The sequence below is a fragment of the Lunatimonas sp. genome, from assembly GCF_020832325.1.
In the GTDB taxonomy this organism is placed as follows: Bacteria; Bacteroidota; Bacteroidia; order Cytophagales; family Cyclobacteriaceae; genus Lunatimonas.
Genome location: NZ_JAFIEU010000046.1, coordinates 1 through 55,932, shown reverse-complemented (window position 1 = coordinate 55,932; position 55,932 = coordinate 1). Strand labels below are relative to the sequence as shown.

At 45.7% G+C, this 55,932-nt stretch carries 41 protein-coding genes and 1 pseudogene; 28 read left to right on the top strand and 14 right to left on the bottom strand.

All coding sequences use genetic code 11. The features are described 5' to 3' along the window. Positions 1 to 278, top strand: a pseudogene (locus tag JJU34_RS17975) (twin-arginine translocation pathway signal protein); the annotation flags it as partial. A 492-nt stretch (positions 279 to 770) separates the two neighbouring features. Here JJU34_RS17975 and JJU34_RS17970 read toward each other — a convergent pair. After that, positions 771 to 1,157: a DUF3037 domain-containing protein gene (locus JJU34_RS17970; RefSeq protein ID WP_228693800.1), complete on the bottom strand. Its 387-nt coding sequence runs from the start codon at positions 1,155 to 1,157 to the stop codon at positions 771 to 773. Beyond that, entirely contained in the window at positions 1,135 to 1,938 is an 804-nt protein-coding gene (locus JJU34_RS17965) for a HipA family kinase (protein ID WP_228693799.1), read from the bottom strand. The genes JJU34_RS17970 and JJU34_RS17965 overlap by 23 nt, the downstream gene beginning before the upstream one ends. 599 nt (positions 1,939 to 2,537) lie before the next feature. Here JJU34_RS17965 and JJU34_RS17960 point away from each other — a divergent pair. The 4 genes from JJU34_RS17960 (at position 2,538) to JJU34_RS17945 (ending at position 6,950) form a co-directional block, all read left to right on the top strand. Beyond that, positions 2,538 to 3,704: an NEW3 domain-containing protein gene (locus JJU34_RS17960; protein ID WP_228693798.1), complete on the top strand. Its 1,167-nt coding sequence runs from the start codon at positions 2,538 to 2,540 to the stop codon at positions 3,702 to 3,704. Positions 3,705 to 3,716: 12 nt separating this feature from the next. After that, entirely contained in the window at positions 3,717 to 4,676 is a 960-nt protein-coding gene (locus JJU34_RS17955; RefSeq protein WP_366512724.1) for an ABC transporter ATP-binding protein, read from the top strand. Then, positions 4,660 to 5,706, top strand: coding sequence for an ABC transporter permease subunit (locus JJU34_RS17950; RefSeq protein WP_228693796.1), 1,047 nt, complete (start codon positions 4,660 to 4,662; stop codon positions 5,704 to 5,706). Before JJU34_RS17955 ends, JJU34_RS17950 begins: the two co-directional genes overlap by 17 nt. 74 nt (positions 5,707 to 5,780) lie before the next feature. Beyond that, the gene (locus JJU34_RS17945; protein WP_228693795.1) at positions 5,781 to 6,950 is read left to right on the top strand and encodes an acyltransferase; all 1,170 of its coding nucleotides are present in this window, start codon (positions 5,781 to 5,783) and stop codon (positions 6,948 to 6,950) included. A gap of 83 nt (positions 6,951 to 7,033) precedes the next feature. On the opposite strand, the gene JJU34_RS17940 is transcribed toward JJU34_RS17945, so the two are convergent. Beyond that, a complete protein-coding gene (locus tag JJU34_RS17940) occupies positions 7,034 to 8,131 on the bottom strand; it encodes a DUF1573 domain-containing protein (RefSeq protein WP_228693794.1) in 1,098 nt (365 codons plus the stop codon). Between the two features lie 69 nt (positions 8,132 to 8,200). On the opposite strand from JJU34_RS17940, the gene trpS reads away from it, so the two are divergent. Both trpS and JJU34_RS17930 read left to right on the top strand, forming a co-directional pair. Then, positions 8,201 to 9,175 (top strand): tryptophan--tRNA ligase, encoded by a 975-nt coding sequence (gene trpS, locus JJU34_RS17935; RefSeq protein WP_228693793.1) that lies wholly within the window; start codon positions 8,201 to 8,203, stop codon positions 9,173 to 9,175. A 749-nt stretch (positions 9,176 to 9,924) separates the two neighbouring features. After that, entirely contained in the window at positions 9,925 to 10,419 is a 495-nt protein-coding gene (locus JJU34_RS17930; protein ID WP_228693792.1) for a hypothetical protein, read from the top strand. A gap of 145 nt (positions 10,420 to 10,564) precedes the next feature. On the opposite strand, the gene JJU34_RS17925 is transcribed toward JJU34_RS17930, so the two are convergent. From JJU34_RS17925 to JJU34_RS17910, 4 genes are all read right to left on the bottom strand, one after another. Next, positions 10,565 to 10,894 carry a type II toxin-antitoxin system RelE/ParE family toxin gene (locus JJU34_RS17925; RefSeq protein WP_228693791.1) on the bottom strand — a complete coding sequence of 110 codons (330 nt, stop codon included), beginning with the start codon at positions 10,892 to 10,894 and terminating at the stop codon, positions 10,565 to 10,567. After that, positions 10,884 to 11,090 (bottom strand): hypothetical protein, encoded by a 207-nt coding sequence (locus tag JJU34_RS17920; protein ID WP_228693790.1) that lies wholly within the window; start codon positions 11,088 to 11,090, stop codon positions 10,884 to 10,886. The genes JJU34_RS17925 and JJU34_RS17920 overlap by 11 nt, the downstream gene beginning before the upstream one ends. Before the next feature lie 421 nt (positions 11,091 to 11,511). Next, positions 11,512 to 12,981 (bottom strand): sulfatase, encoded by a 1,470-nt coding sequence (locus JJU34_RS17915; protein ID WP_228693789.1) that lies wholly within the window; start codon positions 12,979 to 12,981, stop codon positions 11,512 to 11,514. A 210-nt stretch (positions 12,982 to 13,191) separates the two neighbouring features. Continuing rightward, positions 13,192 to 14,253: a DUF4407 domain-containing protein gene (locus JJU34_RS17910; protein WP_228693788.1), complete on the bottom strand. Its 1,062-nt coding sequence runs from the start codon at positions 14,251 to 14,253 to the stop codon at positions 13,192 to 13,194. Positions 14,254 to 14,504: 251 nt separating this feature from the next. Between JJU34_RS17910 and JJU34_RS17905 the strand changes: the two genes are divergently transcribed. Further along, on the top strand, positions 14,505 to 15,158 hold the full coding sequence (locus JJU34_RS17905) for an SGNH/GDSL hydrolase family protein (RefSeq protein ID WP_228693787.1): 654 nt from the start codon (positions 14,505 to 14,507) through the stop codon (positions 15,156 to 15,158). Between the two features lie 84 nt (positions 15,159 to 15,242). Here JJU34_RS17905 and JJU34_RS17900 read toward each other — a convergent pair whose 3' ends face one another. From JJU34_RS17900 to JJU34_RS17890, 3 genes are all read right to left on the bottom strand, one after another. After that, positions 15,243 to 16,253 carry a zinc-binding alcohol dehydrogenase family protein gene (locus JJU34_RS17900; protein WP_228693786.1) on the bottom strand — a complete coding sequence of 337 codons (1,011 nt, stop codon included), beginning with the start codon at positions 16,251 to 16,253 and terminating at the stop codon, positions 15,243 to 15,245. A gap of 70 nt (positions 16,254 to 16,323) precedes the next feature. Continuing rightward, positions 16,324 to 18,285 carry a DUF3857 and transglutaminase domain-containing protein gene (locus tag JJU34_RS17895; protein WP_228693785.1) on the bottom strand — a complete coding sequence of 654 codons (1,962 nt, stop codon included), beginning with the start codon at positions 18,283 to 18,285 and terminating at the stop codon, positions 16,324 to 16,326. Further along, positions 18,282 to 20,120 carry a DUF3857 domain-containing protein gene (locus tag JJU34_RS17890; RefSeq protein WP_228693784.1) on the bottom strand — a complete coding sequence of 613 codons (1,839 nt, stop codon included), beginning with the start codon at positions 20,118 to 20,120 and terminating at the stop codon, positions 18,282 to 18,284. The genes JJU34_RS17895 and JJU34_RS17890 overlap by 4 nt, the downstream gene beginning before the upstream one ends. A gap of 343 nt (positions 20,121 to 20,463) precedes the next feature. Between JJU34_RS17890 and JJU34_RS17885 the strand changes: the two genes are divergently transcribed. From JJU34_RS17885 to JJU34_RS17875, 3 genes are all read left to right on the top strand, one after another. Then, positions 20,464 to 22,269 carry a hypothetical protein gene (locus JJU34_RS17885; protein WP_228693783.1) on the top strand — a complete coding sequence of 602 codons (1,806 nt, stop codon included), beginning with the start codon at positions 20,464 to 20,466 and terminating at the stop codon, positions 22,267 to 22,269. Between the two features lie 1,099 nt (positions 22,270 to 23,368). Continuing rightward, positions 23,369 to 24,586, top strand: coding sequence for a hypothetical protein (locus tag JJU34_RS17880; RefSeq protein WP_228693782.1), 1,218 nt, complete (start codon positions 23,369 to 23,371; stop codon positions 24,584 to 24,586). 7 nt (positions 24,587 to 24,593) lie between these two features. Next, a complete protein-coding gene (locus tag JJU34_RS17875; protein ID WP_228693781.1) occupies positions 24,594 to 26,087 on the top strand; it encodes a hypothetical protein in 1,494 nt (497 codons plus the stop codon). A gap of 1,181 nt (positions 26,088 to 27,268) precedes the next feature. Here JJU34_RS17875 and JJU34_RS17870 read toward each other — a convergent pair. The 3 genes from JJU34_RS17870 to JJU34_RS17860 all read right to left on the bottom strand — a co-directional run bounded on the left by JJU34_RS17870 (position 27,269) and on the right by JJU34_RS17860 (position 30,181). Continuing rightward, positions 27,269 to 27,658 carry a DUF302 domain-containing protein gene (locus JJU34_RS17870; RefSeq protein ID WP_228693780.1) on the bottom strand — a complete coding sequence of 130 codons (390 nt, stop codon included), beginning with the start codon at positions 27,656 to 27,658 and terminating at the stop codon, positions 27,269 to 27,271. Between the two features lie 105 nt (positions 27,659 to 27,763). After that, positions 27,764 to 28,906: an ATP-binding protein gene (locus tag JJU34_RS17865; RefSeq protein ID WP_228693779.1), complete on the bottom strand. Its 1,143-nt coding sequence runs from the start codon at positions 28,904 to 28,906 to the stop codon at positions 27,764 to 27,766. 81 nt (positions 28,907 to 28,987) lie between these two features. Then, the gene (locus JJU34_RS17860) at positions 28,988 to 30,181 is read right to left on the bottom strand and encodes a 6-bladed beta-propeller (protein WP_228693778.1); all 1,194 of its coding nucleotides are present in this window, start codon (positions 30,179 to 30,181) and stop codon (positions 28,988 to 28,990) included. 211 nt (positions 30,182 to 30,392) lie between these two features. Between JJU34_RS17860 and JJU34_RS17855 the strand changes: the two genes are divergently transcribed. Further along, positions 30,393 to 31,253: a universal stress protein gene (locus JJU34_RS17855; RefSeq protein ID WP_228693777.1), complete on the top strand. Its 861-nt coding sequence runs from the start codon at positions 30,393 to 30,395 to the stop codon at positions 31,251 to 31,253. Positions 31,254 to 31,406: 153 nt separating this feature from the next. Here the strand turns inward: JJU34_RS17855 and JJU34_RS17850 are convergent, their stop codons facing one another. Continuing rightward, complete coding sequence (locus JJU34_RS17850) at positions 31,407 to 33,134, bottom strand: phospho-sugar mutase (RefSeq protein WP_228693776.1); 1,728 nt, start codon at positions 33,132 to 33,134, stop codon at positions 31,407 to 31,409. Between the two features lie 251 nt (positions 33,135 to 33,385). Between JJU34_RS17850 and JJU34_RS17845 the strand changes: the two genes are divergently transcribed. The 16 genes from JJU34_RS17845 to JJU34_RS17770 all read left to right on the top strand — a co-directional run. Further along, a complete protein-coding gene (locus JJU34_RS17845; RefSeq protein ID WP_228693775.1) occupies positions 33,386 to 33,808 on the top strand; it encodes a hypothetical protein in 423 nt (140 codons plus the stop codon). A 652-nt stretch (positions 33,809 to 34,460) separates the two neighbouring features. Then, complete coding sequence (locus JJU34_RS17840; RefSeq protein ID WP_228693773.1) at positions 34,461 to 35,792, top strand: hypothetical protein; 1,332 nt, start codon at positions 34,461 to 34,463, stop codon at positions 35,790 to 35,792. Positions 35,793 to 36,078: 286 nt separating this feature from the next. Then, on the top strand, positions 36,079 to 36,480 hold the full coding sequence (locus JJU34_RS17835; protein ID WP_228693772.1) for a DoxX family membrane protein: 402 nt from the start codon (positions 36,079 to 36,081) through the stop codon (positions 36,478 to 36,480). A gap of 15 nt (positions 36,481 to 36,495) precedes the next feature. Then, positions 36,496 to 37,152 (top strand): helix-turn-helix domain-containing protein, encoded by a 657-nt coding sequence (locus tag JJU34_RS17830; RefSeq protein ID WP_228693801.1) that lies wholly within the window; start codon positions 36,496 to 36,498, stop codon positions 37,150 to 37,152. Between the two features lie 626 nt (positions 37,153 to 37,778). Further along, complete coding sequence (locus tag JJU34_RS17825) at positions 37,779 to 38,408, top strand: hypothetical protein (RefSeq protein WP_228693771.1); 630 nt, start codon at positions 37,779 to 37,781, stop codon at positions 38,406 to 38,408. Beyond that, positions 38,409 to 38,933 carry a TlpA disulfide reductase family protein gene (locus JJU34_RS17820; RefSeq protein WP_228693770.1) on the top strand — a complete coding sequence of 175 codons (525 nt, stop codon included), beginning with the start codon at positions 38,409 to 38,411 and terminating at the stop codon, positions 38,931 to 38,933. 1 nt (position 38,934) lies between these two features. Beyond that, complete coding sequence (locus JJU34_RS17815) at positions 38,935 to 40,347, top strand: glycosyltransferase (protein ID WP_228693769.1); 1,413 nt, start codon at positions 38,935 to 38,937, stop codon at positions 40,345 to 40,347. Beyond that, positions 40,334 to 42,526: a peptidase domain-containing ABC transporter gene (locus JJU34_RS17810; RefSeq protein ID WP_228693768.1), complete on the top strand. Its 2,193-nt coding sequence runs from the start codon at positions 40,334 to 40,336 to the stop codon at positions 42,524 to 42,526. Before JJU34_RS17815 ends, JJU34_RS17810 begins: the two co-directional genes overlap by 14 nt. Positions 42,527 to 42,537: 11 nt before the next feature. Then, positions 42,538 to 42,756 carry an HTH domain-containing protein gene (locus tag JJU34_RS17805; protein WP_228693767.1) on the top strand — a complete coding sequence of 73 codons (219 nt, stop codon included), beginning with the start codon at positions 42,538 to 42,540 and terminating at the stop codon, positions 42,754 to 42,756. Positions 42,757 to 43,018: 262 nt separating this feature from the next. Next, positions 43,019 to 45,391, top strand: coding sequence for a carboxypeptidase-like regulatory domain-containing protein (locus tag JJU34_RS17800; protein ID WP_228693766.1), 2,373 nt, complete (start codon positions 43,019 to 43,021; stop codon positions 45,389 to 45,391). A gap of 2 nt (positions 45,392 to 45,393) precedes the next feature. After that, entirely contained in the window at positions 45,394 to 46,326 is a 933-nt protein-coding gene (locus tag JJU34_RS17795) for a DUF4249 domain-containing protein (RefSeq protein WP_228693765.1), read from the top strand. A gap of 194 nt (positions 46,327 to 46,520) precedes the next feature. Then, positions 46,521 to 47,129 (top strand): sigma-70 family RNA polymerase sigma factor, encoded by a 609-nt coding sequence (locus JJU34_RS17790; RefSeq protein WP_228693764.1) that lies wholly within the window; start codon positions 46,521 to 46,523, stop codon positions 47,127 to 47,129. An 86-nt stretch (positions 47,130 to 47,215) separates the two neighbouring features. Continuing rightward, positions 47,216 to 48,265 (top strand): FecR family protein, encoded by a 1,050-nt coding sequence (locus tag JJU34_RS17785; protein ID WP_228693763.1) that lies wholly within the window; start codon positions 47,216 to 47,218, stop codon positions 48,263 to 48,265. A gap of 158 nt (positions 48,266 to 48,423) precedes the next feature. Continuing rightward, positions 48,424 to 51,798: a TonB-dependent receptor gene (locus tag JJU34_RS17780; protein WP_228693762.1), complete on the top strand. Its 3,375-nt coding sequence runs from the start codon at positions 48,424 to 48,426 to the stop codon at positions 51,796 to 51,798. Positions 51,799 to 51,823: 25 nt separating this feature from the next. After that, entirely contained in the window at positions 51,824 to 53,461 is a 1,638-nt protein-coding gene (locus JJU34_RS17775) for a RagB/SusD family nutrient uptake outer membrane protein (protein ID WP_228693761.1), read from the top strand. Positions 53,462 to 53,468: 7 nt separating this feature from the next. Continuing rightward, positions 53,469 to 55,932: alkaline phosphatase D family protein (locus tag JJU34_RS17770; protein ID WP_228693760.1), on the top strand; the 2,464-nt coding region annotated here is incomplete at its 3' end.

Genomic DNA, 55,932 nt, shown 5'->3' with positions numbered 1-55,932 from the left:
TCACCATTACCCAAGAAGATAACTATTCCAAAAAGGCTTTGGGATACCTTCCCGAATTGGAAATTGACGGATTAGAAAATCCGGTAGTCTCGGTAATTCACGAGGATAGCGGAGAGACAGAATATACGTTGAGAGTAAACCGAAGTCATTTCCGTCCCAAAGTGTTTCGTAATGGTACCTATCGGGTACAGGTAGAAAGCAGTGATGCAGGCGTTACCAAGACACTAGCTGGGCTTTCTATAGATACCGTTGGCACCAATTCGATTCGCGTTGTTTAGAGTTCGTAGTTCCCTGTTTGAAAATGAACGAATCGATTAATTGATGCAGGCTATAACAAACGGTCCCGACTAATCCTATGGAGGGATGAAATGAAGGGATGAAATGATTTATAGTTCGCGATATATTGAGTTGGGTTTTGGAGGTTAGTTTCGTATTAGCCTTTTAGGTTTCGCAATTCCCCAAGATCTTTGGGGTAGCTCATTTATGGCTGAGTTTTAGCGGCCAAAACGGTGTTTTAGATCGGGTTAGTGCCCCGGGCACCGCCCGGGGTTATTGCTCTTTGACCCTTTCAAGGTCAGGTTTTTTTATAACTCTTTTATTCGACGATATTAGGTTCGGTAGGATCAGGTGTTCGATTCAACTGTCTAACGATTCGAGAATTTCCCTATGCAGCCCACCTTGAAATTTACTCGAATTGGCGGGCTATTTTTTGTAACCAAAACCCATTGCTGGACAATTTGAATAATCTAACAGGGATTCGGCTTGTTATTCTATGCTTCTACCAAAACCTCGTACAGGCGCTCCAACTCTTTTTCTAAGTCATCGGTGAAACCAACATGAGGTCGGGAGGTCTGAATCATGGAACTTCGGTTTGCCGTCAACCACCGGAACCGGGAGGTGGCATCGTGCTTGGCAATGGGACTGCCGGCCTCTTCGCCCAGGCAAATACGGAAAAAGGACCTTAGGTAGTTTTCAATAACCTCCAAATCCGCATGAGTATCCAAGGCCACTATTTTTGACAGGTCCTCGTTGATTCTACAGGTGAGCCTATTCTCTTTTTTGCAGCAGATAACCACACCCATATTGACAAACTCTTCCCGCTCTACCCTAGGTACCACGCGCAGCACCGCGTACTCATATAAGTGCTTTCCTTGCATCTTCTGCTCCGTTTACAAATACTTCCGAATGGTTTAAACGGATCTTCAAAAACGCTGAATATACCGATTTAGCTTCCGCAGGAGTTTCCACGTCCCTGGAAGCCAGTATCCATTCATCGGGGATCAGATTAACTAACTGGTCGATTTTTTCCTCACTGAGTAACTGCCGCAGTTCATGGTCAGCTTCCTTCAAGTAGAGCGCCTGGGGGAGCAACACATGGTCTTTGATCAGCGGAAAAGGGCTTTGTGACTGCCTCTCCCAATTGTCCCAGGTATGGTGAAACAAAAATGAAGCTCCATGATCAATTAGCCAAAGTTCCCGGTTCCAAAGGAGCATATTCGTGTTCCGATAGGTTCTGTCCACGTTGGTGATAAAGGCGTCTAGCCAGACAATCTTTGAAGCCAACAGTGGATCTACCTGACTCGCCCCGGGGTCAAAGGTCATTGCTTTGGATAAAAAATGTAGCCCTAGGTTCAACCCTTGGCTACTCTTGAGTAGGTCCTGAATTTCCTCATCGCCTTCCGATTTACCGAAGGCTTCATCTAGGTAGGCAAATACCAGTTCGGGAACTTTGAAGTCCAAAAGTCGTGCGATTTCCCCACCTAGCAGCTCTGCAATTAGTGCTTTTTCCCGTTGTCCTGCACCCTTGAACTTGAGTACATAGCTAAATCCATCGTCGGCATCCGCAAGTGCCGGAAGCGAACCTCCTTCCCGCAGCGGCATGATATAACGCATTACCTGAACCGTACGTAGGGGATGGAATATCGTTTTATCGGTCATTTTACCTTGGATCTGAGTGCAAAGGTAAGGCAAATGGTCGATTTATATACCTTCGGTGAAATATTGAAATGATATAAGCTTCGCGATATTGGTAGATATACGCCTGCGGCGAGATATTGGGTTACGTTTATGATGGTAGGCTCGCTTCGGATTCGGGGTTTTGGAAAGGATTTGGGACCGTACATTCCGCGAATCTTAAATCTTACGTCTATCGTCTTATGTCTCCTTATGTCTGTCTTTTATCAGCTATCTTTTATCCTTAATAATCAATTTCTGTAAATCATGCGATACAATCTCGTCCATGCGGACCCTCTATATTGAAGACGAACGAGGCATCTTTCATGTCCTGATTAAGCGGGGATTTTACGTCATAATGCCGAATAATCTGAAAACCAACTTGTTTGATGGGTTTGCCTGTATGATGGATGAGTTCGATTCTGTGGAACAATGTTGTGTATATATCATTAATTTGTATCAATGAGGCTGTTTACTTTGCAAAATACAAATAATATTCTTTAACAATTTTTAACATGTGGGCACTTGAGCGATTTTTTCGGGATTTTTAAATTTGTCACATGTACTAAAGCCTTTAAAAGATTATGAAACGTTTTTTACTGTCAACTTGTACGAAAAGTTCGCTCTTTATCAGATTGGTCCACAGCCTGTGGATATTGCTTCTCGGTGGCCACGTAGCGTTTGCAAATACCGTGGCTTTGTATACGCCTTACCCTGAAATAGCGGTGCCTCCCGGTGAATCCATCGACTATTCCATCGATGTGATCAACAATTCCGGAAGTATCCGGGATGTTTCCATCCTATTATCCGGCATGCCAGAAGGATGGGATTATTCCCTGAAGTCAGGAGGATGGACAGTCACTAAAGTCTCTGTTTTGCCGGGGGAAAAGAAAACCCTAGCTCTCAAGGTGGATGTTCCCCATAAGGTGGAGAAAGGCACTTACCGGTTTCAGGTGATTGCGACCGGTTTATATACCCTGCCTATTACGGTGAATGTGTCCGAAACGGGCACCTTCAAAACGGAGTTCACCTCGAATCAACCCAATATAGAGGGACATTCCTCCGCACTTTTTTCCTATAATGCAAAGCTCAAAAACATGACCTCAGAGCCTCAATTGTATGCCCTTTCCACCGATGCACCCCGTGGATGGAATGTGGTGTTTAAAGCAAATGGTAAGCAGGTCAGTTCCGTAAGCATTGAAGCCAATCAGACCCAGGATGTTTCCATCGAGGTAACACCTCCCAAGAAAACTGCAGCGGGTAACTACAAGGTGCCCGTACGTGCGATTACGGCCAACACTGCTGCTAATTTGGACTTGGAGGCAGTCATCAAGGGATCCTACGAAATGGAATTTACGACACCTACTGGAATGCTGAGCACCAGTGTGACCGCAGGTAAGTCCAAGCGACTGGAAATGGTGGTGAGGAATAACGGATCCTCCACGATCAATGGTCTTAAGTTGGACCGAAAGGTACCTATGGATTGGGACGTGACCTACGAGCCAGCTGAAATCGCGACCTTGGAGCCGGGACAATCGGCTCAGGTATTCGCTACTATCCAAGCTTCCAAGAAGGCCATCGCTGGCGATTACATGGCTACATTGGAAGCCACCAACCCGGAAGTGACCGAGAAGGCTGCATTTAGGGTGTCTGTCAAAACCCCTGTGGTCTGGGGGTGGCTAGGTGTGATGTTGATCTTGGGTGTCTTTGGTGGTGTGTTTCAGTTGTTCAGCAAATATGGAAGGAGGTAAGCGGTGAGCCCTGTGATAGAACTGAACAAGCTCAGCAAGGCATACGGAAACTTCCAAGCGGTAGACGGGTTGGATTTGCAGATCCATAGAGGAGAAGTCTTCGGTTTGTTGGGTCCAAATGGCGCGGGGAAATCTACGACCATCTTAATGATGTTGGGTTTAACCGATCCCAGTTCTGGCCTGGTTACGGTGTGTGGATACAATGCGACTACTCAACCAGTGGAAGTGAAGAAGAAGGTAGGGTATTTACCAGAAGATGTAGGTTTCTACGATGAGTTATCTGGGCGGGAAAACCTGATGTTTACCGCTCGGTTAAACCAAATTCCCGAGGATCAGGCTAGCCATAAAGTTGAAAACTTACTACAAACTGTCGGGCTGGAATCGGCCGGAGACAAGCGGGTCAAGACCTATTCCCGAGGGATGCGTCAGCGTTTGGGATTGGCTGATGTGTTGATCAAGGATCCATCGGTGATTATATTGGACGAGCCTACACTTGGCATAGATCCAAAGGGAGTCAAGGAACTGCTCAGTCTGATATCGCACCTTGCCAGTAGTAAGGGGTTGACCGTGTTGCTTTCCTCACATCACCTGCATCAGGTCCAGCAAGTCTGTGATCGGGTGGGGCTGTTTGTGTCTGGTAAACTCATAGCCTGTGGCACGGTGCAGGAATTGTCACGACAGCTGTTTTCGCATTATCCCTTCCAACTTCAGGCCAACATATCACTGCCAGCCCACGTAGATCGCGGGCAGTTGGAAGCGGCTTTGATGCGGTCTGAGGGAATCAAGGAGGTTGTTTGGACAGCGGAAGGTCACTTGGAAGTTGGCTGCGAGTCGGATCAATCCTCCGAGATCGCACGGGTCATTCTGGACAGCGGTGCTACCCTGCACGAACTCACCCGGAAGACCTATGGATTAGATGAAATCTATCAACGGTATTTTGAAGAAAAGAAGGTTTATGAAATGGTTCAATGAGCTCCCTGTTCCGCTCCATGCAGCCCGTTGGCAGGCTATATGGAACAAGCTAACAGAAACAAACTCGGTAACTGCCAACAAAACCCGCTCCCCATTTTGGGTGATTGTACGTAAAGAAGTTTCGGATCATATCCATAGTTGGCGCCTGATCATCCTGATGACGGTGATTGTGCTGGCCTGCCTCGGTTCCTTAATCACTGGGTTGTTGCATTTCAATGATTTTGTAAAGGTCACTGATCCAGAGGATGCGTTTTTCTTCTTAAAGCTCTTTTCCGCCTCGGGATCAGGCTTGCCATCCTTTGTAGTGTTTATCAGCTTTCTTGGCCCCCTGTTGGGAATTGGCCTGGGTTTTGATTCGGTAAATTCGGAGGTAAGTAGGGGTACCATGGCGAGGGTCCTGTCACAGCCTATTTTCCGGGATCAGTGGCTCAATGCAAAGTTTGCGGCCGGATTGTTGGTAGTAGCCGCTTTGCTGTCTAGTCTTACCCTACTATTTGTTGGGTTGGGAATTCTGCGAATCGGTATTCCGCCTACACCGGAGGAATTTTTGAGGATTCTACTATTTATTGTGGTATCCATATGTTACGTCGGGTTCTGGCTGAACCTCTCCATTTTATTTTCTGTGAAGTTCAGACAGGCGGCTACCTCCGCCTTGGCGGTGATTGCGGTTTGGCTTTTTTTCACAGTCTTTTATGGGATCATAGTAAACCTGATTGCCAATGCCATAGCCCCCTCCAGCTATGCCCATCCCCAACAGATTATCCAATACCAACAGTTTATCACCAACCTGTTACGTGTAGTGCCCAGTCAGCTTTACAGCGATGCCACTACCACTCTGCTGATGCCATCGGTGAGGAGCCTAGGGCCTTTGAGTTCTGAGCAGGTGATAGGCGCGTTGCCTAGTCCGTTGCCCTTGGGACAGAGCGTACTGTTAGTGTGGGCACAACTCACTGCATTAATAGCCGCTACGATGGCCTGTTTTGGCTTGGCGTACTATTCATTTATGAGAAGAGAGATTCGCAGCAGGTAAGCTGCGAATCTTTTTCCAATTTTTTTTCCAAATACATTATAATATATTTGTAATACTTAAAACAATATGTATTTTTGAAATCAAATTTATATACCGGGTTTTTTTTAGGGAAGGATATGGAGAGATTGATTAAACAGGACCTGCGCCTCAATAATTTTGATATTATCAGGTTCTTATTGGCATCATCAGTTATTTTATGCCACAGTTATGTTATTTTGTATGGGTACGAACAATTTGTAGTTTTGGAGCCCTTTATGAAATGGAGTAGTGGGCAGATCAGTATTGGAAGTTTTGCGGTTAATTTTTTTTTCGTAATTAGTGGGTTCTTGATTTTAAAAAGCTACGAATCGTCTAGTGGACTTGGGGACTACTTCAGTAAACGGGTTCTTCGCATTTATCCCGGTTTTATCATGGTATTTCTGCTTGGACTATTTTTATTTGGACCGGTTGGCTATGCTAATGAACTTGGAGTAGGAAGCTACTTTGAATTTTTGGACAGAGTTCCCAAAAAACGGGAATTCGTCAATATGTTGTCCTTGCAACCACCGAAGGAATCGAGCTATTTTACCAACCTTCCCCAAAGAGGGCTTAATAACTCTTTGTGGACCATACAGTATGAGTTTGTGTGTTATCTTCTCGTACCGCTGTTGGGATTTATCGGTGTGTTGAAAAGTAGGAGATGGACATTGGTATCCTTAGTGGTAGTTTACGCATGCTACCTAGCCCAATCGTTCGGGTTTGCCTTTACTTCCTATGGGTGGCCCGACCTATGGGTGATCAGTAATCCTTACTTTTATTTCCGGTTTTTTACGTACTTCCTATTAGGTGCAGTTGTGTATTTGTATCGGGAAAACATCCCTTCAAATACGTGGTTTGCCCTTATATCCGTACTGGGCATCATTGTTTCATTTAGGTACTCGTTAGTTGATCAGCTTCTTCCGGTTTTTGGTACCTACCTGCTTTTTTATCTCGCCTATATGCCTAAACTTCAATACCCTGCGTTTAGCAAACATGGTGATTTTTCATATGGAATATACTTATATGGTTGGCCATTGCAGCAATTAATCATGACGTTCTTTTCGTCCTATTTGACGCCTTTTTGGTTTTTCACCATCACCTTTCCGATTGTTTTAATCTTTGCCATATTTAGCTGGTATGCGATTGAAAGGCCTTTTCTAAGATTGAAAATGTACAAGCCAAAAGCTGTCTTCGATGTGCCTGCCGTGGAAGTTATTAGGAAGTGATAGGTTAAAAAGCTATTGCACCTTGAGAATTAGAAATCCAGCATGTGTTTAGGAATGATTTCAGTCAGTTAACTAAACACCTGTCAATTAATTCTACTTTTCACCATAACGGTCTGTGCAGGCTGAACGGGATCGTTGCTAAAGATGGTAATTGCCTTATGGTCAATTCCTTTTCGATCTTTTGGGTCAAAGGTAACGGTAATGTCGGTTCGCCCCCCAGGTGATATGCTGTTGGTAGGTATTAGGATGCTTACACAATCACAGTTTGCAGTGACTTTGCGTATATGCAAATCTTGTTGTCCTTTGTTTTGCAGGGTGATCATTCTGGAAATGGGAACTTTGCTGTCTATTTTCGCTAAGTCCACCTCCATTTCCCGTATTTCCAAACGGGGCACCTGATTGATCTCAGACAGCGGGGTTGGAGCAAAATATTCAAATACATTGGCAATTAACTTGAAGGTAAGTGCCTCTTTCTCATCCGAAAGCACGGTAAACTGGATATCCTCTTCAAAGAAGCCCAAATCTCCCAATTCTTCACCGCTGTAAGACACTTCGAGGATTCCACGAGTCTTGGCGGTAACCACCGCAGGGTTCAGTCTTACCTGAATGTGTTTGGGCAAGGCGTCCTGTATTTGGCTGAGTTGTATCGGGTAGTCCCGGAAATTGAAAAAATCCAACTGCTTCACTTTGGGCTCGTTGGTATAGACATTTCCCATATGGATCACGGGAAGTCGAAAGCCCAAGCCAGCTTTTTCAATGGGATAGGCTTTAGCAGCCTCGGTGGGGAAGGGTACATTAAACCCCTCCAGTACTAATGTATCCATGTTCGGATCGTCATCCACTTTCACCAAGATGGATTTTGAGAAGGACCCGCCCCGACTTCTCGGGTCGAACGCAACCGTAATCTGCCCCTTTTCTTCGTTGGCCAAGGTGTCCTGTGTATAATCAGCGGTGGTGCACCCACAATCCGTCATGATTTCTTCGATGATTAGTTTTCTACCACTTCGGTTGGTAAAGGTATACTGAGCGGTAACGGTGCCCTGCTCTTCCAATATGGACCCTAGGTTGATCGATTTCGTTTCCCATTCCAAAAGCGGTTGGTCAATGTTCTGGCTGCTAGCCGGTAAGCTGAAAATCCAGAGGCAAAGGGATACTGGTGTAAAAGCTAGGTACTTTATCATGGTACAAATAACGCTAAATTCGGGTCGAAGTATGTGTTTATTTCCTTAATTTGCGGCAAAAAATTATCAATGGCAAGAGTACTTACAGGAATTCAAAGTTCGGGAAAGCCTCATTTGGGGAATATTTTGGGCGCGATTCTTCCGGCGGTGGCTTTGGCTTCCAGAGAAGAAAACGAGTCTTTTATATTTATTGCCGACTTCCATTCACTTACCACCCTGAAAGACGGTGCGGCAAGAGAGGAGAATGTGAGGGCAGTAGCCGCCGCTTGGCTTGCTTTTGGCCTGGACGTGAATCGTACGGTTTTTTATCGGCAATCCCGGATCCCGGAAGTTACCGAGCTTACTTGGTACCTAAGTTGCTTCACCCCATTTCCTATGTTGGCCAATGCACATAGCTTCAAGGATAAGTCTGACAGGCTTGCCGACGTCAATGCGGGGCTGTTTACCTATCCGGTCTTGATGGCCGCAGACATCCTGCTCTACGATGCCCATATAGTCCCAGTGGGAAAGGACCAACTGCAACACCTGGAAATAACCCGAGATATCGCTACTGCCTTTAACAACCGGATGGAAGAGGAACTGTTGCTTTTGCCCGAACCAAGAATTAGTGAGGACGTGATGATCATCCCGGGTACTGACGGGCGAAAAATGAGCAAGTCATACGACAATTACATAGATGTTTTCCTGCCGGAAAAAGCGTTAAAAAAAAATGTCAATCGAATCGTGACCGATAGTACCCCTCTAGAGGAACCCAAAGACCCCGATACCTGCAATGTGTTCAAGCTGTTTAGCCTAATCGCATCGCTGGAAGCTACCGAGGAGCTGCGAAGGAAATACCTAGCGGGTAATTTTGGGTACGGCCATGCCAAGAAGGAGCTGACCGAGTTGATCCTGACCACGTTTTCGGAAGAACGAAAGCGGTACGACCACTACATGACCCACCCAGGGGAACTGGATCAGATTCTAAAAGAGGGAGAAGCAAAGGCAAGAGAGATCGCCTCATCGGTACTGAATAGGGTGAGGACGAAGCTAGGATACGCTTAGGTTGTTGATTTGAGTCTGAATTAATCGTGACCACAGGTTTTGTTCGCCCCATCGTCTGAATGTTTAAAACCTGAAGATTGCATGTGTTCGAGCGCAAGGAACATGCTGGATTGAAAGGGTTAATTGAGGTCGATTACGAGTGATTCCGGCCATTTCCAATGGCAGATTGGAAAGGATAGGACAAGCCGTTAATAATCAGTCCTGTGGACTGATTTAGGCTGGGGCCGGGAAGAAAGGAGGGAAAACTACACTCAGAGGGGCAAGCCAGGAGAACTTAAATAGCTTCATTACTGAAAATTTTGAGGAATATGGAAGTTATAATTGGTCTATTGACCGAGGAAGCATAATATCCGGTGGCAAATATGGTGAAACAACAGGTTATGCTTTTGGGAAAATTGAGCGGATATTAATATTAGGTAAAGCATTTTATAATCCCCATGACCTTTACCTTATTGCCGGCCATGAGGCGAGGCATGTCGATCATTTCATATCAGGCAAGATGGGATCATGGATATCCACTTTTGGAGGGAATTTTCACAGAAACATTACAGAGGCCTATGCATGGGATTGGACCGTATCCGTAATTTCAAATCTGAAATTGAACCCATCGCTCATTTCATTACAAAAGGCTTTAATTAATTTTGAGTACTACCTAAATAAAATTCCAAATGGGTTTGCCTATTAAATTGTTGTCGATTCTCGCTTTTATGTTCATCGGGATCCCAAATACACGAATATTAGCCCAGGATATGAATCTAATTATATTAGAAGATAATATTAGTATGGCAGGAGCTAGTTTACAACTTCCGATTCGCATTGAAAACAACCTAAATGAAAAAGTTGTTTTGCTGGGAAGTAAATATTTCGATGTATCACGAGTGGAAAAAGAAACATTTGTAATTAACAGATTGATGCCTGGTTTCACGCTATTTTTGTTTGATAAGCATTCAAATCATATCATTGATGTAGATCAAAAAATACAAACCGGGAAATTACATAATACATTATACTATTATGATCATGAAATATTGATAGACGAAAAGCAAACAATTTCACTTAATATTCTTATAGATTCAGACTCCTATATAATTCCTAAGGGAAGGTATAAAGCCTTTATAGTTTATCTACAAAAATCGAGTTATACAATGAAGGATTTGGAAACAAGACCATATAAAATTAGACTGAATTATACTTTATTTGATGGGATTATAAAATCCAATTATTTCACGCTTGTTGTTGAATAACCAGTAAAATTAAATTTTAACGTCAAAATTTTATAAGAAAGCCGAGTACCCGGTACAGATCAGGGGCTGGCCGGGTTATTGATAGGCAAGCCAAACAAATGTTCGTTGGAATGATATGATATAAGCCCGGCAGGTCCGGAATTTATCATCCAGGGACAAACTGCAGGAGTTCGTCCAGTTCTTTATCGGAGATATTTTCCTGGTCGGACTTGTCGTAAATGGAGAGAAGGTAAACGGCATCATTGGCCACCACAAAGTTGGTGATCACCCTGGCCCCGCCAGACTTACCCTTGCCTTTTGACTTGATGGCCAGGCGTATTTTGTAGCAGCTTTTGCCAATGGCCGTGCCTTCGTCCGGGTTCTCCTTCAGCACCTGTACCAGGGCCAGCAGTTCCGTTTTTAGGGATGCGTATTTTTTAATGAGCTTCTTGGCTTGCCGCTCAAAAACCTCAATGGACTTTACACTATAGCTCATTGAGAAAATCTTCTGCGTCACGGGCTTGCTTTTTACCCGCCCGGATTTGCTTCATCTCTTCCACTGCCTCCCTGATCTCGCTCATGAGCTGGGCTTTGGCATCGGTAAGCTGTTTGGTTTTAACGTATGGCAGCCCTTTGAGCACTTCCAACAAGTGTAGGGCTTTGTCGTCTTTTATGTCCAGTAGTACCTTCATAATCTTCGAGTTTTAAGAGCCATAAGCTGCACGGGATTTAGAATCCCTGATGTATGTATCAATAATATCGAAAAGCTTCCTTTTTGTTGTTTCATCCATTTCCTGAGGTCAGCCTCTTTCCCTCCTAAGTTCCGGAAATCTTATTATCAATGTTTAGCATCTTTTACTAAAGCCTAGCTTTTACGCTAAAATTACGCAAAAATAGTGAAACAGTTCTATTAAAAAAGAGTAGACTATTTTGCTGAACCAGAAACTATCTCCACCCGGGTGTAGAATCGGCTACACCCAACTATTCCTAAGTTCCTTTGCAGTCGTAGTCCGTTCAATGCCATTTGCAATGAATTGCTAAAGAACGTCTTATTGGACAAAGGCCCGCCAGTTAGAACTTTTTAGAATCTTGCTGTATCTCGCAGTTAAACGATCAATCCCTATTTACCTCCAAGTAGTTTGCAGGGCGAAGGCTGTCTTTTCTGTCGTAGAGGTAGGCCCTTCTCCGCATATACGTGTCTGCTGGCAGAAATTCATCCTGAGTAGCGAGCAGTTTTTCATTCAGTACGGTCTCCAGGTATGCTTTCACCTGGGCGTATTGGGGCACGTTCACGAGGTTCGTTAGTTGATAGGGGTCCTGTTCGTTGTCATAGAGTAGCCAAGGACCTAACAAATCTTTGACGTACGTGTACTTCCGGGTTCTGATACCTCGGTACTCCCTGCCTCCATTCATAAACTGCCATTCGTGAAAGGGCACAGGAAGGGTGATCAGGGCGGCTTCGTTGCCCAGGTCCTCCCCGCTGAAAAGGGCGGCTGAAAAATCTTCTCCCTCCATGCTTTCCGGTATATCTATTCCGCATAGTCCCAAAAGGGTGGGGGCCAGGTCAGGCGTATTGATGGGATCATAGATATCTCTCCGGGTGGTCCCGAGTTTTGCGGGCCATCGTAGCAGCATAGGAACCATGATGGACTCATCCCAAGGGCGCTGTTTCTTCAGTACTCCGCGTGACATCAGCATATCACCGTGATCTGAGGTAAATACAAATATGGTATTATCGGCAATCCCTGCATCTTCCAAGCCCTGGAGTAAATTCCCTACTGCCTTGTCGATGGCGGTGCAATGCGCGTAGTATCCTGCCAATACTCTCTTGGCACTATCCAAGTACATCTCGGGGACATTGGGTCGTAAGGCAAGATCTACACCGGCGTACATTTCCTGGTATTCCTGCGGGGCGGTGAAATACGGGTCATGGGGTGGTCCGTAGGATAACACCAAGAAAAATGGATTGTCCTTGTTTTTGTGGAAATAGCTGACCGCACTATCTGTCTGTGGGAACACATCGTATCCTTCCCAAAAGTGTTTTTCGTCATTTTCATCGAAATAGTAGCTGCTGTTATAGTCGTGGGTGACCTCCCGAACCTTCCAGTAGTCAAAACCCTGACGCCTTTCTTTGGGTACCGGTAGATTTCTGCCACTAAAAGGATCTTCCCCTCGCTGATGGCCGTTTACATGCCATTTTCCGATATAACCGGTTTGATAGCCGGCTTCTTTAAATACTTTTCCGATAGTGACTGCCTGCGTCGGCAACGGTTTGTCGTTGTAAAACAGCCCATTGGTGAGGGGGTATTGTCCGGTCAGAAAGCTGGCCCGCCAGGGTGCACATACTGGTATGATAGCTACTGCGTTTTCGAAAACCAAGCTTTCCTCTGCCAACTGATCCAAATGGGGCGTATGCACATCGGTGTTGCCCGCATATCCCATTACATCGGCCCTCCACTGATCCGCAAATACAAAGACCAAATTCGGAGGTGTGGATTCCACCGTTTGTTCGTGATTTATCGACTCTGGAGCGCAGGAAACGCCTATGGCAAGAAGCCAACATCCAATAAGGTAGGTACGCATGTGATTCTAATATTTTTATCGGTTACACCTGCTGTTGGCAGATGAAGCATAGCTCCTTCCTTTGGATGACGGTTTTGCCCTGTTCGATTGTGTGGCGTTCCAAAGGAATAGCACGTAATTTATGCCTGAAAATGAGAAAATTTGGCGGTAAATCGAAGCTACCCGAAAAATAGTTTGTCAAAATCTCGTCAAAAGGTACTCAAGTAGTTCCTAAAGGGGGTGTCCCCGGGTTTTTTGGAGGGAGGTTTGGTTTGCCAATTGGAAATCAAAGATCTCCCGACCAGCAGTAGTTTTTGCTTGCGTTTGGTGCCATTGATCTTCGGTATGGAGGATGAGTGCATTCTCTCGAAAGGCTAAAAGTACGTCGTAGGGACCCCGGGGTGCCATCCACTTCACTAAGATTGGAGCAGTTTCCAATAGTATAAACAATAGAATGATAAAGCTATTGGCTAGGTTTATGGCAGACTGCTTCCTAGAGAGATCAGAAAGTGCCTGAAGCCTTGCGGCAATGCCATCCATCTCAGAGATAGTCGACTCCTGATCCAACAGGGCCGCTTCTTTGAGCTGATTGAGTCGGGTTTTCTCCACCTCTAATTGATCGATCTTCATTCGGTTGAGTCGTTCGGTTTCCTCGTAGGCTTTTTGGGCCTGATCCAGCTGCTCTTCTTTTTTGCGGGCATTCACACCGATCCCTGCACGTCCGGAGGTTCCGGGCGTTTTTACTCCGAACCGTTCGGCGTCATACTCCCCCTGTTTTTCGTTTCTGAATTGGCGGCTTGCCGCTATTTCTTCTTGCAGTGCCCCTATTTGTAGATCCAAGCCGGCAATTTCTGGATAGTTTGCCTCTAGTGCCGATTTCGTTTGTTGCACAAGTTCCAGCTTTTGGGTGGCTAGTTGTTGGTTGATTTCCTTTTCGAAGATCCGCAGCTCCAGCGGCTTGGCAATAACCAACGCTAAAACGATAGCAAGTACCAGCCTAGGTGCAGCCAGTTTGAATTCCGTCCACGATTTGCCGTTTTTACGCATGGTTCCCACTATGTACCGGTCCAGGTTGAAAATGGCAGTGGCCCACACCAATGCCAGCAGGATGGTAACCACCAGATTGTCAAAAATGGTATGCAGCGCATAGCCAGCAGCCAGCCCTGCAAAGATGGCGGTAAATAAAACAGTGCCCCCTATACCTACGTATTTGTTTGCTTCAGTGGGGCATCTTTTGAGGAGTGGGCGGTAGGTTCCGGCGCAAAACCACAAAAAATGGGATAGTTTGTTCATTGGGGTTGGTGTTTCTTGTTTTTTCAGCAAAGTCCGAGCTAGAAAACTACCGTTAAAAAAGAAGATAGATTTTACCTGTAAGTGGCTGAATAATAGTTTAATGATTGCTACAGATGAGGGTGCTGACCAGGTAGCGATGTCCGATATTGGGATAGGTTTCCTTTCCGGTTGTTCGTTTTTGGGACAGTCGAAAATCTGCTCTTCGGGTAGATAGTTGTATCTTTGCATTACACCTGACAAATAAACCCAGTATGAAAAATAAATATGTATTGACCCTTCTATTTGCGATTTCATTCTTGTCTTTTTCCTTTGCGCAAGATCCCGTTCGGTTTAAAGAGGAAGTGGGCAGAGTCCAGGCCCAATATCCTGCGGATCAGCATCGTGGAGGGGTGGTATTTACAGGGAGTTCCAGTGTTCGGATGTGGAAGGACCTAGCAACCGATTTTCCCGATCATAGCGTTGTGAACACCGGCTTTGGAGGATCCCACGCGACAGACCTGATGCACTACCTGGATGAGTTGGTGCTGGATTACAAGCCGAAGAAGGTGTTTATTTATGAGGGGGACAATGACATTTCTGGCAAGAAGACTACTGGGGAGATCATGCAGACCATGGATCAAATTGTCAGAGCCATTCACGCAGCCCTACCCGATACCGAAGTAGTGTTCATCAGCGCAAAACCGAGTATCTCCCGCTGGAACCTCGCCAATCAATACAACGAATTGAATGCGGCGATGAAGCGGTATGCCAGGTCTACCAAAGGAGTCGGCTTCGCGGATGTATGGAAGCCCATGTTGGGTAAAAACGGCCAGCCCATGCCAGATATCTTTATCGAAGACAACTTGCACATGAACAGAAAGGGGTATGAAATCTGGGCAAAAGTGATTGGAAAACACATGAATTGAGCCACATAGGAAGCACCGGGCATTGTTGAATCAAGCAGTGCTAGGATCATTCCTTTTTAGATTGCCAACCTAAGTGCTTCTGGCTTAAAAGCTGACCATGGCCTTGATGACCTGGCTGTCGGCTTGGGTCCAATGCCCAAATTTCGAGATCATCTCGTCGAAGCGTGCTTCGTGGGTCACATAGGCTTCTACGGGGAACTGCTTGGTTCGCAGCAGTTCCATCACCGCTGCGAAATCATTTTTGGTGGCGTTTCTGCTGCTCATCACGGCTCCTTCTTTGGCGTGTAAGGTGGGGTGGTTGATGGCCAAATCGCCTTTATAGAGCCCTACCAGTAAGTACCTTCCTCCATGGGCTAGGTATTTGAGGCCCGATTCCAGTGCTTGTTTGTTTCCCGTAGCGTCCATTACAACAGGGCACAGTTCGCCACCGGTCAGTTCGGAGACTTGATTTGCCAGCGATTCCCCGGCCACGAGTATCTCGGCGGCACCGAAATGGGACCTCGCTTTCTCAAGGCGTTGGGCATTGACATCTACGGCTATTACCCGCGCCCCTTCCAGTGCGGCGAAACGGATCATGGCCAATCCAATTGGACCACAACCCATAATTAGAACGGTCTCACCTGGTGTAAACTGTGCCCGCTGCACAGCGTGGTAGCCTATGCAGAGCGGTTCAATTATGGCGATTTCCTCCAAGCTGAGGTCGGGGGCGGGCAGGAGCAATTCTGCCGGAAAGCTGAAATATTCCTGCATGCCTCCGTCGGTATGTACGCCATATACTTTCAAGGTGCTGCAGCAGTTGGTTTTTCCGGCCCGACAGGCAATACAGGATCCACAGGATACGTAAGGGATGATGGCAACCTTGTCGCCAGGATTAAAGCCGGCCTGTCCGTTCGGGTCTGCCACTTCCCCTGCCACCTCATGGCCTAAGATTCGGGGATAGGTGAAAAAGGCTTGATTTCCAGCAAAGGCGTGGATATCTGTGCCGCAGATACCTACTTTTTTGATGCGTACCAGAACCTCTCCGGGTTGGGGAACGGGAACTTCCTTTTCGGTCAGGACTAATTTGCCAGGGGTTTCACAGACGATATAGTGCATGGTTTTTTCGTGTAAGGTAAAAAAAAGAACCCAATCCGACGAATTGGGTTCCAAATTTCTCCTTCGGTCGCTAGGGGTGGTTGCTGGCAGTGGCTTGAAGATCTGTTTTTCTCAATATCACAGGCTCCTTCAATTTGCTTGTCACCACATCCATAAAGTACTTTAGGTGCGGATATTGCTCGGCATCGACGTACTCCTGTTTTATCTGAAGGACCATGTTCACCTGCACAATGGCTTCTAAGGCAGTCACCACATAGCTAAACAGCATAGTGCCGTCCGGAATGGTCAGATTGATATTTTCCGGGAAATCGTCCAGCTCATATCCCTCCGGTATATCCATTTTGAAGGAAAAGCGGTCGGTTACGGTGTAGTTAAAATCTACCGGAAAATTACGCGTATCCGAGGTAAACGGGTTTTCTTTCCAGCGGGTAATGGAAAACGGTAACACATGGAAAGGTGCTGTTTCTGGAGCGAACAATTTGGTGCTAAGGGTGGACTCGTGGGTGAGTTTGTTAAGTTTTGAAGTAAGCTCGGATTTTATCGAAAGCACTTGGTCATCCTCTACAGTGACAATCTTTTTTCTAAATTCGGCCTTTTCGGCGTCGGTTTTCAGTCCGCCCATAGCGAGTGCATCGTAGTCGGAGAAACGAAAGCTGGATTCTTTCTTGAAATAGCCGGCCTCGTCCCATTTGACGTTTACGAACTGATTAAATCCAGATAGGTGGGGCACCTGTATATCGATCAGGCCACTTCCGGGATCACGCAAAATGAAGGCTTCATGCACCAAGGAGGGCAGTGATAGATATCCTAATGGGTGATCTTTTTGGGTTGCATCCGCGTAAATCAGTTTTTCTCCCGTATTGATGGCCAAAATCAATTGGTTAAACTGATCGGCGAAGGGGGCGTGAACCAAGTGGGACCGGCCATTTCCCTTACTGCTGATCAGCAGCGGGAAGGCCTCGATACCGTTTGCCCGAAGATACGCAAGCAAAGCTAGGTTTATGTCGCTCCGTTTTCCGGTGCGTAGATCCAAGGTTGTCTTAAGTGTTTGGCTGGGGAATACACCAGGCTTTTCGTTGAAGGTAAAGTTATCTGTGACGTGCTGATAGATTTTTTGGATCAGGTCTAGGGGGGATCGCTCGCTCGCAGGTTCCTGAACCAAACTTCGCTGCGTGTTCCGATCCGGCTTTAGGTACGTGGCGAATGATTTTTCGTTCATAAACCAGTTGCCCAGATCTTGCCAATCGCGGAAATAGCTGGTGGAATTGGATTGCACGATTCCCATGGATTGGCTTTGCGCTTCATGTTTGGCCAGCTGGAATTGAACCTTTTCCAGGTAGTCCCCCGGATTGTTCATGTAGGGTTCTTCCTTTATGGAGGGTAGATTCGTAAGGTTCCACTGGTAGGAGCCTTTTTCCTTACGGTAGTTACTGGTAATCACGTTAAAGCCTTGGCCCAGCATCCGGTATTCGAGTTCGCCGGGAATTTCCAAATGGTAAGTCGATCGAAGAGTTGGTATATGATTTTGGAATACCCATCCGTCTATAAAAACAATCGATTTATCCCTTTTGGTATAGCTGTACTCGAGGATGGAGCCGGTTTGTACGTTGGGGAAGGTGAAGCGGATTTCCCGCCAACCATTTCCGGCATCTACTTCAAAATAGTCGTCTTTGCCCAGCTTGGTAACCTTTTCCTGTCCGTTTTCCAACTGTACGATCTGGGCCCGAAGCTTTTGGATCGATTCTATTTGGTCTTTGGCATAGTACCGGATCACCACATCCCCGATGGATTTTCCGCTTTCTTTCAACACCTTAAACCGCCGGTTTATTTCACTCAGAAGCACATAATTGGAAATAAAGGAGATGTTTTCTTCGTCCAATACCACCGCATCCGCGTCGGGGTCAAAGGGTACCTCGGTAAGCTCCCATTCGCTTGCCTGGTATTTTCCATACTTTGATTGCTGCCCTATGGCACTATGGCACAGGATGAGGATCCCAGCCAGAAGGAGAGGATAAAAATGGATCGATTTCATGGTTGTTTTTTGAAAATAAATTGCTGCTGTAAAAGAACTTTGATCAGACTCAATTCGGCGGCCTTTTCCTCCTGTGAAAAATCCTCGGGAAATGAATAATGAATGCTTTTTACAATTTTCAGTGTACGTTCGCTAAGTTCGGGCTTTATCTGGGTGTGGGTATGGGCAGTTTTCAGTTCCCAACCATCCAATCCGGATTCCCATTCCAATGGGCCGGGGATAATGACCGTTGTCTCCTCTGATATCGTTCCGGAACCTGTTTTTTCGTTGATCTGTAGTCCCTTTGCCCATGTGACCGGTATGATCGTTCGTTTGGCGGTATTTTGGGAAAAACGACCCACCCAACCGGAAAATGCCAAATCGGCGGTAGGAAGTTCTTTTTCGGAGCCAACCGTAAGGGTGTGGTCCTCCAAGCTAAGGCCGGCACCTCCGATTTTCCGGATTAGGTAATCCTTTTTTTCACTTCCTCCGGTTTGATAGGCCAGGCTGTGCAATGATTCCGCAGGTGCCCCTTTATGCAGCAGGTGTCCTTTTATTTCTGCGTCGCCATTCGCGGTCAGCTCCACTTCCAAGGTAAGGTGGGTGGTGTTGTATTCGGCTGTGTTGTAGGAGGGAGTATGAACGATTTTGCCTCCCTCGGGTGAAATGGCCAAGGCAGGTCTGTCCTTTGTAAAGGACCCTAAATACCCTGCGGGAAGGGTACTCGATGTACACTCCAACCAAAGGGTTTTGTCTTGGGTCGGAATCTGTAGAATAACGTGGTTGAACTGATTGGAAGGAAAATCCAAGTCGAAAGGCTCGTCCATTTCTCCAGCATAGACCAAGGTGTAGTACGCCTCAATTCCCGCCTCGGCTAACAGTGCTTTCATTAACATGGTCAGTGCTTTGCAATCCCCGTATTTGGTGGAAACCACCTCAGAGGCAGCCATCGGCATCCAACCTCCTAAGCCCATCTGAATGCTCACATAGCGGTAGTTTTTCTGAAGGTACTGATAGAGAACCTTTATTTTATCGTAGTCGTTATCCAGCCCCTTCGTCAAATCGGCCACCAGCGATTTCGTTGACTCGGGAATATTGTCCTTCCCTTGATTCAATAGATGGAACCACTTGCCCAAAGAATTCCACGAATCCATCGTTGCTTGATATCCCTGCATGGCAAAATGATTTGGGGCGATTTCAATCCGCGGCACGTCCGCTGATTTGATTTCCGAATCCATGGGATCCATGTTTTCGACCTGCCAAAAAAAGGTATGGTGTCCGGTGCCGACGGATGAGACCTTTGGCTCGTCCAGATGGACGGCTTTATACCGCATGCCCAGCGCCTCCGGATACTGTATTTCGAGTGTGGATGTCTGTACTTTTTGGTTGAAGAAATGGGTGGGATACCAAGTGGGCATGTTGAAATTGCCGGTCTTATGTAATTTGACCTCCATTTCTACACGGGCCGGGAATTTTACCTGATCCAAGTCAAAGTACATCAGGACGAGGTTCTGAAAGAAGGTTCCTTCGCTGATCAATGCCCGTGACTTCAGGTCTTTTTCCCTGACCCGTTTGATCAGTTTTCCGCTGATAGGGTCTACGATCCGCAGGTCGAAGTACTCCAATTTGGTGAATTCATCAACGACAAACCGGTACCCTCCATGGGCCGAACCTTCACTGTTAACAATCGTGGTGATTTGCTTTAGCGAAATAAGGTAGCTGTAGTTATCTAGCAACGTAATGTGCTGCTCCTTGTTAACGGTGGAGTAGTGGGGAGTCTGCTCGTTGGCATGCCCGGGGGTGCAGAAACGAAAAATCGAAAACAGCACCAAGATCGATTTAAAAAAGGCGTTCATAATGAAAGAATAATTGCTGAAATGTAGCGGAAAAGATTTCATTTACAAGCGATTCGGCAAGATTTATTTTTGCGCTGTTTCGATAGATCCATTGGAACGGGCAATCGCCTTTGGAAGTCGCTTGGTAGTAATCTCGGAGGGGGAACCAAAATGGTTCATTAGCTCCCTTTTTTTACCTTAAACTGAATGGAAGGGAGCTGGACTTTTTGGGATCGAACTGATCCCCATCAACTGAAATAGATGATTTAAATCATACTTATGGGTGAGTTTCATCGTAGGTGGCTTTTGCGGTGCACTATATATTTGTCGTTGCCTGATACTGGGCTAAATTGATCACATTTCCATGAAGCAAACTACCTCCCCACATTCATTTCATATCCCCGTAATGGGATTGGGGTTTACTGTTGACACCCCCCTTAAAGTTGCCAAATTTGGCATTTCGAGTGCCGTTTCCATCGTAGACGATTTTTTGTTGGAAGACATGCGACGAATTCACAGCAGCAAGCTGGGTATCCCTTTTGACGCTATAGACGAGCAGGTGCCTGATTACAAGGCACTCCGCACGACCGCTTACCTAAACCTGCTCCATCACGAGGTGCAACGGCAATGCTCGGATCTCAAAAACCAGGACTTTGAGACCGACCGGGACATCCATGTTTACTTCGAGTTCCTGCCCACCGACCATCCCGTCCACTCGCTTTATGTTCAGATGCTGTCGAAAACCGGTACCGAGCGTGTTAGGCTGCAAGAGGAGCTCAGAAGCCATATCGTACCAGGATCCATCGACGTCAATATCATGACGAAGGTGGATAAGCTAAATACGGACAAAGAGGGGAATGCCCTTCCAAGAGAATATTCGGATGCACTCACTGCTCTCAGAGGCTTTGCCAACAGCGAACTGGATGGATCGGTTATTTTCTCCGCAGGGCTAAACCCTGCCCTATACAGCTATGCGGAGAATTTTTCGGACTTTTTCCCGGATAAGGACGGATACATAAAAAAGCGCATCATACTGAAGGTCAGTGACTACCGATCTGCCCTGATTCAAGGCCGCTTTTTGGCCAAGAAGGGTTTGTGGGTGTCGGAATTTCGGGTGGAGTCCGGGTTAAACTGCGGAGGCCATGCCTTTGCGACGGATGGGTATTTGATTGGGCCCATTCTGGAAGAATTTAAGACAAATAGGCAGGTGCTGGCCCAAACGCTAAGGGAGGCGTGCAATGCCGGTTTACAAGCCAAAGGCCTTCGTCTGCCGGAAGATGCCCGTCCCAAAATCACCTACCAAGGAGGCATCGGCAATTCGGAGGAAGACCGCTTCCTGCTGGATCATTACGAGCTGGATGGCACCGGCTGGGGCAGTCCCTTTCTGTTGGTGCCGGAGGCTACCAGCGTAGACGAAGATACTCTTCAGCGTATTTTGGCGTCCCGGCAGTCAGACTATTACTTGAGCGATGCTTCTCCTTTGGGCGTTCCTTTCAACAATTTGCGAAACAGCAGCGCGGAGGAACAACGCATGGCACGCATCCAAAAAAAACGGGCAGGAAGTCCTTGCTATAAGAAATTTCTGTCGTTCAGCACAGAATTTGGAGACAAACCCATCTGTACCGCTTCCCGAGAGTACTTGCATTTGAAAGCAAAGCAGCAGGAGAGAGGGGAGATTTCTGCCAAAGAGCTAGATAAAGCCATGGAAAAGGATTGCCTATGCGAGGGACTCAGCGCCCCTGCCATTTTGCACGAAGGGCATACCCCACGAAGAAACCTGAGCGCCGTAACCATTTGTCCGGGACCAAACCTGGCCTATTTCAAAGGGGTTTTCAGTCTCAAGGAAATGGTGGACCATATCTATGGAAAAATAAGCTTGTCCCTCGATCCCCAGCGGCCCCATGTGTTTGTCAAGGAACTTCAACTCTACGTAGGGTATATCAAACGGGAGGTTGAGAAGCCGTTGGCGGAGAACAGTCAGAAGTTTGAGAACTACGTGGAGAAATTCAAGAAGAACCTACTGGATGGAATCCAATACTATCAGCAGTTGATCGAGCAACAGGCAGTCGATACGATGGATAGTGTGGAAACGTTGAGAGCGGAGTTTAGGAGACTTCAGCGAGAAGTAGCGGGAGTTTCCTTACTGAGCAGCCCGGTAGGTCAGGGCTAATCAGGTGATGCGTGCCAAAAGAGGCTCTTTTTCATGCACTTGGAGTGTGAAAATGAGCCTTTTTTTGATCTAAATTGCGGTAGGTTTTAGCGTTTAGCTACCCATTGCACGGCCAGCTGAAAGTTGTCGATCTTGCCAACTGCCTCGGTATACTGCCGGGATAGGCCAATTTATTTAATTCCCTTCAAGAAGGCCGTTTATTTTCTTTTTTGGTACGCACGGGTGCCTGAGGCAAGAAGGTGAAGCTGGTTGATCCCCTTCTGGCGGCCCCTATTTGAATTCGTAAGAAAATACTGGTGCCTCCTGTATATGGCTAGATCTTCTTCTTCCGTTCCTTCCTTATTTGCCCTATTTTTTTTCAATGTCAAGTGCTCCGGGGCATACTCCAAAGCTGTTTGGATGTGGTCGTTCAGGTGACCGATAAAGCGGTTTTGACCTGTTTTGATAAAAAATTGAAATTTGTCGGTTGATTTACAGGTATTTGTCTCAAAATCAAAACTTTTTCCCTGATTGTGAAAGCCTGAAATTTATTCAATCAGTCATGATTTAAAAAACATTGTTCAATAAAAAATATTGCAATTAGGAACCATTTGACCATAAAAATTTTAACGTCGTAGCGTATTGCTTTAAGTGATTTTTTCGAGGAATTATTGGTTTTTGAAATAAAATTGATTTTCTTTGAAAAGTCATAATTTATAGAAATATATTTTAGGGTATTTGATTAATTTTTAACAAAATCAATAAAGTAATTAAAAACTATCTAAAAATAAGCAAGTGGCTACGCTGTATAGCTGTAGGAGTATTTGGATTGTAGAAATAGCTATCGGGAGGTATTGAGCATCATGGTCAGTTTGGATTTCGAATAGGACAAAGTCCCACCATCTATTGCGCCGATTGAAGTGGGGAATTTGGTAATGGCCCAAATTATTGAAAATCAGTAGCCACCAGATACCGATGCACTAAAATGTAGGTGTCATGGGCCAGTTTGTAGTGGTGGAAATTACATTAGCTTCAATAGAAAATGTGCTGAGTTTTCTGGAGGTACAGGAGACTTTAATTCATGGGGTAGTAATTGTAATTAATTTTAAATTTGAGAGGATTGAAACTTTCCAATCCTTCCTGTTTAGAAACTTTATTCAAAGCATTTATGAATTGCAAAAGTGTTTATTTTTTTTTGTTAGTAACTCTAGTCATTTGTACAAGTTGCCAAGAAGATAACGGGGTGAAGTATTTAGGGGAATCTGTTGAGTTCACTCCAAAAAAGGAAATCTCAATCGATAGCATCAAAATAGATACACTGATCAATAATGATATTTTTTTCTCAGGGCTTGGAACCTGGGTTATTTTCAATGATAGCCTTACACTCTTAGACAGGAAATTGGTATCAGCTCATGTGTTTTCGGATGATCTGGTTCATCGATCTACCAATTTGGGAAGAGGTGATGGTCCAAATTCAATAAACAATATTATCCTAGAGACAACGATCATGGATGATTATCTGGTAATTTTAGGTGGTAGCTATCAATATTTTTTTATCAATAAAAATTGGGAGATAGTGAAGAGAGGACAATTCGATTTTTATCATGAAAATACATCTTATGAAGAACTACTAAACAATCCTAAGGCCCACAATGTAGGTCATTATGATGTGTTTATTGAACATTTGAAACTAGGACACGACTACCGAGGCAATTTAGTATTTTCAATCACTATTCCTCATCCGGATTTTAATTATCTCTGGCATGAAAAATTTTATCAAGAAGCGAGGGTTTTAGGCAAAGTGAATCCAGATGACCCTAAGGTATCTATTCATGGTGGGTATTCTCCCATATATCATCGGTACAGATTTCTATCCACCTTGACTGGGGCTCCATTTTCATATTTAGATGCTGATACTTACATCCAAGGATATGAGGCGGACAGTATTTTGTATAAGTTAAGTGGTTTTGGTGAAGTACAATATGCTTTTGGGGTGGCTGGCAAGGAAATGAATATAGCTTACGAAAATTTCAAAGCTGAGGATGTAGAAGAGTATGAAGCTGTATGGAAGTTGGACAGGGATCGTTATGGCTATTATCATTCAGTAGATTATGTCAGGGAGACGGGACTTTTATTCAGAGGATATACCAAATCCAATCCATTAGTAGACGGCATGCAGATTTATCGTGATGATACACTGATAGGAGATGTAGAGGTTCCAAAAGGCTTTCAGTTTGTAGGGTATAAAGCACCGTATTATTACGGTGAGTTTAAGTACCGTCCAGACAAAGAGGAAGATTCTATAAAACTTTTAAGGTTCGAGTTACCGGATAATTGACACCATAATGAAAGCACTCAATCAATCAATTAAAAGCCAAATCTTATTCTTATTAACGATTATTGCAACCACGCCGCTGTTTTCTCAAGAAGTAGAAAAAGGTAGAGGAAGTGTCCAGTTTTTTTTCAAAGATGGAAAGAGCTTGATTTCTGCCCCCTTTTTACCGCTATACAATCAATTGGGTGAAGTAGAAGCCTTAGCAGATAGTGTTGGTGTAGTTACGCTTCCTGTGGGGAGACATTTTCAGGTTAAGAGTCTATTCTATTCAGATACCGTTTTCCAAGTGGTGGAAAACCGATTGACAAAAATTTTTTTGGAGTACGAAGACGTGGCTTTGCAGACTTTTGAAATTAAGTTTTTTAAGGATCCTAGGGATCATATAAAGCAGCTTTCAAAGCAGATAAGTTCCGAGTATATTTCTTCTCCTCATTTAGGGACTTTTTCTGGGCATTTCATGGTCAGTCAAAATGGAAAAATTTTGGATTTTTATGAGGCAGATGGTCTTTCACTGCTTTCCGGAAATAGCAAGTGGAAGCCATGGGATTTTGCAAGTAATAATTCTTCGGGAGAAGCTTATAATCATTTGGTTCCCATGGAGGTCAGGAGAAGTTTCCATTGGATTTTGGCAGGAGACACTATTGCCAGTCGATTTAATACCCAGGTCAGTAGGGATCAAGATTATTTGATTTCTCCATTTTATGCAAGGGAGATTTACAGAGCTTTGGAGCTGTCAGGGCCTTTGGATGAAAAAAGCATGAAATACTATGATTTCAAATATGGTATTGATAACGGAATGGATGTGATTTATTTTACTGTCAAGGATCAATTCAAAGCAGATGATAAACTTCCTTTGTTTTTGGTAGGTGAGGGCATAGTTTATTTGACCAGTAGTGGTGAGATGGTAGAAAGATTGATATTTAATTTTTCTAGTTATAGGTATTTGAATTTCCCACTGAAGAGAGGTGGCCGAACCCGGGAGATCAGTGGGGTTCTTTCGGTGGCTTATGATAGACAAAATGCTACCATTTTGCCGAGAGAGATAGGTTTGGAAGCTAAGTTTTTTGGAGAAAGAAACTTGTTTCGTCCCAGACCATTTGAACTGGGTAATGAGTCTTCCATTATCGAAAAGATGTATCTTAAAAACTATAAGCCGGTTAATAAGGAAGATTTAGAGAATCTGAGAAGAGCAATGTCTAGAATCGGGCTAGAAAGCATGGTTCCGTATGATACAAATTACTGGGCAAAAAACGGGTCATTACTTGTGGAGGAATATTCCAGAATTAAATCCGACCTAAGCAGTAAGGTTACTATTGAAAGACAATTTGTTGCTAACTCTGGAAAAAGGTTCTATAGTTTGTCAGATGAGGAATTTAATCAACTGTACAATTTATACCCCGAAGCAAATACTGAACCTGAAGTCCTAGAGAAAGAGAATGAAATCATTAAAAATGTGGTAAACCAACTTAGGGGAATTTGGGTAGAAATTAAGAGCTCCGAATAAATATCTGAGACGCTATTTTTCATCTGTTTATAATTTGTTCTTTAGCGGTCAGATGGAATCTCGCACGTATTACAATCGTCCCTCCGTGTGTCGCTTGCGTCGTGCTCGATTTCATGTGTCTATAGTTGATTTTTCAATGGTCACATGGAATCTCGCATGGCGGATAGTCATCCCAGTGTGTGTCGCTTGCGTCATGCTCGATTTCATCTTTGGTTTATGACATTCGATGATCTACAAACGCTTAGCAATTTTGAAATTTAATTTTTGTCGATCAATTCTAATAAAGATGAGTGGCGTGGGACTAATTTTAAAGATAGCCAAAATCCCACGATTTTTGGTTTATTTGCGCTACATTGCTTGGTTTGTTAAAATTACCTCTCTTGCTTTGTGGAAAAAGGTCTAATTGTAAATTTTCAGGGTTGTCAAGTTTCCGGTTTAGCTGGGTTGTTGCCACCATGAGGAAGGTCAGTAGGTTTACATAGCTCGCCATAGGTTTTGCTGGCAGGTTGACCATGGAGAAAAAGAATTCCTGTTCTTTGGAATTTTGTGGATTGCCGTGAAGTAGCATGTATAGATGTTTGAACACAACCGCACTCCTGCGCGAGTTGGCATCAGAGACACTGGTGCGTTTTAGTATTAACTAAGAGTAGGGTTTTTCAAAGCCTTGTCCCTAAGTTTGTACTAATCCAAGTGGTCGAAAATTAGCCTTCGGTTTTTTCGGGCACCAGTAACTTTTGTCTTCAAACTGACGCCTATTGCCCGTGGCGGGGCTGAATGTTGACGGAACGGGATTTGCCCTGTTCCTGACTCCAAGCAAGGAAGGGCATGCTGTTTGGGTGATTGGTGCGGATCAGCGGGACTGCCTTGGGTGAGATATATATTTCCCGTAGGTTTCGTCGAATACCTCAAAATCGGATTACCATGGGCTTATTGGTTGTTTTAAAACGATCACTTTACGTCCAATCCCGAAGATTGGGATGGCCCGCCAAGCATTTATCTGGCAGAATCCCACACCTTACCGCCGATAGAGAAGTATTCAAGCCTATCGGATAAGACACTATCTAAAGGTAGTGAGCATGGAATAGAAAAAAAATGTCCCGGCCACTATTCTTCCCACGTTACTGGAAACAAAAAGGCCGGGAAATAGGGGTCAAGCGATAGGTTTTACTTTCCATTACTGGCTACAACGAAGCGAGTGCCCGTTCCAACTTTTGCTTTACTTCATTTGCCAGCGATTCGATGGCGTTGTTTTTTACCGCCATCATTGCCGCTGCCGGATCCATTACCGCTACTTCCATTTCGTTGGAGTCGGTTTCACGAATGGTCACGTTGCAGGGTAGCAGGGCTCCTATGTTGGGTTCCGCCTGCAGCACTTTATCTGCAAAAACCGGATTGCAGGCACCCAAAATCAAGTAGGGTTTGTAGTCCTTGTCCAGCTTTTTTTTCATGGTGGCCTGTATGTCTATTTCGGTCAGTATGCCGAAGCCTTCCTGCTTGAGTGCCGCTTCCACCTGTTCCCTGAGCGTTTGGATGTCTTGTTTTTCAAATGTTCTTGCGATGTAGTATCCCATGGTTCGTTTGATTTTAACCTAAAGGTAATAAAATTACCGGTTTGTTTAGGTGATATTGGTCACGCTGGGAAGTTCTCGACAAGCCTATTCTTAGGAGTTTCGATTTCAACTATAAGGATAGGTACTTAACCATTCCCAGTAGTTTTCCCGGTGAACGATTTTGACCGTCTTGGGATGGTAGGTTTTGATGAACGAATCGGGTATTTTTCCTTTGGATTTGGGACTCCATTTGAATTCAAAGGCATGGATTTCCCCATCTATTTCCTCAATATAGTCCACTTCCTGACCTTTGACCGTTCTCCAAAAATAGGTCCTTCCGTAAAATCCATGATAATTGAGTAATTTTTGACGTTCAGCCATCAGGAAGTTTTCCCAAAGTTGTCCAATATCATTACGACTTGAAAGCGGCGCATAATTTCCAATGATGGAATTGCGCATGCCATTATCTACGAAATATATTTTTCGGCTACTTGTAATTTCGGATCGAAGGTTTCTACTGTAGGGGTTTAATCTGAATAGTATGTAGGCCTTTTCCAATAGATCCAAGTAATTGGAGACAGTAGCTTTGTCTGCTTGTATGGTGTTGCTCAATTCGTTATAACTGACTTCTGAACCTACTTGCCAGGCTAACGCCTGAAGTAATTTGCCAAGCAACTCAGGTTTCCGAATGCCCTGAAAATTAAGCAGGTCTTTGTACAAGTAGCTTGAAGAAAGATTTTGAAGTAGGGGGATTTTTTCTCCAGAGTGAGTTAGTATTTCCGGATAGGATCCAAAAACCAGAAGTGAGTCGAGTTGGGACATGGCTTTGGCTAAGCCTTTCCAGCCCCTGATTTCCTCCCATGAAACAGGGAATATTCGGTATTCCCATTTTCTGCCTGTCAAAGGTTCCTTTACAGTGCTAGCCAGTTCCAACGAAGATGACCCTGTGACAATCAACTGGACATGGTTGAAATTATCAATTATTAATTTGAGTGTTAATCCAATATTCGGAATTCGCTGGGCCTCATCGATAACAATAACTTTTGAATCGCCTAAGTAGGCCTTAAGGAACTCAAGGCTTGAATTGGAAAGTAGTTCTTGGGTTTGAATTTCATCCCCATTTAACAGCAGGAAATTTGGATCAAGCGTACGGGCCAATTTATGAACCAACGTGGATTTTCCCACTTGCCTTGGTCCAAGCAGAATCAAGGCCTTTTTCCAATCAACTTTTTCAGCCAGTTTTTCTTCCAGAATTCGGTTAATATGCATATTTAGGGATTATAACCCCCAAATATACGTATTTTCAGGGATTATAATCCCCAAAAATACCTTTTTTATAGCTTACCTGCGTTAGCGACCGTTGGTCCTGACCTGGTAGCGGATTATCACAGGCTCTTCAAAATCGCTGTCCCGGCTTACTACCTGCTGCAATGATTCGCCATGTGAACCCAGGCTTCCTGTTTCCAGTGCACGGACCCAGTCCTCAGGTTGTAATGTATCGAAAAAATATCCTGCATGGAAGGTTCCCTTCGCATTGAGGGCTCCAAGCATGGGTATCGCTACTGGTTCTGGGGAGTCTATCGAAAAGAAAACCTCGTAAATAGGAAATGAAGCGGCATCATCCAGGTCAAAAGAGGCCTTTTTTTCAAGGCCGAAAACCCGAACACGACAAGTGCCATCAGTATGTCCTATGTTTCCCATATTGAATGCCATGCGTTGGGTTTGGAGGGATTCGAAAAATGCCTCCTCCTCCAGGTAGATGGCTGTTGTAGGAGGGTGCCTGTCTCCGTAATGCATCCGAACGATAGGTTCTGCCTTCCCATTTGAAAAATGGAAAATAGTGTCCGAAAAGGCGTAGTTAAGCAGGTATCCTTGGCCAAAGTCAGCTATCTCACCCTCGCTGATTTCGGCTGATACAGGGGTTCCGAGCAATCCTATTCCCTCAGATTTCTCCGATTGAACGTCTTTTTTTACGAAAACGGGATATTTTCCATCCGCATCCAGCGTTCCGTCGTATTCACCGGAAAGCAGCCATGTGTCCGACCCGAGTGCCCTGAAATTGTTGAGAAAAAGGTAGCTTCCTACCTCGATCCGCCTTAAAAACCGAAAATCGGGTAATCGGTATTGCACCAGCTCGCCCTTGCCGGCACTTAGGGTGAGGGTGTCGTCTTTAATGTACAGACCCTGTAGCCAAGCGTACTCCTCCGGGCCATCTCCCTGTTTTTCGTAGCTTCGACGGTAGTTCCCCTCCCAATCAAAAACATGGATAGCGAATTGATTCATGCATTTAGTGACAAAATAAAGTTCGTTCCCGTATACGGTCAGTTCGGAGAAACGACAAGAAAGGTTAATGGCCTGGTTTTCCGGAATTCGCAACGCAATGAAACTTACCTCTGTGGCGGCTTGATCAAAAGGCAGGATTTGGGAAGCTTGTACCACAACGGTGGGTAAAAGCTCAGAATCGTCGGTTTTATTCTCCGAACACCCCCACCACGTGACAGATAAAAAAGGTAAAAGCCAGAGATTTTTAAGGATACAGGTCATTTTTCAACTTCGTCAACTAGGCAATAAATCTAAGCACACCAGAAAACAGGCTTGCGTAGTGCACAGCCCCAATAGCTGAACGGCAATTTTTCAACTGATCGACAGCTAGCAGGCATGACCAAAGTCATGAGAGAGGCTGACACAAACTAGCTTTGTAATATACTATTTTTTTTATATTTATCATTATTAATCTTCTAAAGAGCCATTTCAGATGAACAAGATCCTAGTTCCCACCGATTTCTCCCCCCATGCGGATGCTGCCTTCGATTATGCCATCCAATTGGCCCAAAAGCAGCCGGGGGAGGTAGTGCTGCTCCATGTCCTTCATACACCGGTGAATTGGGCAAAGCTTTCCAAAGACCAAGAGCGGTTGTTTCCGGAGACCCAAGAGGCCATCCGCAGGGCGAGAGCGGCCTTGGCGGAGCGGGTTGAAAAGGCCAAAACCAAGGGCGTCACCGTGGGAGAGCAGCTGTGCTTTAGCGACGGGAAGGATCAGATCCTTTCTTTTGTAGAGCGAGAGCATGCTTCCATGGTAGTGATGGGGTCGCACGGGCAATACGGATGGAAGGAGCATATGCTGGGGTCGAATACCTACCATGTGTTGCGGAAGGCGCGGGTTCCCGTTTTGGTGGTGAAGAATATCGAAGATCCGGTTTCGTTTAATCGTATCGTCTTTGCGACGGATCTGAAGGAGAACTCAGGCAAGGCGCTAAAACAAGTGGCGGAATTTGCGGCGAAAATGGGACTCTATCTGCACCTATTGTATGTGAACACGCCCACAAACTTCCTGGAAGATTCCCAGATTGAGCAGCTGGCTGGGGAATTTCTGGAGAAATATGCGGATTCGGACTACGCGGTTCATCACTACAGTGCCTACAAGGAGGAACGTGGAATTATTCAATTCGCCGAAAAATTGGGTGCCGATATGGTTGCCGTAGCCACGCACGGGCGTTCTGATTTGCAGCAGCTATTCGCACCCAGCGTGACGGAAAACTTGGTCACCTACCTGAAGGTGCCCGTATGGTCGATTAACCTGGGATTAGTAGGTGACACATCGACAGCAGGAAAGTAGTGAATTAGGTAGCGCTCTTTTTGAGTAGATGGATAAGGAGGGGAACAATGGACTGAATAGCAGACACTTTTTGGTTGCCCCTTAAAAAAGACAGCGCAGTTGCCGATAAGGCGACGCGCTGTCTTCGTTTGGTGTATGTTATTCTTTACCGGATTACCCAAAGAACTTTTTCAGTTCATCCATTCGTCTATCCAAGTTTGCTTCCACGGTTCGATATGCGTCGCGGCTTGGTAGTTTTTCATTTACCGAGATGTAGTATTTGATTTTTGGTTCAGTACCCGATGGCCTGGCGGAGATCTTGCTTCCATCTTCCAGGTAGAACTGAATCACGTTTGATTTGTCCAAGTGCAGCGGTTCTTCGGTTCCGCTGACCATGTCGTACACCTTGCTTTCTTTTACATCGATGATTTTGGTCACCTTCACCCCATTGATGGCAGTGGGTCGATTGGTGCGGAAGCCTTGCATCAGTTGTTGGATTTGCTCGGCACCGTCTTTCCCTTTTTTGGTAATGGAAATGAGGGATTCCTTGTAAAACCCAAACTGCATGTAGATTTCGGCCAAAACATCGATAAGGTTCATCCCCTTGGTCTTGTAATAGGCTACGATTTCCGCTACGATGGCACAGGCCGACACGCCGTCCTTGTCCCGCACGAAATCCCCTACCAAGAAACCGTAGCTTTCTTCGCCCCCGGCTATGAAGGTCTTCTTTCCCTCGTTTGCCCGGATCACTTCGGCGATATACTTGAAGCCTGTCAAGGTAGAGAAGTATTCGGTTTCAAAGCCCCTGCTGATTTCACCAATCAGGTCGGTAGTGACAATAGTACTTACTGTATATTCCTTGCCGGTCAGCCTCCCGTGTTCCCGCCATTTGTTTAAGAGGTAGTAGACGATGACGGATCCGGTTTGGTTCCCGTTGAGCAGTTCGTATTCTCCTTTTTCGTTTGGCACTACGGCCGCATATCGGTCTCCATCCGGGTCACAGGCCAGGACCAAGTCTGCCTTTACCTGTTGGGCTAGGGCTACGGACATGGAAAGTGCTTCGGCCTCTTCCGGATTCGGGTAGATTACCGTAGGAAATGTTCCGTCGGGTTCGGCCTGTTCTTTGACGATATGGATGTTTTCAAACCCAAAAATCTTTAAAGCCTTTGGGACCATGGTACCAGAAGCACCATGAATGGGAGAAAACACAATACTCAGGTCTTTTTGGGCCAGTATGGCTTCGGGAGACATGGACAGTCGTTTGACTTCCGCAAGGTATACCAAGTCGTGGTCCTCTTCGATATACGAGATCAGGGCATCGTTTCGGGTCCACTTCACATCGTCTACCGATTTGATTTTCAGTACTTCCGTGATGATGTTTTTATCGTGTGGCGGCACCACTTGCCCCCCATCTTCCCAGTAAACTTTGTATCCGTTATATTCTTTCGGGTTGTGGGAAGCGGTGACCATCACGCCGCTTTGGCACTTATAGTGCCTGATGGCAAAGGAAAGCATGGGGGTAGGGCGCATTTCCCGGAAGTATTTTACGTGGATACCGTTTGCACTCATCACATTCGCAGTGGTATCGGCAAAGAGCGTATTGTTGATTCTGGAGTCATGGGTGATGGCCACTGAAATCTCCTGCCCTGGAAAGGATGCCAATAGGTAGTTGGCGAGGCCTTGGGTAGCCATACCCACGGTATAGACGTTCATGCGGTTCGAACCGACACCCATCAGGCCGCGCAAACCTCCGGTGCCGAATTCCAGGTCTTTGTAAAAGGAATCGATCAATTCGCTGGAATCTTGGGCAGCCATCAGGGCTTTGATCTGGTTTTTGGATTCTTCGTCAATGTTACTGTTCAGCCAAGCTTGGGCTTTGTTTAGGATTGAAGCATCTGTCATGGTTTGGAAAAAGTTTGTTTCTTGTATGAAGTAAGTTCGTTGGATTGAAATTAGGAATTTATCTGGGTTAACGCATGGGAAACGTAAAAATTATTCGTTGTTTTTTGGAAAGTAGCCTGGCGGTTCCGGCAGCTGTGTGCCCATTATTGGCGCTATGGAAGCCCAAGAGCCTCAATTCAGCCTACGGCTTTTTGGAAACTGTTGCAATATTATCTACCTTCATTCTTAAAATTTAAAGAGCTGAATATACTATGGATCTAAATCAACTGGACAAGGACCTCACCGAAATTATTGAATTGAGAATAAAGCTAAGCAAGAAGACCTATGCTGATCCCGATTACGATGATCTAGAGGAGCAGCTTCATGACCTGGAGGATGATTTCAACGAAACCTATGGCGATGGTTTGGAAGCGGAGTTGGAGCGCATTTACGATTCACTCAACTCAGATAATGACGTGCTACTCCCATCAGCCTATTTGGCAAACCATTATGTACCGTTATTGGCAGATGCCAGGGGCATCGTTTCTTACGAGGTAAAGGGCAAGGAAGGGGTTCCCATAGAGTCGGAGCAATTTGACGGGCAGGATGTCCGAATTGTATTGATTTCTAACCCTGCGCGCTTTGTCATGCAGATTAACGGACGATCGCTAAAGGATCTTTGGAGAGCCCGCTGATTCGCCCTCCCATACTTTCAATTTCCCAGCCCGGTTCAATGCCGGGCTTATTTTTTGGCCCGGCGATACGACAACTTATATCAGTTCTGTTGGTTGAGTCACATTTTTTCCAAAAAGTGCGGTAGTATAGGGTAACAAACTTTTTTACCATCGGATATAGGATTGAATTTAGTTTAACTCCTATTTCCGTTAAATATGGCTTATCCAATCCAGGTTGTTTTAAGGTTACCGCCAAAATCCCGCTATTTGTTTACACAATTTGTAAAATTTTATACTGCTTGCTCCGGTGCTTCGCTTTTTTACAATTTTAATAAAATACAACCAATTAAATTTCATATCAAGGAGGAAGATGGCTGTTTTCTCCAAGCCGGAGCGTATTTCGGTAGCAACCAGCTTCGTCGTATAGGGTGTAGGTATTTTGGATTGCTTCCGAGCCGTGATTTTGTAGGGCATTTTGAAGATGTGAAGGAAGCCAGTTCCCCGCCGGGGTAGGACCACCCCGAGTATTCGAGGATTCATGGCAGAGAGCGCGAGGCGATAGACAACCTGCGTTGAAAATCTCATTCAGCCTGTACTGTCGAATAAGGAGCAGAAAGGACCTGATACCTGAATTTGTCAACAAGTTTATTCACAACTACTTACTATACGATTTATGAAAAACAAGACAAACATCCAATCGAAAAAGGTGGAGTGCTACTCCGAATCCACCACAAAAAAAGGCAAATCCGCCCAAATGCCCCTGCGGGATTTTTTGGCCTCAAAAAAGGGGGTATTGGTGCTGGTAGTCGCGGCGATGCTAACCTTGCCTTCTTGCGAGGATGAAACCGCTTCCCCCGCACCACCTGTTACCGATCCCCTGGAAGCTACCGGCAATATCGTGGTAAAAGTAACCACCGTGGGTGGAGACGATGATCCGGATGGATACACGCTGACTGTGCAGGGGGTAGCCCCCGTGGAGGTAGATGCCAACGGGGAAACGACGATCAATAACCGGCAAGTTGGCCGGTATCAGGTAGAGCTTTCCGGCATTGCCTCCCACTGTATGGGGACCGGCAACATGGTGCGCGAAGTGAACGTGACGGCCAACGGTACCGCCACCGTTGAGTTTGAGGTCGGCTGCAGGGCCATCCTTCGGGACCGGATTGTGTATGGAAAAGGGGAAAATTTTACAAGTTTTAAATTTTACAGTTCGAAGCCAGATGGAACCGATGAGAGGATGGTAATCGATCAAGTAATTTCCCATCCAAGTAGCTTGAGGATTTCTCCGGATGGTACCCGGATCGTCTTTAATGACCAACAATCAGGTACGCTTCAGGTGTATGTCATGGACGTAGATGGGGAGAACCTGAAAATGATTCCCTTTATTTCAAATGATAACCCAGCACTTACCACTCAGCTTCTTCCTGTCTGGCATCCGGACGGAAAGAAAGTAAGCTTTCGGAATTTTTTTAAACTTGTAACCTATGATCTAGAAACTGAGGAAAGGACAGAGATTGATTTTACAAATGAGGATTTATTTGTTGCCCATGCCGTCACAGAAGATGGGAAGAGATTTCTGGGTGTAAGAGTCATCAATCGGCCCGGTGAAACTGCCCGTCAGGTATTGGCAACGATCAATATGGATGGATCCGATATCCAGACAGTGAATGAGGGAGCCATATACCTCAACGTCATGCTGGGGAACGATAATACCGTATTCTATTTGAAAAGGCTAACCAACAGAAATGATCAAGATGAAATCTGGCAAGTAAATCTGGACGGCACCGGAGATACAAAGCTAAGTGACACGATGGGATTGACTCCCGGTATGATCCTTCGGTCTTTCACGCTTTCTCCGGATAAATCCGAATTCCTTATCTATACTGCATTTGCAACAAGTTTCCCCTTGGTCAGGACTCGAGTGAATGGGCCTGCACAGACCTTGGTGTTTTCCGATGCCAGTGTGAGGGTTCATCCGGTTTGGTCACCGGTAACCAGAGAATAGGTAATTCCGTCCAGTCTGTCCCTTGGCAATATGGTCAAGGGACCTTTTTCTTATCAGCCAGCTGTAGCAACGTTTGCTGCTACTTTTTTTCCTTATGCCGATTTGATCGGATCGTTATTTTTGACCCAGGCTGGTTTCGGTATTTTTCCCTACGTAATCTTCTCCTGGCTTATTTGGGCATTTACGGAATTTATGGCAACTTTGGGAACAGGGTCTCACGCAGTGGATATTCGGGCAGCGCGTTAGGCAAGGGTGCCTATACGGGTAGAGACAAAAAAAGCAACGTATGAATCCAATTTCCTTTTTATTTATTCGCCTCGGCATTGGGGTCAGCATGCTTGGCCATGGCCTGGTACGCTTACCCAAGCTTACCGCCTTTAGCGACAAGATGGTGGCTGATTTTGCGGACTCCATGCTGCCCGTGCTGCTGGTTCGGCCTTTCAGCCTGGCCATTCCCTTTGTTGAGTTTGCGCTAGGTGTGCTCCTGCTGTTGGGTTTCAAGAGCACCTGGACTGCCGTGGTGGGGGCTACCTTTATGCTGCTGCTGATGCTGGGAACAGCAGCCATTGAAAACTGGGGCGCTTATCCTTCTCAGATGATCCATCTCGGGTTTTTTGTGCTACTGATCCAGTTTATGCCGGCCAATACCTTTTCACTGGATGTGTTTTTATCAAAAAATAAATCGTAGTCTTACATGAACAGGATAGAAATAGAGGATCTTCGGGATCGCTTACCGGCCATCACCGACACCCGCTTATTGGAGGCCTTGGCCAAAGAGGGTAAAATAATCGAGTTTGAAGCCGATAAAGCTATCATGGAACCCGGTCAGTTTGTTCGTATGGTACCGATCGTCCTGGAGGGGGCCATCAAAGTGCTGCGAACCGATGAAGATGGGAGGGAGCTATTTCTTTACTATTTGGAGCCGGGCGAAACCTGCGCCCTCTCGCTTACCTGCTGCAGTGCCAATAGGCCGAGTGAAATCCGTGCGGTAGCCGAGGAGAAAACAACCATCCTGGCGGTGCCCGTGCAGCTGCACGAGCAATGGACGGATGAATTCAAGCAATGGAAGGATTACGTATCCAGCACCTATCAGCACCGCTTTCAGGAGATGCTGGTGGCCTTGGATGCAGTGGCGTTTAAGCGCATGGATGAGCGGCTGATGCGATACATCGTCACCAAGATGAAGCAGCTTCGGGCCAATGAACTGCATACCACCCATCAGGAAATCGCCAATGAACTGGGTACCTCCAGGGAAGTCATTTCCCGACTGCTCAAGCAACTGGAGAAAAAGCGCTGGATAGAACTGGGCCGTAATGTGATCTATGTTCGGGATGATTTTGAGGAGTTGATTAGTAAATGAGATCGGGCTTGTCTACCAGAAAGGCAGGTATTCCGATAATCCGGGACAAGTTGTGACCTCTAAAAAACAAACGATAGACAATCCCGTACGATATCCACTTGTATTTAGTAAGTCAAGTGGCCTTGCTTTTATTCTCTCAGATTCCTTTTGATGGATACCCGAAATCCTTTGGGTAATGGTTGGTTATGTTAACTCTTTCAAGAGAGAGGCGAGCCTCTTTTTTGAGAAATAGTATCTGTTTGTTTATTATATTATGCTCTTGAAATCACATTTATAGGCGTTCATTTTATTTTTTTGTCTTTACACTTGACTATTTAACTTGAATTTCCTAATATTATGTCATTGTAATGATTTGATGAAAAATTGTAAGTAAATATTGTTTAATTCACCAAGGTATTAATTCATCAGGCCTTCTAGGTGATTATTTTATCGGGATTTTTCTTCAAGGATCAAAAACTGGTATGCTTAGTGGAATAGCACTATTTTTTTGTTCCTTTTGGCCAAATCTCTTATCAAATCATCGTTCCGTTCCTTTGTTTGTAAGTGTATTCATTTCTGTGTTGAAGGCAGGTGGTGTTAGCCGAAAGGTTAGTTAATCTTGTTTGAGTTTCTTTAACATGTTTTTTATGAAAAGCTTATTGATCATCGTCTTTTACGCGGTAGTGATTTATGCAGTAAATTTCTATCTGATAGACTTGGAGAGTTTAATCTTCCGTCAGATACTGGAACAGGGTGATCTGGATATTCCGGAGCATGTGCTTTTGGAGGGCCTAGACCAACTAAAATATTGGAGTAAATTCAGCCTCCTTTTCTCTGTATTGATCTTTGTGGTAAAGGCATTTTTGGTGGCTGCCCTTTTGTATAGCGGATTATTTTTTGCCAATTACCATCATAATCAGCCACTTTCACGCTTGTTTAATGTGGCTGTATACGCAGAGAGTATTTTGGTGATCGCCGTGCTGATAAAGATCATGGTAATCTCTTCCGGCGACTTCTCTTATGATGCGTTCATGAAATACTACCCGCTTTCAGCCATTAGTTTTTTTGACTATTCTACCCTGCATCAGATTTTTGTTTACCCCTTGCAATTGGTCAACGCCTTTGAATTGGCGTATATCGTGCTACTCATTTATTTTCTAAAGGAGGAAGTGGAGATCCCATTTCTCAGAAGTTCACGCATCGTGGTTACCTCCTATGGCATGGGTATGTTTTGCTGGGTGATCTTGGTTATGTTTTTTACCTTAAATATGATGTAGATGCACACACGAGCAAAATACACGGTACTAATGTTGGTTTTCCTTTTCGTAGGAGTCTTGGGCTGGTCTATAATTGGAAAGTACAAGAGATTGCAAAAGTTGGAAGCAACCGGTTTTTCTATTGGAGAGCGTCCGATGAAGACAGTAGAGGGGACCTTTCTAGACTTATCGGACTTTGTCGGCAAGATGCCGATAATGATAATATATTTTCATTCCGGTTGCGATCTATGCAGGCACGAGATCTCTCAAATCAATCAGAACAGGAAAGCGTTTGAACCTGCCTTGTTGGTTTTTGTATCCTCTGAGGATCGGACAGATATTGAAGAGTTTAAGCAATCGTTTGACTGGGAATCAGAGAATTCTGTCTATTTCGTTTGCGATGAGGATGCCTGGGTGGCGTCTAGGTTTCAGGTATCCAAGGTGCCGGTTTCTATGATATTCGGAATGGACGGACAATTGGTTTGGAGGTTCGAAGGACCGGCAAAAGTGGCTTCATTATTAAATCACTTACCTAACAGCAATTAAAATGAATTCGGTAAAATCTGTTTCTCCGGTAGTATTGATGGATCCGTTTCCAGCCATGGGTCACGTTCAGGCATTCTTAAATCTGGCCGATTGGATGAAGGAATTGGGCTATGAGGTCGTTTTTTTGACTGCTCCCGATTATTCCGCTTTGGTAGGTAGCAAGGGATATCGGGTTATATTGGTCAATCCGTTTTTATTGATTCCAGAGCGCTCGGAGATAGAGGCGAACGGATGGATCAGCCTGCTGGCGGAGCGATTGTCAGGAAGAAGAAAGCCTCGGCTGATGGAGGAAATGAGGACGCGCCGATTGGAGTATGTCGCCGCCACACATACCCTCTCTCCTTCGCTTGTATTGCTGGACGATCATTTTGCTTTGAAAGCCTATTTGTATGAACGCATGTGCCTGCCAACGGTGTTGGTTTCCACCATGACATTGCCACACCGGGCTCCGGGTATCCCGCCCTTTCAAAGTGTGCGCTTTCCAGCTAGATCGGTTTTTTGTAGACTGCTCGTTCGAGCATCGTGGTTTCGGATAGACCTAACTAGCTGGTACAATGGATTGTGGAAGAGACTTTTACTGGGGAATAGCAGATACCAGGAAGTGATCAGGGCAAAATATCGCCCGTCCAAATTAAGTCTAGACACCAGTCGTTGTTTTGGAATAGGGATAAATGAATTGCCAATCATAGCTACCTACCCCAAGTCCTTTGATTTTGCAGCTCCATTTCATCAAGGTGAAAAGTATTATTTCGGAAAGCTACCGGAGGTTCTGCTTGGTCAGCCACTGGAGGATCGACGGCTGCACCGGGTGATAGATTTGGCCAAATCATCTGGTAAAAAGCTGATTTTTTGTTCGCTCGGTACCGTAACAGTCACCGATCTGACGATATGCGAGCGTTTTTTCAACAAGGTGATTCGTCTAGCAAGCCATATGCAGGACGTTTTTTTTGTATTGAGTGTAGGTGCTTATCTGGATGTTAGGCGCCTTTGCAAAACACCGTCAAATGTCGCTGTATTTCCCAGCGTGGCCCAGAAGGCACTATTGCCGCAGGTAGATTTGATGATTCACCACGGGGGAATTAATTCAATCAAGGAGTGTATTGCTGCTGGGCTTCCTATGCTAGCTTACCCGCTATCTCTTAAATGGGATCAACCCGGTTGTGCCGCGCGATTGGTGTATCTGGGGTTGGGGCAAATGGGCAATATCCGGAAGGACAGCGGTGTCGTTATACAGCAAAAGATTCGCCACATGCTGGATCATGCCACGAGTTATCGGGAAGCCATCCGGGCGTTTCGGCATACCATGGGGACGGTAAATGAGCTGGAGCACAAACGGCTAGCCGATCTACTGGCTGAAACGAAGCTACTTTATCCAACAACCCAAACTAAAAGCCATTATTATGAAACTGTCTAAAGAAAAGCTTGATCGGATTCATGTAAAGCAGCTCGGGGAGTTTGCCTGCGGCTTGGCCTGCCTCAGCACCGTGGCCAACTGGTATGGTGGAGCATGTTCTCAGGATGAACTTCGGAAAAACAGCGGCACCACCTTGAGTGGAACTTCCTTGCTGGGTTTGTGCCAAGCGGCACAAAAAATTGGCTTTGCAGCGAACGGATTTGAGTGTTCCTTAGAGCATTTGAAAACATTGGATCACCCCGTGATATTGCACGTGGTAAAAGACAACCGACTTCATTTTGTGGTGTGCTTTGGGTTCGAAGAGGGGAAGTTTGTCGTTGGGGATCCGGGTTGGGGTGTCATATACCTGCTGCCGGAAGAACTGGATGGCATGTGGCAGTCCAAGGCGCTTCTCGAGCTGTTTCCTACCGATCGGTTTAAACCTGCACGGGAAGCCATGCGGTCCCAGTGGAAATGGTTTCAGTCCTTGATCAAGGCAGATATTCCCATTTTGCTGATTTCTGCGATTTTAGGGCTATTGGTAGCGGTAACCGGACTGTCTACGGCAATTTTCTCCCAGAAGCTGATCGATGATTTTTTGCCAAAAAAGGATGTGCAAATGATTTTGATTGGTTTGGCCGTTTTGGGAGCTTTATTGGCGATACGCTCATTTTTAGGATACCTTCAGGGGATTTTTATGGCCCGGCAAGGGAAGGATTTGAATGTGAGACTAGTAGAGTCGTTCATTACCACGGCTATCAAGTTACCGATATCATTTTTCAAAGGGAGCAGCACAGGTGATTTAATTGCCCGCTTAAATGATTCCGGAAGGATACGAAATGCGGTATCATTGGTTATCGGCAATATGGTGATCAACTTCCTAGTTATCATCGTTTCACTGGCCTATCTGTTTTATTACTCCTGGGAATTGGGATTGATCGGAGTAAGTGGGTTGGTGGTCTATTTTTTGGTGGCTAAAAAATACCACAGGCCAATTGTCGCATCCCAACGGGAAATGATGGCGGCACATTCGGTGAACGAATCCCAATACATCGAATCCCTGTCCGGAATAGCTACGATCAAGTCCTACGGAAAAGAAGGGGTCTTTGGAGACCGAATTAACCGAATCTTTGATTTTTTTCAGACCAAAGGCTACTCGCTAGCCCTCCTCGGCAATTCCTTTTCTTTTGTTACTCAACTGATTGCCGGATTCTATATCACAGTGATTTTTGGCTTTGGAGTTTGGCTGGTATTGCAGGATCAACTGCAATTAGGAGAAATGATGGCCTTGGTGACCGTAGGAGGCTCTTTGATGCCGGCAATTTCAGGCTTGGTTTTGGTAAATTTTCAACTGCAAGAAGCCAAAGTGGCGTTTGATCGGTTGTTTGAGATATCGAGGCTAGAGGTGGAGGACCTTTCGGTAGGGCAGGTGCAGCAGCAATCTGTACGGCCTCTGGGATCTTTGCGATTGGAGCAGGTTTCGTTCAGGTTTCCCGGAAAATCCAAACTCTTGGACCAAATTAATTTTGAGCTGCTCCCCGGAGAATCCGTTGGAGTATTTGGAAAAATCGGCAGCGGCAAGAGTACCTTGGTGGATATGCTTCAGGGGTTTTATCAGCCGGAACAGGGGAGTTTGCGGATGGGAGAAATGAGGCTTTCGGAGGGGTCGGTGCAGGAGTGGCGGCGAAACCTTGCCGTGGTCGGGCAAAACGAAAAGGTATTCAACACGACGATTCTGGACAATATCGCGCTGACCAATGACCCCAATGAACTGGAAAAGGTCGGGTTGTTTCTGTCCGAGACGGGATTTGATGCCCTGTTGGCAGACATCGGTCAGGGCTTGTTGACGCTTTGTGGAGAGGAAGGTAAGCACCTTTCCGGCGGTCAGCGGCAACTGGTTTGCCTAGCAAGGGCCTTGTACAAAGGCACCCCTTATTTGATACTGGATGAATCCACATCTGCCATGGATTTTGGCATGGAAAAAAAGGTACTTACTTTATTAACTACCTATTGTAAACGAAAGCAGGTCGGACTGATGCTGGTTACCCATCGGTTGGGAATAGCTAGGCAGTGCGACCGCATTGTGGTATTGGAGGAGGGCAAGGTGACTGCCCGAGGTTCCCACGCGGCCTTGATCGGCGGGGATAATTTGTATGCCAAGGCATATCAGGAATGGACTTATTTACACGCAACCGCTTAATCAAAACAACTATGGCTGGATTAAAATACTACGAGCGAACAATGAGATTGTTGGAACTGATCGAGAAAGGCAAAACCGGTTCACCAAAGGACCTGGCAAGGAAGTTTGGCGTGACCGAACGGACGGTGTACAATATTCTGGATTCGGTAAAGGTGAGTTTCCGAAGACGGATTGTCTATTCCGAAAGAGACCGAAGCTATGTTTTTGAAGACAGCGGTACGTTAAATTGACACAAGCGTGACCCTAGCGGCAGTCGACGGAGCCTCCAGTCATTTCTGGAAGCTCCACGTATACGCCCGATAATCCTGCTGCCTTGAGGGAAGGCAAGAAGTAATCACCCTAGGAAGTGACAATAGCTTCAAGCATAAACCCATTTGTTCAGCGGAGTAGGTGTGAGATCGCTTTTTTAGGCCCCTTCAGATTCTCTCCAATGTTTTTTTGCGCAAGAGATTTTTATGATTAGTTTTGCTCAAATTTTCAGAAAGAGATTGTATGAGGGTATTAATTTTACTTTTTCCAGTTTTTCTGGTGTTTTTAGTTTCCAGTACATTTGCCCAAAAAGTTACCGTAAGCGGAACGGTGAGGGATGCCGACAGTGGTGAAACACTGATCGGTGTACATCTATTCGACAAAAACCAGCAGAAGGGGGCCATAACGAACAATTATGGATTCTTTAGCTACTCCTCTACACAGAAGGAGGTATCACTCGTTTTCAGTTATGTGGGGTATGAGCCCTTGGCCTTGCCGTTGATGCTGACCAAGGACACCCTTCTTACCATAGAGATGGTGCCAGCAGGGATGTTACGAGAGGTCGTGGTGGAAAGTGACCGTTCCGACCCCATCCAAGAGAGTACGCAAATGGGTGCGGTCAATGTGCCGCTCCGCGAGATCAAAAACCTTCCGGCACTGATGGGGGAAGTGGATATTTTTAAAGTAATCCAATTGCTTCCGGGTGTACAATCCGGAGCCGAGGGTGCTTCCGGTCTGTATGTGAGAGGCGGCAGTCCCGACCAAAACCTGATTTTGCTGGATGGGGTGCCGGTGTACAATGCCAGCCACTTGTTTGGGTTTTTCTCCATCTTCAATGACGGAGCGATAAACAACGTAGAGATGATCAAGGGAGGCTTTCCCGCCCGCTACGGAGGACGCCTTTCTTCGGTGGTAGATATTACCATGAAGGAAGGAAATATGAAAAAGTTTCAGGGGGAAGGGAGCCTTGGACTGATAGCCTCTAAAGTAACGGTGGAGGGCCCCATAACCAAGGACAAGACCTCCTTTCTTTTTTCCGGCAGACGAACCTACTTGGATATGATCGCGAGTCCAATTATCCGTAGGAGTAGTGGTGGCAGAGAAAGCGTAGGGTATTATTTCTATGACATGAATGCCAAGGTAAACCATATCTTTAACAAAAAAGACCGTCTCTATCTCAGTTATTACGGGGGCGAGGATAGGGGGTATTCGAGGTTTCAATCCAATAGGGAGAACTCACAGGGAGAATTTTCGAGTCGGGAGCGTGCCGGACTTGGATGGGGCAATCACATAGCCGCCGCCCGCTGGAATCACATCTTTAATCAGCGCCTGTTTGCCAATTTCACGGGGACCTTCACGCAGTATCGGTTCAAAATCTTTTCTGAATACGAGGATATATTTACCAGCAATCAGGGACAGGCGCCCGTCAGGGATTTTTATAGCGCCGATTATTTTTCAGGCATCCGCGACGTAGCATTAAAAGCCGATTTTGAGTTTATTCCCAATCCCCAACACTACTTCCGCTGGGGAGGCATGTGGATCAATCACCGATTTACCCCCGGGGTATTCGTGTCGCAGGAATATCAGCGTCCGGAAATACGGGAAGGAGGTACGCCTACCGATAGCCAGGAATTTTCCCTTTATTTAGAGGATGATTTTTCGGTAGGGGACAGGCTAAAATTCAACGTAGGATTGCATACCTCCGGGTTTCTGGCAGAGACCAAAACCTATACGTCGATTCAGCCCCGATTTGCCATGAGGTATTTATTGGATCCGGGGTCTTCCCTGAAATTTTCCTACGTGGAAATGGCTCAATTTATCCACCTATTGACCAACGCGGGTTTGGGCCTGCCCACTGACCTATGGGTACCCTCTACCGATCGGATTGCACCGCAGCAAAGTCGTCAAATTGCACTGGGGTATTTCAAGAATCTGGGTTATGGGTTGGAGTTCAGTGTGGAGGCCTACCATAAAACGATGGACGGAGTGATCGAATACCAGGATGGAGCTTCCTTTTTGAATACCACCGAAGATTGGCAAAACAAGGTTACTGCTGGTGAAGGAAGGAGTTCTGGGGTGGAGTTATTATTGCAAAAAAAGACCGGAAAAACCACCGGTTGGGTAGGGTACACCCTTTCCAAAACCGAGAGGCGTTTCGACGACCTCAACGAAGGGGCTTGGTTTCCGTTTCGATATGACCGTAGACACGATATTAGTGTCGTTGCCGTGCATAAGCTTAATGATCGGATTGACCTATCCGGTACCTGGGTATTTGGCACCGGCAACTTCATCACCGTCCCCACCCAGCGGTATCAACACGCCACCTCCGTAGTGAATAACAGCTCTATGCGTTTTGGAGGCCTATACCTGGGTCATTTCGAGTCCCGAAACAACTTCCAGATGCGTAGTTACCATCGTTTGGACGCAGGAATCAATTTCAACAAGGCGAAGAAATGGGGACGACGAACATGGAATGTATCGGTTTACAATGTCTATAGTCGACTGAATCCCTTCTTTATGGACATCACCTTCAACTATGATCAACAGCGAAACCAATTGCGGCAGTTTAGCTTGTTTCCTGTCGTGCCATCTGTCTCCTACCGATTTACCTTTTAGTCATGAGCTACCTATCTAAGTGTTTAATTCCTGTTGGATTGCTGATTTTACTCTCATGCGAGCAGTTTTTGGAGGTGGATTTGCCCGGGCAGGAGCCCAGGATGGTGCTAAATGCCCTGTTGGACCCTTCAGATACCCTCAAGGTGTACCTCACCCGGTCTCGCGGAATCTTGGAGGGGCGAGAATATGAGGAATTTTTCGACCTGATTTCAGATGCTGATGTGTATCTGGAGACGGAGGCGGGCGATAGGTTTCCGTTGGAATATGTGGACAGAAGCAGGCCCTTCGATCCCAATGCCTTTTATCGTCTGTCGGAATTCAGCTTTTTACCCAATCAATCCTATCGCCTTGTGGCGGAAGCACCTGGCTACGAAACCATTCAGGCATCGCAAGTACTTCCTGTCCCTGTGCCGATTCAATCGGTGGAAACGGTGCGCCTGGGCCCAGATGGATCGTGGGGTAATTCAGAGCTGATAGAGTTTCGTGTGCGCTTTGCGGATCCACCTGGCAAGAATTTTTACGAGCTTTCAGGGCGGATTTTTGGGAGCGACACCGCGGTATTTGAGGGGCAGCCGTTTTTGAGGATGTATAGCTCAGACTTATACCCCAGACCGGTGAATCCAGCTTTTGAAAAGGATCACCTGTTACGCAGTGTGCTGCTGTTTGAAGATGCCCTGTTGCCGGGGCAGGATGCAGAGCTGGTCTTTCGAACCAGCGTTCCCGTCGATTATGAATTACTTGAAGTAACGCTAAATCTCGCGCACGTCACCGAGTCGTATTTCAGGTACTACGATACCGCAGACTTACAATATTATAACAGGGGAGATTTTTTATCCCAGCCGGTATTGGTGCATACCAACGTAGAAAACGGGATGGGGATTTTTATGGCGAGAAATCCTGCAGTTACCGTGATTCGGCTCCGATTAAATGAATAGATTTTTATTTTTTTAATTGGCAGTCAGTTAGTTGTGTTTTTGGACGTATTTTTTTCTCTTAAGGTAGGTTACATTTTTCAAATATTCTGCTTTACCTTACGAAACCCAAATAGGATTCTGTAGGAGCTGTTTTAAGCGGTTTTTAGTAGTTTCTAAACAGGTTTTCCAATACCTAACTGCATTGAGTAGCCCAAATGCTTGAAAGAAAGATTTTAACAAGTAACCCAAAAACCCAGGACCCCTATCCTTTATCGTCGCACTCCTTTTCTTCGGATTCAGAGGTATGGAATGTGTTTCGGCAAGGCAATGAATCTGCCTTTATCTTTATTTACGAGACCTATTTCGATGTGTTATACGCGTATGGATATAGTATTATCCCCGATTCACATACCATCAAAGACGCACTTCAGGATTTGTTTGTGGAGCTTCGCGAGAGGCGGGCTTACCTTGGAGCCACAGATTCGATAAAATTTTATCTATTTACTTGTTTAAAGAGGAGGCTATTCAGGGATTTATCCAAGTGGCAGGGAAGTAGAGAATCCTTGGATACCCTGCCCGGCGATTTCTTATTTACCCTATCCCATGAATCGCAGTTGATCGATAAGCAGTTGTCAACGGAAAAGATAAGCCAACTAAACGAGGCCATATCCAAGTTGACGCAACGACAGCGGGAGATTATTTACTACAGTTTCTTTGAAGGGTTTACCTACCGTCAAATACGGGAAATCATGGGCATGGAGAGCGAGCAAAGCGTTCGGAATTTAATGTATAAGGCCATTAGAGAACTTAGAAAGTTGATTTAATCGGCATGGCGAGCTGCCACAGTTGGGTAAAGTACCTTTGACCATACCATTATGTATCACCATATACGAATATACCTGTGAGTGAAATGAAGCACATAGAGGATTTTTTGACTGACCCGGAGTTTATCCGGTGGGTGAATAAGCCTGATAAGGAATTGGAAGCCTATTGGGATCGGTGGCGAAAATCCAATCCGGAGCAGTTGGTGCCGATGAAGATGGCGAAGGAGATACTTTTACGGGCGAAGGTAGATCGATCGACACCGCCCAAAGGGCTTAAGGAGGAGGTGATTGCCGAAATACTTCGCTTGAAACCGACGAATACTGGTACACGAGTAGAGGATAAACATCAATCCGCAAAAGAGACCGAGAAGTTTATTTGGAATGAACTGGGTCAGATGACCCGTGTGGCTGCTATTTTGGTCACCTGTATGATGTTGGCATGGATGCTGGCTCCTGTGTCGGATCCGAGCATCCCTTCGCTGGTGGCAGAAAAGGAATCCATTGTCATTCAAAGGACAACAGAAGCTGGTGAAAAAATTCAATTAACCCTCGCAGACGGTACCAAGATTTGGATGAATTCCTCCAGTGAGGTGCTGTTTCCGGAGAAATTCGACGCCGATCTACGTACCATCACGGTAAAGGGAGAGGCCTATTTGGAAGTGGCGCACGACAGTCTTCGTCCGTTTTTGGTCATCACAGAGGGGCTTCGCACAAAGGTGTTGGGGACAAGCTTTAACGTAAACGCGAAAGATCCGACAAATACGAAAATTGCCCTGATTAGCGGAAAGGTTTTAGTAGCCTCCTCCCGGGAGGAAGTCGTCATGAGCCCTGGTGAAATGCTGGATTTTGAAGGGACCACGGAATCCATGCGGGTTGTAGGATTTAAGCCCAATGAAGTGCTTGCGTGGAAGGAGGGAGTGTTGATGTTTCAGAAGGCTTCTCTGCAGGAGGTAAAGAGAGTCCTCGAGGAGTGGTACGGCGTGGAGATTCGGTTTGAAAATGCTGCGGGTGTGAAGTGGGAGTTTTCCGGAGAATATCGGCAGCAGACCTTGAAGGAGGTGCTGGAGAGTATTTCCTTTATACAGGGCTTTGAGTTCACACTCAATGATACTAAAAGTGTAACGATGAAATTTTAAATCGATGCAAAAGCCCGACACATCCTAGAAAAAAGCCGGAAAAGAGCGAGCTCCTTTCCGGCATCGTGCGCAACCGAAACATGGGAATCATTGGGGAATGGCACCATGCCAAGGTTGGGTTTACCAAATCGTCTTACTCAATAAACCAAAGTAAAAGTATGAAAAATAACTTACTAAAGACAATTATTATGTTGTCCAAGTGCTTTCTGTATGGATTGATCATGCAGACCCTTCTCTTAAATCTGGTCTCGGCCACAGCTGCCAATGGGCAATACAAGACCATTGAGGAGATCAGGGTAACCCTCTCCAACGAAACGTTGACGCTACAGCAGTTTTTCAGGGAGGTGCAGCGACAGACTCCCTTTAAGTTTTCGTATGAGAATCAAGATGTGGACAGGCAGTTAGCGTTGACTTTCGAGAAGAGGCAAGGCATGGTGATCGATTTACTACGCGATGTGGCAAGGCAGAGCGATTTGACTTTCCGTCAAGTAAATCACGGGATTGATGTGATGAAGCGTAAGGGAGCTGAATCTCCATTGATTCAGGCAGCGGATCCGGTGACGATTACCGGTACGGTGACGGACGAACGGGGAGATCCAATGCCGGGGGTTACCGTCATCGTGGAAGGGTCTTCAACGGGAACCGTTTCAGATATTGATGGAAGGTACACACTTAGTGCAGAACCGGGTTCCGTTTTGGTATTTTCTTTTGTAGGGTATGTAAATCAACGGAGATCAGTGGGTGTCACTAGCATCATTGATGTGAATATGGTGGAGGATTCCAGTTCCTTAGACGAGGTGGTTGTTGTTGGTTATGGAACGCAGAAGAAGATAAATGTAATTGGCTCGGTGTCTCAAATATCCAATCAAAACATCGAGAACCGTCCGGTGACACAACTTTCGCAAGCAATCACTGGTCAAATACCTGGTGTTACCGTCATTCAACGCTCTGGCAGGCCTGGGGAAAGCGGTGGTTCAATTCGAGTTAGAGGAGTGGGGTCCTTTGGAGCTACACCGGATGCCTTAGTTTTAATCGATGGGATTCCGGGTAATATGAATGATATCAATCCAGAGGACGTTCAGTCCATCTCAGTGTTAAAGGATGCATCTTCGGCAGCGATATACGGCGCAAGGGCTGCGAATGGCGTTATTCTTGTCACCACGAAAGATGGTAAGGCAAGTAAGCTATCGGTTTCCTACAATGGTTATGTCGGTTTTAATCAACCTACACAATTTCCGGATTTCGTCGATTCTTGGGACTACGCCCGGATGTTTAATATTGCTTCTGAAAGTAATAGTTTTTCTCCAGAGGAGATTGAGCGGTACCGAAGACAGGATGATCCGGATAATTATCCGAACACCCGGTTTCTAGAGGAAGTCTTTTCCAGAAGAGGATTTCAGACAGGACATACGGTGACAATTAATGGAGGGAATGATACGCATAAATACTTCCTATCGGGGGGTATCTTGAATCAAGACGGGTTGATCGAAAAGAATAATTTTAAACGATATAACTTCCGATTAAACCTGATTAGCGATTTGGGTAAGAATTTTACGCTGAATACCAGGGTTTTTGGATCCCAGGAGGAACGAAATGAGCCTCAGGCAACAGCCAATCGAGGAGGAGATATGGCCAATCAATTGATAGCCAATGCAGTGAGGTATCCTTCTATTTACCTTGGTCAAGCATCCAATGGTGACTTTGGTGTAGGTCCGGAGACCAGTGGAACCCCAGTATCTTGGTTGCAGTCAGCTTCTTATCTCCGTAATCCTAGAACACGAGCAGGTATTAACATGAAATTAGATTGGAATCCATTGGCAGGGTTGACGTTTTCAGCCATAGGAGGCTACACTTTTGCATTGTTGGAACAGCGGTCGTACCTCGCATCACAGCGTCTAAATGATGACGTATTTCACGGACAATCTTATCTGAACCAGTTTAGTAACAAGGAAATATTTCAAACCACGCAGTTTATCGGCGAATATGCTAAGGAAATAAATAAGCATTCGTTTGGTGGATTGCTTGGTTATTCTTTCGAAAACCAGATGGATTCGTATTTCAATGGGTACAGACAGGATTTTCCCAGTAATGACTATACCGTTTTGGATATGGGGGGAGTCGACAATCAGCGGGTAGGGGGCTTTGACGAGGAATGGGCCATTCAATCGGTGTTTTCCAGAGTTCGATATAGCTATGCCGATAAATACCTATTTGAATCAACCGTTCGATATGATGGTTCGTCCAGATTTCCTGAAAACAACAAGTATGCTTTTTTTCCTTCGATGGCTGTCGGCTGGAGGATTTCCGACGAATCATTTCTTCAGGGAACTGGTTGGCTGTCTGATATGAAATTGAAGGCCTCATGGGGTGTACTGGGCAACCAAAATATCGGTAATTATCCTTATCAAACGGTGTTGACCTCCGGCAGAGACTATCCTTTTGGCGGTACTATGGCAACGGGAGCAGCGTACTCGGTGTTTATGGATCAAAATATCCGGTGGGAATCAACGGAGACTATCGATTTCGGACTGGAAACGGTGTTTTTTGATGGTAAGTTATCTGCCGATATTACCTATTTTGATAGGCACACGAGAGATATTTTATTCAGACCCACTGGTAGCGTTTCCTCGGTGCTTGGAGTTCAGATTAGTGAAGTTAATACAGGGGAGGTTAGAAATTCAGGTTTAGAGTTTGACATGATGCATCGAAACCAAGTCGGGGGTTTTAAATATGCAATCGGGGGAAATTTCACCATCACTAACAATGAGGTCCTTTCCTTGGGTCTAGGAAATGTGCAACAGCCTAATGGTATGGTTGGTAACGGTTCTAACTTGTTTGTTGGCTTTCCCATGGAAATGTACTATGGATACCGTTCTGATGGGGTATTTCTGAACGCTGAAGATATTCAGGGTTGGGCAAACCAATCTCCAGTCACCCCAAATCCGAGACCTGGTGATATCCGGTACAAGGATATTAGTGGACCAAACGGTGAACCTGACGGTAGAATTGATCCTACCTATGATAGGACCTATCTAGGAAGCCGTATTCCGAGATATACGTTTGGAATTAATTTTAATGCCAGTTATAAAAATTTCGACCTTTCCGTTTTCGGTCAGGGAGTAACTGGTGTGAGTGGGTTGATCGATGGTTATGCAGGTTGGGCTTTCTTTAATTTAGGAAATATTCAAAGATGGCAAATGGATGGAAGGTTTGATCCTGAAAATCCTGTGAGGTACCCCAATTACCCAAGATTAGAGGAAGTAACCAATGCGGGTACGCCAAATACCGTGCTGTCTGACTTTTGGGTGGTAGATGCTTCTTATTTTCGAATTAAAAATATGCAAGTTGGATACACGCTGCCAAAGTCCTTTCAAGACAGAGTTGGCTTGCAAAATGCCAGAGTCTATTTGAGTGGAGAAAATATCCTTTCTTTGAGTGGGTATTGGCCAGGTTGGGATCCGGAGATTAACTCAGGGGGCGCCTATTACCCCATATTAGCGACCTACACGCTAGGTGTAAATCTTAGGTTTTAACCATTGAAGAACAAATTACAAAGCCATGAAAGCAAAATTTAACATATATATTCTCAGCATCTTTCTATTGATTAGTTTTTCCTGCGACGAAAAATTAAATCAATTCCCCACGAATGCTTTTGCAAGCGATACATTTTGGACCTCAGAGACAAACGCAATGATTGCTTTGACGGGGCTTTACAGAGGGAACATTGTATATGGTACACAAGTAGTACCAACAGATTGGTGGACCTATTGTGGCATCGTCTTTTTGGAATTCGCAACGGACAATTCCTATGACCGACGGGGCGATAACTCCACCTATAACCGGTTGACAGATGGTACATTACTACCGAACAATAACGTAGTATTGGGTTATTGGACAGGCTCCTACCGAAGAATTGCAATAGCAAACGATTTTCTGGAGAATATTGAGAGTGCTACCATGCCAGTGGATTCTAGAAATAGAATGCGGGCAGAGGCCAAGTTCTTAAGAGCTACTCAGTATTTTTATCTTTCTCAGTTTTGGGGGAGTGTACCACTAGTGGTAAATACCTTAACTCCCGACGAGGCCAATAATGTAAGCTTGGCAAGCAAGCAACAAATCGTCAATTTTGTAGAAAGCGAACTGCTTGAAAGTATTGAGAATTTACCACGATATAGTGCGCTCGCTGCATCTGAAATAGGAAGAGCCAGTAAGCAGGCCGCTCTTGCTTTCTTGGCTAGGCTTTACCTTGGAGAAAGGGAGTATACAAAGGCAGCAGCAACGTATAGGCAAATTATCGAGTTTGGTGATAATATCATTGACAGTGACTATAAATCTCTTTTCTATCCAGCGAATGAGAATAGCCGAGAGAATATCTTTAGTGTTCAATTCGTGTCTGGTTTTGCAGCAAATGCCCTGCCCCAACATGCGTATCCGGCAATGTCTAGCGGGTGGCATATCATAAACCCAACGGGGAGTTTAGCAGAAGCCTATGGGTTTGAAGATGGTTCCCCTTTTTCTTATGACGACCCAAGGTATAGCACAGCCGATATGGGCGCTAATCGAGATCCTAGGTTTAGAGATACCTTCCTTTGGGACGGTACAACTTTTGGAGGAAGGACGTATGTTTGTCATCCTGATTCTACCCAGTCAGTAGATCAACTTACTTATTCGAAGCAGGCCACTCGGACAGGTTATGGGTTAAGAAAATTCTTCGATGAGTCCTTCTCAGGCAATTTGATTACAGATTATGGAGGCAATGTTCCGATTATACGCTATGCAGAGGTTCTACTTGGCTATTTGGAGGCCGTTATGGAGGCTGGAGAACCGATCACCCAAGAGTTGCTCGATCAAACAATCAATCAAATTAGGGGAAGGATGTCTGTTGGTCTGCCCCCCATCACTGAAACAAATGCAGATCAATTACGCCCAATTCTTAGGAATGAACGAAGAATAGAGCTAGCTTTTGAAGGAATAAGGCTATGGGATATTTTTCGCTGGGGAATAGGAGGAGAAGTACTTACAGGAGATTTTTGGGGTGCTGCGTTTCCGAACTCAACCAGATTGCCCCAAGTGTCTAGGAAGCCTGACCCACTGCACAGGTGGCACGTAACTACCAAGAACTTCCGAGTGGGCGTTGATGATAAGTGGCCCATTCCAGAAGCAGAAACGAATATAAATCCAAATTTACTTCAATAATAACCCTATGCAAAGAAGAAAAGCCGTCAAAGTGCTGGCATTAGGTGGATTAGGAACCTCCTTGCTTGCCGGAAACACGTTTGGATCAAGAATCCCCCCCAAGCCACTGGAGAACACCTTTCAGAGTGATTGGGATCAATGGCCCAACCTTGACTGGATAGGCCCGGAATACTGGGGCAACCGCTTACAGGATTGGAAAATTGTGGAGGGAAAAGCAACTTGCGTGGTCAGTGGCAAAAACCGAACCTTGTTTCATTTGGGCATCCGCCTTTCCGACCGCCCGCAAGGGTTTCAGTGTAAATTGGCGTTTTCGCTTATCAACCAAGAGCATGAAGAAAGCTTTGCTGGGCTTCGACTTGGTGTAAAGGGGCCCTTTGACGACTACCGGTCTGCCGTGGTTTTTGGTACGGGCTTGGATTGTGGCGTCAGGGGAGATGGTCGGCTATTCATTGGAGAGACAGTCTCGGAAGCACGCATCAACGATCTTTCAAAGCCTGTACACACACAACTACGAGCGGTGCCGGACGCTGGTACTTTTAGCCTGCAACTGGAGGCATTGGATCCCGTTACCAAACAGGTGCTGTCCGTAGTAAAGGTATCCGGGGTTGCGCCTGGTCAGTTGGTAGGCCAACTGGGACTGGTTTCCCATGCAGGTGGAGAGGCCGAAAGCAAAGTCCAGCCATCTGCTGAATTTATTTCCTGGGAGATGAATGGGGAAAAGCTTGATTACCACGCAGACAGACAATTTGGGCCGGTATGTTTTGCCTACTATACCTTGCATAAAAAGGAACTGAGATTAACGGCACAAATGGCTCCGGTCGAGAACTTTGTGAATCATGAAATCCACCTAGAACTACAGCGCAATGGCGCTTGGGAAACTGTGGCCCAAGGCAAAATCAACCGCTTGGGTAGGGTGGTGCGGTTTGTTCTGAGAGACTGGGACAACGCCCGTGAGATTCCCTACCGGGTCCGGTTGGATTTGCCGTTCTCCAAGGGTGCAAAACAGTATTACTACGAAGGAAAAGTTGCCGCTGAACCCCTAGGGCAGGCCGAGGTGAAAATGGCTGTTTTCAGCTGCAACGCTGACCATGGTTTTCCGGATCAGGAAGTGTCGGATAATGTAGGAAAGCACCGACCGGATCTTGCAGTATTTCTGGGCGACCAGTTTTACGAAGGAACCGGTGGTTTTGGGATCGAAACGGCACCTTTGGAGCGATCGAGTTTAGACTATTTAAGAAAATGGTACATGTTCGGTTGGTCCTACCGGGAGATCTTCCGGAATATACCGTGCGTATTTATCCCGGATGACCACGATGTGTACCATGGCAATGTATGGGGAGAGGGTGGAAAAAGAGCCCCTGTAGAATTGGGCTGGAACTACGACTCACAGGATCAAGGCGGTTACAAGATGCCACCCGAATGGGTAAATATGGTTCAATTGACCCAAACCGGCCACCTGCCGACACCCTACGATCCTTCTCCGTTGACTCAGGGGATAGGCAGCTATTATACAGATTGGGTATATGGAGGGATCAGTATGGCCATTTTGGAGGATAGAAAATTCAAGTCGGCACCGAAGAATGTTTTGCCTGAGGAAGCTAAAGTACTCAACGGGTTTATTCAAAACCGGGAATTTGACATCAAAGCCCATTACAATATCGACGCCAATTTGCTGGGAGACCGTCAGATGGAATTCTTAGAGAAGTGGTCCGAAGACTGGGGGGATCAAGTGGAGATGAAAGTGGCGCTTTCCCAGACCAATTTCTGTACCGTGGCCACACTTCCAGAGGGAAGCATCATAGACAGCATTGTCCCCACCCTCCCCATCCCCAAGCTGGGAGAGTATGTGCAGGGAGATGCGCCTACCAGTGATATGGATTCCAATGGTTGGCCACAAAAAGGAAGGGACAATGCTTTGCGGATTCTGCGGAAGGCCTTTGCGTTGCATATTGCTGGAGATCAGCACTTGGCCAGCGTGGTTCGCTATGGCATAGATGAATTTGGGGATGCAGGGTTTGCCTTTGCTGGACCCGCTTTAAATAACCTATTTCCGCGACGTTGGTGGCCCCCGATCCCAGAAAATCACCAACCCTTGGAGGGCCAACCCAAGTACACGGGTAACTTCTTTGACGGTTTTGGAAATCGGATGACGGTTCATGCAGTTGCCAATCCCAGACAGACAAACCGGTTGCCGGCTAGGATTTATGACCGATCTACCGGTTATGGCATGGTGGTTTTCAACAAGAAGGAACGTACCATGCGGATCGAGTGCTGGCCCAGGTATGTGGATCCATTGACCAATCCCGAGGGCCAATACGGTGGTTGGCCCATCACCATTACCCAAGAAGATAACTATTCCAAAAAGGCTTTGGGATACCTTCCCGAATTGGAAATTGACGGATTAGAAAATCCGGTAGTCTCGGTAATTCACGAGGATAGCGGAGAGACAGAATATACGTTGAGAGTAAACC

What these genes read in the sequence shown, in the direction of transcription:
- JJU34_RS17970 (WP_228693800.1), bottom strand. Translation starts at nt 1,157, where the DNA reads ATGCAAGGAAAGCACTTATATGAGTACGCGGTGCTGCGCGTGGTACCT.
- JJU34_RS17965 (WP_228693799.1), bottom strand. Translation starts at nt 1,938, where the DNA reads ATGACCGATAAAACGATATTCCATCCCCTACGTACGGTTCAGGTAATG.
- JJU34_RS17960 (WP_228693798.1), top strand. Translation starts at nt 2,538, where the DNA reads ATGAAACGTTTTTTACTGTCAACTTGTACGAAAAGTTCGCTCTTTATC.
- JJU34_RS17950 (WP_228693796.1), top strand. Translation starts at nt 4,660, where the DNA reads ATGAAATGGTTCAATGAGCTCCCTGTTCCGCTCCATGCAGCCCGTTGG.
- JJU34_RS17940 (WP_228693794.1), bottom strand. Translation starts at nt 8,131, where the DNA reads ATGATAAAGTACCTAGCTTTTACACCAGTATCCCTTTGCCTCTGGATT.
- trpS (WP_228693793.1), top strand. Translation starts at nt 8,201, where the DNA reads ATGGCAAGAGTACTTACAGGAATTCAAAGTTCGGGAAAGCCTCATTTG.
- JJU34_RS17930 (WP_228693792.1), top strand. Translation starts at nt 9,925, where the DNA reads ATGAATCTAATTATATTAGAAGATAATATTAGTATGGCAGGAGCTAGT.
- JJU34_RS17925 (WP_228693791.1), bottom strand. Translation starts at nt 10,894, where the DNA reads ATGAGCTATAGTGTAAAGTCCATTGAGGTTTTTGAGCGGCAAGCCAAG.
- JJU34_RS17920 (WP_228693790.1), bottom strand. Translation starts at nt 11,090, where the DNA reads ATGAAGGTACTACTGGACATAAAAGACGACAAAGCCCTACACTTGTTG.
- JJU34_RS17915 (WP_228693789.1), bottom strand. Translation starts at nt 12,981, where the DNA reads ATGCGTACCTACCTTATTGGATGTTGGCTTCTTGCCATAGGCGTTTCC.
- JJU34_RS17910 (WP_228693788.1), bottom strand. Translation starts at nt 14,253, where the DNA reads ATGAACAAACTATCCCATTTTTTGTGGTTTTGCGCCGGAACCTACCGC.
- JJU34_RS17905 (WP_228693787.1), top strand. Translation starts at nt 14,505, where the DNA reads ATGAAAAATAAATATGTATTGACCCTTCTATTTGCGATTTCATTCTTG.
- JJU34_RS17900 (WP_228693786.1), bottom strand. Translation starts at nt 16,253, where the DNA reads ATGCACTATATCGTCTGTGAAACCCCTGGCAAATTAGTCCTGACCGAA.
- JJU34_RS17895 (WP_228693785.1), bottom strand. Translation starts at nt 18,285, where the DNA reads ATGAAATCGATCCATTTTTATCCTCTCCTTCTGGCTGGGATCCTCATC.
- JJU34_RS17890 (WP_228693784.1), bottom strand. Translation starts at nt 20,120, where the DNA reads ATGAACGCCTTTTTTAAATCGATCTTGGTGCTGTTTTCGATTTTTCGT.
- JJU34_RS17885 (WP_228693783.1), top strand. Translation starts at nt 20,464, where the DNA reads ATGAAGCAAACTACCTCCCCACATTCATTTCATATCCCCGTAATGGGA.
- JJU34_RS17875 (WP_228693781.1), top strand. Translation starts at nt 24,594, where the DNA reads ATGAAAGCACTCAATCAATCAATTAAAAGCCAAATCTTATTCTTATTA.
- JJU34_RS17870 (WP_228693780.1), bottom strand. Translation starts at nt 27,658, where the DNA reads ATGGGATACTACATCGCAAGAACATTTGAAAAACAAGACATCCAAACG.
- JJU34_RS17865 (WP_228693779.1), bottom strand. Translation starts at nt 28,906, where the DNA reads ATGCATATTAACCGAATTCTGGAAGAAAAACTGGCTGAAAAAGTTGAT.
- JJU34_RS17860 (WP_228693778.1), bottom strand. Translation starts at nt 30,181, where the DNA reads ATGACCTGTATCCTTAAAAATCTCTGGCTTTTACCTTTTTTATCTGTC.
- JJU34_RS17855 (WP_228693777.1), top strand. Translation starts at nt 30,393, where the DNA reads ATGAACAAGATCCTAGTTCCCACCGATTTCTCCCCCCATGCGGATGCT.
- JJU34_RS17850 (WP_228693776.1), bottom strand. Translation starts at nt 33,134, where the DNA reads ATGACAGATGCTTCAATCCTAAACAAAGCCCAAGCTTGGCTGAACAGT.
- JJU34_RS17845 (WP_228693775.1), top strand. Translation starts at nt 33,386, where the DNA reads ATGGATCTAAATCAACTGGACAAGGACCTCACCGAAATTATTGAATTG.
- JJU34_RS17840 (WP_228693773.1), top strand. Translation starts at nt 34,461, where the DNA reads ATGAAAAACAAGACAAACATCCAATCGAAAAAGGTGGAGTGCTACTCC.
- JJU34_RS17835 (WP_228693772.1), top strand. Translation starts at nt 36,079, where the DNA reads ATGAATCCAATTTCCTTTTTATTTATTCGCCTCGGCATTGGGGTCAGC.
- JJU34_RS17825 (WP_228693771.1), top strand. Translation starts at nt 37,779, where the DNA reads ATGAAAAGCTTATTGATCATCGTCTTTTACGCGGTAGTGATTTATGCA.
- JJU34_RS17820 (WP_228693770.1), top strand. Translation starts at nt 38,409, where the DNA reads ATGCACACACGAGCAAAATACACGGTACTAATGTTGGTTTTCCTTTTC.
- JJU34_RS17815 (WP_228693769.1), top strand. Translation starts at nt 38,935, where the DNA reads ATGAATTCGGTAAAATCTGTTTCTCCGGTAGTATTGATGGATCCGTTT.
- JJU34_RS17810 (WP_228693768.1), top strand. Translation starts at nt 40,334, where the DNA reads ATGAAACTGTCTAAAGAAAAGCTTGATCGGATTCATGTAAAGCAGCTC.
- JJU34_RS17805 (WP_228693767.1), top strand. Translation starts at nt 42,538, where the DNA reads ATGGCTGGATTAAAATACTACGAGCGAACAATGAGATTGTTGGAACTG.
- JJU34_RS17800 (WP_228693766.1), top strand. Translation starts at nt 43,019, where the DNA reads ATGAGGGTATTAATTTTACTTTTTCCAGTTTTTCTGGTGTTTTTAGTT.
- JJU34_RS17795 (WP_228693765.1), top strand. Translation starts at nt 45,394, where the DNA reads ATGAGCTACCTATCTAAGTGTTTAATTCCTGTTGGATTGCTGATTTTA.
- JJU34_RS17790 (WP_228693764.1), top strand. Translation starts at nt 46,521, where the DNA reads ATGCTTGAAAGAAAGATTTTAACAAGTAACCCAAAAACCCAGGACCCC.
- JJU34_RS17785 (WP_228693763.1), top strand. Translation starts at nt 47,216, where the DNA reads ATGAAGCACATAGAGGATTTTTTGACTGACCCGGAGTTTATCCGGTGG.
- JJU34_RS17780 (WP_228693762.1), top strand. Translation starts at nt 48,424, where the DNA reads ATGAAAAATAACTTACTAAAGACAATTATTATGTTGTCCAAGTGCTTT.
- JJU34_RS17775 (WP_228693761.1), top strand. Translation starts at nt 51,824, where the DNA reads ATGAAAGCAAAATTTAACATATATATTCTCAGCATCTTTCTATTGATT.